Here is a 56472-nt window from a genome sequence, read left to right on the forward strand (position 1 = left end):
TCTGCATGCGCATTATCCTGAATTAGGTAACGCTTTGCTGGTTTGCGCGACTGAAACGAAAACGGCGGCCGACTTACAAAATTATGCCAGCGCATTGAAACAAGCGCTTGGTTAACATTATTTAAATTCATTTGAGAGGAAAAAACTATGGTTACTTTAAAAGGAAAGCCGATCAAACTTGAAGGCACTTTTCCCAAAGTTGGACAAAAAGCGCCTGCTTTTTCTTTAGTCAATCGCGATTTGCAAGATGTCACGCTGGCCAATTATGCCGGTAAAAAGAAAGTATTGAACATCGTGCCCAGTTTGGATACGCCGGTGTGTGCGATTTCCACGCGTAAATTCAATCAACAAGCGAGCAATATGGACAACACCGTAGTGTTGATCATTGCCGCTGATTTGCCTTTTGCGATGAGCCGTTTCTGCGATGCCGAAGGATTGGATAAGGTGATTACGTTGTCAACCATGCGCGGCGCGAATTTCATGAAAGATTATGGCGTTTTCATCGCTGACAGCGCGTTTGGCGGCATTACCGCGCGTGCAGTGATCGTGCTGGATGAATCGGATACCATTATTCTCGCCGAGCTGGTTCCGGAAATTGCCGATGAACCCAACTACGATGCAGCTCTAGCTGCTTTGAAGAAATAAACTGAGATTGATCTTACATTATGTTGATATTTGAACACTCACGCAAAGGACGGCGCAATTATACGCAGTCACCGGCGACACCGGCTAGCAAATCCGCGATTCCGCAGAATTTGCTGCGTAAATCCAAAGTGCTTTTGCCGGAAGTTTCCGAAATGGATACGGTGCGTCATTACACCCGTTTGTCACAAAAGAATTTTTCCATCGATACCGAGTTTTACCCGCTGGGTTCCTGCACGATGAAATACAATCCGCGTGCGTGTAACTCACTGGCGATGCTGCCGCAATTCATATCGCGGCATCCGCTGGCGCCGGAAGACACCGGTCAGGGTTTTCTTGCGTGTATGTATGAGTTGCAGGAAATTTTGAAATCGGTCACCGGTATGGCGGGCGTCAGCTTGACTCCAATGGCCGGCGCGCAGGGTGAGTTGATCGGCGTGATGATGATCCGTGCGTATCACGAGGCTCGCGGCGATTTTGCCCGCACCGAGATTATTGTACCGGATGCGGCGCATGGTACGAACCCGGCGACTGCGGTGATGTGCGGCTTCAAAGTGGTGGAAATCGCTACCGACAAAGACGGTAACGTGGATCTGGACGCGCTGAAAGCAGCCGTTGGCCCGCAAACTGCGGGATTGATGCTGACCAATCCTTCCACGCTGGGTGTGTTTGAAAAGAATGTGGCCGAAATGAGCCGGGTGGTTCATGCCGCGGGCGGGTTGTTGTATTACGATGGCGCTAACCTGAATGCGGTACTGGGTAAAGTGAAACCGGGCGATATGGGTTTCGACGTGATTCACATTAATCTGCACAAAACTTTCTCAACTCCACATGGCGGCGGTGGACCGGGTTCTGCGCCGGTCGGTGTGGCTGAACGGCTGTTGCCTTTCATGCCGATCCCGATCGTAGCCAAGGAAGGCGATACTTATCGTTGGGTTACCGAAAAAGATAAACCGCAATCCATTGGCCGCTTATCGGCGCATATGGGGAATGCTGGTGTGTTACTACGGGCTTATATTTATGTTCGTTTGCTGGGCATGCAAGGTATGCATCGGATTTCCGAGTTTGCCACCCTAAACGCGAATTACTTGATGGCGGAATTACGCAAAGCGGGTTTTGAAATTGCTTATCCGAATCGCCGCGCCAGTCATGAATTTATCGTCACAATGAAAGATATCAAGGATAAAACCGGCGTGACGGCGATGAATCTGGCCAAGCGCTTGCTTGATAAGGGCTATCATGCGCCGACAACGTATTTCCCGCTGCTGGTGCCGGAATGTTTGCTGATCGAACCGGCCGAGACGGAATCCAAGGAAACGCTGGATGCTTTCGTTGTTTCGATGAAAGAAATCCTGAGCGAAATCGAGTCGCAGCCGGATATGGTCAAAGGTGCACCGCATACCATGACGGTGCGTAAGCTGGATGATGTCAAAGCCGCACGTGAGCTGGATTTGGCTTGGAAGCCCAGTGCTTGAGAGCATTAAAAGTTTTTTTCATCATTAACATTGGTAGTTGAACTATGCGCACATTGATTTGTGGTTCTATCGCTTACGATAATATTATGGTCTTCCCGGATCATTTTAAGAATCACATCCTGCCGGAGAAAATTCACGTATTGAATGTCGCATTTCTGGTTCCGGAAATGCGTCGTGAATTCGGTGGGTGCGCCGGTAATATCGCTTATAACCTCAAGATGCTGGATGGCGAACCGGTGATGATGGCCACTGTCGGCGATGACTATGCGCCATATGCGGAACGGTTTAAGCAATTGAATCTGACGCAAGAACATGTGCAGCATGTTGCCGATACCTTCACCGCGCAAGCGTTTATCACGACTGATCTGGCCGATAACCAGATCACGGCGTTTCATCCGGGCGCGATGAACTTTTCCCATCTCAATTCCGTGAAAGAGTCGCGCGATATCCGTTTGGGTATTATCGCTCCGGACGGACGCGACGGTATGTTGCAGCACGCGAGTGAATTTCATGAGGCGGGTATCCCGTTTGTTTTTGATCCGGGGCAAGGGTTGCCGATGTATAACGGTGAAGAATTACTCGATTTCATCAACAAAGCGGATTACATCGCGGTCAATGATTATGAAGGTGAAATGTTGCAAGACCGCACCGGTCATCGCTTGGAATCATTGGCGAACAATGCCAAAGCATTGATTATTACTTTGGGAGCGCAAGGCTCCATTATCTATGCGGATGGCAAGAAATTTGAAATTCCCTGTGTCAAACCGAAACAAATTGTCGATCCGACCGGTTGCGGTGACGCTTACCGCGCGGGCTTGTTATACGGCATTGTGAATGATTTCGATTGGCAAACAACCGGTCAGCTCGGTTCATTGATGGGTTCCCTGAAAATTGCCCAGCGCGGCGGACAGAACCATCAATTTTCCCGCGATGAAATTGGTCAGTATTATTTCGAGAGTTTTGGCACGCGCATTTTTTAAAGTAAGTACCTCAGTTTCTCATTTGAATTCAACCCATACCGGTTGATGATCCGAAGCTTCCGTCTCAGCATCAATGTCAATAGCGCTGAGACGGCTTACTAATCCGTCAGTAATAAAAACAAAATCAAAGCACTCCGGTTGATCGACAAAATCTACCGGATGGATCCCGACGGTCGGCGCATGCGGTGTACCGGGATGTATAATCGGCCAAGCATCGTGAAAGTCCGGTGTGCTGTTGTCTTCGAAGGGCGCAAGAATTTGCGCACGTTCGGGTGCTGTGGCAGGAAAATTGAAATCGCCGCACAATAATGTTTCCGCAGGTCTGGGAAAAGCTTCAAATGTTCCTCCTCGTTCTTCATTCAAGAATTTCCGCTGCGACATGGCGCATGCTTCACGGTGCACATTCCGGATTGCGTCGATTTGAATTTTTCGCTGCCGTTGAGAATAGTATTCGAGGTGCGTATTCATAATACGTAACGGTCCAATATCCGCTATCACAACCGCTTCTACCAGTACTCGCTGCATGCTGGGCGCCGCCAATTCTGCTGACCATGGCAGTAAATGCCGCCACACTTGACCGACCGGTAAACGGGTGAAAATGGCATTGCCAAATTGACTGCGTCCGCTTTGGCTGTTTGGTACATCCGTAGCTATACCATAGATGGCAGAGTAACCCGGGAGAAGCGCGGATAGCTGGGCAATCTGGTCTTCACTGCGGCTACCCGGTAAGCCGGGAAAATTGATCGCGACTTCCTGTAAGCAAATGACATCAAAATCACCCAGCTGGCTGATTGTGCGTAAGATGCGCACAAGATCGACACAGCCATCCAGTCCTCGGCCCCACTGAATATTCCAGCTTAACAGTTTCATATCGATTGAAGATTTTGTAATAGACGAACTTCAAAGTGTTCGTTGGTAAATAGTCGATCAGATATATTTTTGTGTGCGTTTTCCCACATTCGCGTTAAATGACTTTTGATAAGATCGTAACTATTTTTACAAATAAATTAAACAAAACAGCTGTATCAAATTCAGCAACCCGTGCTAGCTGGGTTGCTGAATTTGTCACTTAGCACTTGCAAAAAATACCACAAAGAAAGCGATGTCATAATTGATTAATATTTTGCGGTGATAGTTTTGACAGTATCGATGCTTCGCAAAATAACGCATCATAATTACTGCTTCATTTGTGAGATCTCCCTTTGTCTGAATTAAATCTTTTAAAGTTTTTCAAATTAAATCCGAAATAAAACTTGGTTGATATTTAGGCAATAAAGAAACCAAACTACCGGTAAATGTTAACCAAGTGGCAGATCGATTAAGAATGGTTTTTTAAGTGGGAATGTCTTTTAGTAACCCTTCTTCAGATACTCATATAGTGAATCAAAGAATGGCAAATTTGAGAATGAATTTAAAAGTAGTACTGTTTAAAGGTAACGATAAATGACCAACAAAACAGAGCACATACTCGCAAGAATCTCGCACAGAAGAATTGATGACACTAGAGTGCTGATTGTTGTAGATAAATATATCTCTGGCAAGACATTGAAAAATATACTGAATGATTGGGAATATAATATCATTGGTGTTTGCACTTCAAGTCAAGAAGCTTTGGTTAGAGTTAAAAAAGACAAACCTGACTTGATCTTAACCGACATGGAATTGAATGATTGTGATGGTATCTACTTGGCGCAGCAATTAAATTTACAAACTGATAGCACGAGTCTTTGTATTTATTTTACAGCTTATGCGAGTGACTTGATTGTGCAACGTACCATGACGATCGCTACTGCCATGGGTTGCGATATCAATAAAAACAGTACGAACAGGCATCATGCGGATTTTGAATCTTGTTTTTGTCAATACTATGGTATTGATAAATCGAATGATCATATCAAGCAGCTTTCGGTTCAGCCTATCCGGGTTTTATTAGTCGATGATCAACAAATTGTACTTTGGGGATTGGAAAAGCTGATTAATAGCGAAAAGCCCAGAATGGAAGTTGTAGGAACTGCAACGAATATTTCCGATGCTAAACGTCTTATCCTGGAGAAAAAACCGGATATAGTTATTCTAAACATTTATTTGGATGATATAGATTGCGTCAATTATATTCCTGATTTTGCAAGTGATGGAAATACGCGAGTGGTAATTTTTACTGAGTCACATGATAAAGAAATCATTGACAGAGCAGTACTCAGTGGTGCGCGGGGAGTAGTGCACAGAAAAGAATCGATGCAAACGGTGCTTCGAGCGATTGAGAAGATTTATGATGGTGAATTATGGCTTGATCGCATCACAACAGGCCGTATTCTTCTCCAAAATTCACGCGTACGTGGAAAAATCTCTGCTGCTGATGCAGATTCAGACAAGATTACAATGCTGACACGCAAGGAATGTATGATCCTTAAGGCATTCTCAGATGGAAGCGGTGGGGAACAGAATAAGCAAATAGCGGCAAAATTGTGCATGAGCGAGCACACTTTACGTAATCACCTGACTTCTATATTTAGTAAATTAGGTATTAAGAATCGATTTAGTTTGTTTGCATATGCTAAACAGCATTTCCAACAAGTAGGATCCTCTGTGAACGAGTCAGCTAGAGGTTATTAACACGAGAATGTATTTTCTCGTTTCATCAAACTGACAAAATGTATTAGCAAGTCCAGAACTTGAATTGACTGGGAAATTCACCATGGGGGTGTAAATAATTTTGTGTAAATGGTCATATTGCAGGAAACTGCTTATATATATTTGGAGTAAAAATGACCACACCCAAACCCCTGCCGGCCGGCTTAATTGATAGCCTGCTGGCCGATTACAAAAAGCCAGAAGATTTAATCGGTGAGCATGGTCTTCTCAAGCAACTCACCAAAGCGTTGGTTGAACGTGCCTTGCAAGCAGAAATGGCCGATCATCTTGGTCACGATAAGCACGAAACGGTAGTCAATGCCACTGGCAATACCAGAAATGGTAAAAGCCGTAAGACCCTGAAAGGTGAATTCGGTGAGTTACCCATCGAGATCCCCCGTGACCGTGAGGGCAGCTTCGAGCCTCTGATCATTTCCAAGCATCAGACCCGCTGGGCGGGCTTTGATGACAAGATCCTCTCGCTGTATGCCCGTGGCATGACAGTGCGTGAAATCCAACAGCACCTCACTGAAATGTATGGCGCCGAAGTATCGCCTACGCTCATTTCTACGGTCACTGATGGCGTAATGGATGAAGTGAAGCAGTGGCAATCCCGGCCTCTCGATGCGGTGTATCCTGTGATCTATCTCGATTGTATCCATACCAAAGTTCGTGACGCTGGTAGCGTTCGTACCAAAGCGATTTACCTGGCGATCGGCATTAACATGGAGGGCCATAAAGAAATACTGGGCTTATGGATTGCTCAGACCGAGGGTGCCAAGTTCTGGCTCAGCGTTGTCACTGAACTCAAAAATCGTGGCGTGCAAGATATCTTTATCGCCTGTGTCGATGGCTTAAAGGGCTTTCCCGAAGCGATTGAAACCATCTATCCACATGCCATTGTACAACTCTGTATCGTGCACATGGTTCGTAATAGTCTCAACTACGTCAGCTGGAATAAACGCAAGGAAGTAGCTGCTGATTTACGTTTGGTCTACAGCGCCGCCACGATTGATGAGGCTGAGCACGCGTTAGCCGGCTTTGAAGATAAATGGAACAATGCTTATCCACCGATCGCCCGATCTTGGCGCAATAACTGGCAACGCATCATTCCATTCTTCGACTACCCGCCTGAGATACGGCGCATCATTTATACCACCAATGCGATTGAGTCAGTCAATATGAGCCTACGCAAAGTCAGCAAAAACCGTGGATCGTTTCCCAACGATGAAGCCGTGATCAAATTGTTTTATTTGGCTCTCAGCAATATCGCCAAAAAATGGTCTATGCCACTAAGAGATTGGAAACCGGCACTAAACAGGTTTACTATTCAATTTAACGAAAGAATGCCTCGGCATTATTAACCACCGTTTACACAAAATCTAGGACACCCCCTTCACCATAGCAGCAGAGGTAGTCAGAGAATTTCTAAATTGTTTCAGACAGTTCTTTTATTTTCCTGGTTTATTCATTTTTCTTATGTAGTTCAGCGATTAAATCCTAACGGTGTGCCCGGACTAATTAATTGCTTCCAAATAGCTTATAAGCGCAAGGTCTGAAGGCAGGCTTTATCCCTCACGAGCTACGCTTTGCCGCTCCAAATGTTCCTCTACATCTTTCTGGCTGAACCCAATCGCACTGGCAACGCGATCGGCATGACTGACTTTGGAGATGCCAGCGATCAGGCGGTGTGTCGGCCCTTGTGGCATGAATTCGACTTGCAGATACCGGCCGATACCGTCTTTTTGCAGCAGCTCACAGAGTTCGTGATTGTGCGTGACCAGCAAAGTACTCGCGCCGAGTTTATGGAATCCTTTCAAGATATATTCCGAAATCGTCATTTTTTCTTCAAACGTGGTGCCTTCGGATAATTCATCCAGCACTACCAGGCTGCGTGGCGTGGCATTGAAGAATATTTCCCGCGTACGCTGGAGTTCATGGCCGAAACGTCCCATTGCGGCGCTGAGCTGACCCGGATCGGGCACTTGATAATAGATATGCTCCGCCGGAACCAGCTGCCCTTGCGTGGCGGGAATATAGCAGCCGATTTGCCCGAGTAACTGGATTTGCACGATGGTTTTGCAATACGCTGTTTTGCCGCCGCTGTTCGGACCGGTGATGATCAATACCCGGCCTGCCAGATCGAGATGAACGTCGTTCGGCACATAATCCGGTATTGCTTTGATCAGCAATGGATTTCTGGCCTGGCTGACGGTTAAACGGTGCTGTTTCTCATCGATAATTTCCGGCAAGATTTTGTCGCCGGTACATGATTGTCCATAGCGGTAGAAAGACAGCAACTCGTCGAGTAATCCCAATGCTTCGACCGCTTTAGCCAGACCCGGGCTTTCGCGGAATTGCTTGCGCAGCGGGTAAATGATCGAATCGCGATCGGAAACACCCATGGCCAGCAGGATAATCGGCAGTACCGGCGCGGTCAGCGCCAGAATGCCGTAACTGATATACGACGTGCCAAATTGCGGCATCAGGTTTTCAAAGAAGAATAAGATGCCATAACCGCCGATCAGGAAAGTCAGCATCGGTATAATTTTAAACAGCGAAGGCTGGAAGCGCGAATACAGATCAAAACTGGATTTCTCTTTTTTAGTTTTGAATTTTCCGCCCATCGAATAAACCGGGCCTTTCATCAGCGCGTAAGTTCTCGATTGGCCAAAATCATGAATGGCATCGAGCAGCGTGCGTAAATATGCCGACTGCGGGCGTGGTAGCGCAGCAGCTTTCTCAACCAGATCCACCGCAAATTGAGTACCATCCTGAAACTGCCGGTAGCCGTAGCCGCCGAACTCCAGCTTATCGCTGCGGCTGCTCGGCTCATCGGTTGCAAAACCGCCGGAAAATTCGCCGTACAGCAGATGCTTCAATGACCGTTCGCCGGAAACGACTTTCCCGGTGAATGTAGCCAAAGCGCTATAAAGCTCCGGGTTTGTCTCGATTTCACGCAGCGCGATCTGTTTTTGCTGTATGACCTGCGCATCCTGATCCGGACGGGCTAGCGACTGGTACAACGCCATGCGGCCGGTTTCGGTTTTTGTGTGGTCAATGGCATGAAACAGCGCTTCGGTTTCTATCGCCGCAAATGTTTTCGGATCAAGCGCTTCGTAATCCGCCTCAGCGGGGCGGATATCTTCCATGCTTCGGGGTTGATCGGAGTCGGATAAGATGAATTTTTTGCGCCAGATATCAATCATACGAAAATGTCTATACAAGGTTTTGGATGAATTGCCAGCCAACGGTTTTAAGCGTTGACGAACGTGTAAAATACGCATATTTGCAACGAAACACAACACACGATCACCGGATATCGCACCGACCCTATTCACTCAATCATGCCGCCGCTCAAGAAACCGTTCAAATTAATCAGCTTTGCCCTTATTGCTGGTGCAATCGCACTGGCCGGCTGGTATTACACCCGTCCCAAACCGCTGGAAGTGGAATGGGCCACGATTGCAACCGGTAGTGTCGAAGCCACTATCGTCAACACGCGCGCTGGCACGATCAAATCCTGCCAGCGTTCCGATCTGGCGCCGATTACCGGCGGGCAGATCGCCAAAATCTGGGTGAAGGAAGGCGAGCATGTGCAAAAGGGGCAGGTGTTGCTGGAACTCTGGAGTCAGGATTTGCAGGCGCAACGCGAACTGGCACAGCGGCAGCTAGCGATGGCGCAGGAACGCCGCCGCGAAACCTGCATCCTGGCGGAAAACGCCCGGCGCGAATCGATCCGCACGCAACAATTGGTTGAACAAGGTTTTGTCAGCTCACAACGTGCCGACGATGCCAACGCCAATGCGCGCTCGCGTCAGGCCAGTTGTGAAGCAACCATCGCCGACATCAAACGCGCCGAAGCGCAGATCCGCGTATCGCAAGCCGGAATTGATCGCACCGTGATCATCGCGCCTTTCTCCGGGGTGATTGGCAAAATTTCCGGTGAACTGGGCGAATTCACCACACCATCGCCTCCGGGCATTCCCACCCCGCCAACGATCGATCTGATCGACGATAGCTGTCTGTATGTTACGGCGCCGATGGACGAAGTCGATGCGCCCAAAATCAAAATCGGCCAAGAAGCGCGCATTACGCTGGACGCGATGCCGGGAAAAATTTTCCCCGGCAAAATCCGGCGCATTGCGCCGTACGTGACTGAAATCGAGAAACAGGCGCGTACCGTCGATATCGAAGTGGATTTTCTGCAAGTTCCGGCGGATACCCTGCTGGTGGGTTACAGCGCCGATGTGGAAGTCGTGCTGGAACGCAGGGACGACGTACTGCGTATCCCGACGCAAGCGATCCGGCAAAATAATAAAGTCTGGGTAGTGGATGCCAAAGATCGTCTGGCGGAACAACCGCTGGAAACTGGCCTCAGCAACTGGAGCTTCACCGAAATCCGCGCCGGCCTGAAAGCGGGTGACCGCGTGCTGACCTCGTTTGATCAAGACAAGATCAAAGCCGGTGTTGCGGTGCAACCCAAAAATCCATGATCCGCCTGAGCGCGATTACACGCACATTCCACATGGGCGACCAGACGGTCTATGCATTGAATGGCATCAACCTGAACATCGCTTCAGGTGAATATGTGTCGATCATGGGACCTTCCGGTTCGGGAAAATCGACACTGCTGAATATCATCGGTTTGCTGGACCGGCCTGACAGCGGCCGCTATGAACTCGATGACCGGCTGATCACCGATTTGTCGGAAACGGAGCAAGCGCAAATCCGCCGGGAAAAAATCGGTTTCGTGTTTCAGTCGTTCCACCTGATTCCGCGCTTGACGGCTGCGGAAAATATCGAATTGCCGCTCATCTTGGGCGGCATGCCGCAAGAGCAGCGGCAAATCCGCGTCAATGACGCGTTGCAGGCTTTTGAGCTGAAGCAGCGCGCCAGCCACCGTCCCGCCGAACTTTCCGGCGGGCAGCGCCAGCGTGTGGCGATTGCGCGCGCGACCATCATGCATCCCAGCGTTATTCTGGCGGACGAGCCTACCGGCAATCTGGATCATCAGATCGGCGCCGAAGTAATGGCGCTGCTGGAAAATCTGCATCACACAGGGACTACGCTGATTGTCGTGACGCACGATCGCGAACTAGGTGCGCGGGCGCATCGTCAGATCGGCATGCGCGATGGAAAAATATTAACAGACCAAGCCGATGACGCTGGCTGATACCCTGCAAACGTCGTTTAAAACGGTTGTGAGCTACCGCGTCCGTTCGCTGTTGATCGTTCTGGCGATGGCGTTGGGTGTGGCTGCGGTCGTGGTGTTGACGGCGCTAGGCGACGGTGCGCGGCAATATGTCGTCAACCAGTTTTCTTCCATCGGCACCAATTTACTAGTCGTGCTACCGGGCCGTGCGGAAACGTCAGGTTCGTTTCTCGGCGCCGTGCTCGGCCAAACACCGCGCGATCTGACGTTGAAAGACGCGCAACTGCTGGGCCGGTTGCCGCAAGTGCGGCGCTATGCGCCGCTCAATGTTGGTGCTGCGGAATTATCCGCCGCCAATCGCCTGCGTGAAGTCACGGTGCTGGGCAGCAATGCCGACTTGATACCGATCCGGCACATGAAACTGGCGCAGGGAGGATTTCTGGCGCATGGCACCGAACGCAACGCACAAATCGTGCTGGGCGCAAAAATCGCCAATGAATTCTTTCCCCGCAGCCAGGCCATCGGTCAACGCGTGCGCTTGGGCGATAGCCGGTTCATGGTGTCCGGTGTGCTGGCGGCGCAAGGTGAATCGATGGGGTTTAATACCGATGAAATCGTCATCATTCCGATTGATTATGCGCAAGCCATGTTCAATACCACATCGCTATTTCGTATCCTGATCGAGGCCAAAAACCACAGCGACATTGAGCCGGCCAAGCAGGCCATTTTGGCAACCTTGAAGCAAAGTCACGACGGCGAAGAAGATATTACCGTCATTACGCAGGATGCTATCCTCGCGACCTTTGACCGCATTCTTCATACCATGACGCTGGCAGTTGCCGGAATTGCCGCGATCAGTTTGATTGTTGCCGGTATCCTGGTCATGAACGTGATGCTGGTGGCGGTCAATCAGCGTACGGCGGAGATCGGCTTGCTGAAAGCCATCGGCGCAACATCCCGCGATATCCGCCGGTTATTTTTCGCCGAAGCGGTGTGGTTGTCGTTTGCCGGTGCCATTTTCGGATTTCTGCTGGGGCAATTCGGCAGCTTGATGTTACGCCTGGCTTATCCGCAGCTTCCTGCCTGGGCGCCAGCCTGGGCTTCGATAGCCGGAATCCTGGTGGCGCTGATTACCGGTATCGTGGCCTGTCTTTGGCCCGCTAGCCAAGCGGCCCGGCTCGACGCCGTGAAGGCTTTGAGTAAACGCTAAACAAGCGATGAATATTGTCGACACCTTCCAATTTGCTTTCCGGTCGTTAACGGCGCATCGGCTGCGCACTATTTTGTCGGCATCCGGAATTGCCATCGGTATTGCCGCTGTGGTTTTGCTGACTGCGATCGGTGATGGCGTGCAGCGTTTTGTGCTGGCGGAATTCACGCAGTTCGGCACCAATATCGTTACGATTACGCCGGGAAAAATCAACACGCACGGCGGTTCGCTCGGCGCGATCGGCAGCGCGCGGCTGCTGACCATTGACGATGCCATTGCATTGAGGCAAAGCCGCTACGCGCAATACACCAATGCCAGCGTGACCGGTAACGCGGAAATCCGCGCGCAAGGCCGCAGCCGCCGCGTAACAGCGTACGGCCAGGGACCTGATTTTGCGCGGGCGTTCAACATGCAAGTCGCTATCGGGCAATTTCTGCCCGATGACGATCCGCGCAATCCGCGCGCGTACGCCGTGCTCGGCGCTAAAGTGCGCAACGAATTGTTTGGCGATGCCAATCCGCTGGGTGCATTGCTGCAAGTCGGCGGGACGCGCTTTCGGGTCATCGGTGTGATGGCGTCGAAAGGCAATGTGCTCGGTTTTGATTTTGACGATACGGTTTTTGTGCCTACGGCCCGGGCTTTGGAAGTATTCAACCGGCAAGGCGTGATGGAAATCAATTTTTCCTATCACCCGGATGCGCCGGTGCAAGCCGTGGTCGAGGACATTAACCGCATTCTGGTTGCACGGCACGGGCGCGAGGATTTCACCGTCAAGCCGCAACAGCAGATGCTCAGTACGTTATCCACTGTGCTCAGTGTGTTGAAGTTCGCGGTCGCCGCGCTGGGCGGTATTTCGCTGATTGTCGGCGCGGTCGGTATGATCACGCTGATGCATATCGCCGTTTCCGAGCGGGTATCGGAAATCGGTTTGCTCACCGCATTGGGCGCTACGCGCGGGCGCATCCGTCTGTTGTTTTTGCTGGAATCGACCGCGTTGTCCACCATCGGTGGCTTGGCGGGGCTGCTCATCGGATCGGGTATCGCCGGGTTGCTCAAACTGCTGATCAGCGGATTGCCGGTGAATATTCCGTGGAATTTTGTATTCGCTGCGCTCGGTTTGTCGCTGGTGATCGGTCTTGCCGCGGGCGTGGTACCGGCGATGCGCGCGGCAAAATTGAATCCGGTGGATGCCTTGCGCACCGATTAGGCATCGATTTGTCCGGTTGCAGCGCCGGGCTAAATGGCAATAGACAATGTCATGCGCTCGTTTTGGGTTGATATATAATCGAGCGGACTTCGTTCATACAAGGGTGGGTGCGGTGTGTTGGCACGTAAACAACGCCTGAAAAGCGCGATCAAACTCTGTAATCTCGTAGTACTGACCCATTTAGGCATTGCCTCTTGCCATGCGGTTAACTTCATCTACAAGGGCGGTCCCAGGATCAAGAGCGATGACGGCAATTTCGAAATTGGACTGAACGGCCGCGGGCACTTCGATGTGCACTCGCTCTATCCGGACCAGGCAAACCCGGATTATCCCGCCTTTGGCAGCCAGCTGTTGAGCGGCAATGACCGCGACGGATTCAACTGGCGCAGAACCTACGCCACCATCACGGGAAAAATTTACGGCGTTAGTTTTAAATTCGAGAATGATTTCGCAGTCAATGCAACCACGGCTTTTCCACATAGCCTGCGCGAAGCTTGGGTAGCCGCCAAACTCGGTCCCGGGCAGCTGACTGTCGGGCAATTCAAGCCATACCGGGGACTGGAGGAGATCACCAGCTCCAACGAGATCACTCTCATGGAACGCCCGTCCACGTCATCCACAGGCATCTACAGCGGGCGGCAGTTTTTAAGCGGCATCGGTTATCGCGGGATGGTCAAGGATAATCTGGGTTTCGGTATGTATGTCATGAGCCTGTCGCATTTCGGTTTGCCGCTGGAAGGCATTAGCTATGGCGGGCGGGCGGTGTGGCTGCCGGTCGATAAGGAAGGCCATATTGTGCATCTCGGGCTTTCCGCCAGCCGGGACACTGCCAATAAAGACTCGCTGCAAGCTCGTGCTGTCGATATTTATGGCGGACGCCAGGGCATCAGTCAATCGCTGGGCATTGCCGGATCCAGCCCGGGTGCGCCGAGTCACAACAGTCAATCGACTTTTGCTGCGGAGGCGGCGTATTCCGCCGGGCCGTTTACGCTGCAAAGCGAATATGCCATTACACGGCTCGATAATACGCATCAGGTAAACAGCAGCACTAAGGATTCCACTGTCCAAGCGTTCTACGTGCAGGCAAGCTGGTTTGTCACCGGGGAACATGCCGTGTATCGAAAAGACCGTGGCGCTTTCGGTAAACCCCAACCGGGCGGCAAATGGGGGGCGCTGGAATTGGCCGGGCGTTACGATCTGGCGGAAAATTTCAGTCAAAGTCTCAGCGCCAATCCGTGCCGCAGCGGCACGTCAAAATGCCAGGTTGAAGTCATTACGCTGGGTTTGAATTGGTATCCCTATCCGAATACCCGCCTCATGTTCAATTACTATCTGACCGAAGCCATGCGTGGTAATGCTGGCATAGGCACTGCGGCGCGTACCGATCATCTATCGGTTTTTTCTTTCCGCACCCAAATCAGTTTCTAATGCGCGAAGTAAGATAGAATAAACTTTGCTATCCGTTCATGCAGCCAACAATGATTGAGGAGATCACCATGCGCATTTTGCTCGTTTTACTCATAACTTTTTTGATGAACCCCGTTTATGCCGCTTGCAACAGTTCGCTGTTGGATCAGAATTTCCGCAAACTGGCGGGAACCGATACGGTGAATTTGTGCGAAAGCTACGCTGGCAAAGTATTGCTCGTCGTTAACACTGCCAGTAAATGCGGTTACACGCCGCAGTACGAAGGTCTGGAGCAGCTGTACGAAAAATACGAGTCCAAAGGGCTGGTGGTTTTGGGTTTCCCGTCCAACGATTTCATGGGACAGGAACCGGGAACCGAAACGCAAATCCAGGATTTTTGCCGACTGACCTACGATGTCAAATTCCCGATGTTTGAAAAAACGACAGTGAAGAAAGGTGACGCGCACCCTTTTTATGTGCGGCTGGCAGAGTTGTCGGGTACTTATCCAACTTGGAATTTCCAGAAATACCTGATCGGGCGTGACGGCAAATTGATCACGCATTTCACGCCGCACACCAAGCCCTCCGATCCTGCGGTAGTGTCGGCGATCGAACAGGCTTTGCAACAGTAACGCGATGAACCGGGAACCTGATTCTTCAGGTAATTCAGGCGAACAGAAGCCGGGAATCAGCATTGCCTCGATTCTGGGATTGTCGGTGTTTTTGGGATTAATCACCGGTGCCGGGGCCGGTGTTTCGTTAATCCTGCCAGTCACGCTGATTTCCGCGCTCATTCTCTATTTCAACCGGGATAAGATTGCCGCCGCTGACGTGAAAAAGAGCACGCAATCGCACGCCAAGCCAGCGAAGAGTCATTATGCCTGGCCGGAACCGGGTGAATTTGCCTGCACCGTCTCGGCAGCGCCGTATCAGATGGCAATCGAGCAGTTGATGCAGGAAAATAGTATCCATTTTGAAACCGCCACGGCCCCACAATCGTATGACTTCAAAGTCGAACTGATCCCCGACGCGAGCAATCCTTTCGATACCGACGTCGTGCGCGTTGAAATCCACAACCATACCATCGGCCACTTCAGCCGCCAGCAAGCGCACAGTTTCCGGGACAGACTCAAGGAAAAGGAACTAGAGGATCAAATCACGACGTGCCGTGCGATATTGACACGGAATAACGAAACGGATGGCAAAAAACTGGGTTATGGCGTGAGGTTGGATATTGATATCTAGTGTCAGTCCGGTGATATAGTTAGAATAATTATCTATATGAATGAATTTGATAATTTTTTATAAAACTTCCCTCAGGTAATAGCCCACCTTGGCTGCCAGCGGATTGGTTTTGCCAAGATTTTCGTAGATCAGCTCGAGCTTGCTGGTTTCCTCCCATCAGCCGGTGATCATTCGGATTGCCTGGTGGCCGATAGCCTGAATGGTCTTGCAAGCGTGAATTTCACGTTTGCCGGTTTAGGTGGTGAATTGGGTATCGATCTTAGTACCGAAGGCGGCAAAATTTCTTTCATGGTGATAACCGCGGTTGCCGAACCGGAAACCTATGCGATGCAGTTGGCCAGTTTAGGGCTGGTGAGCTTTATGTCATACCGAAGAAAACAGCAAAAGCTGCCTGATTTTTGTTCCTGTTGGTAGGACTAACAACCCGGCTTCGGCTGGGTTTTTTGTTTGGGGTTTTCTTGACTTCAAGAACTGCCTGCATACAATGTATGTATGATTGAGTTCGAATGGGATACCAATAAGGCGGTTTCAAACCTGAAGAAACATGGAATATCTTTTGAAGAAGCGCAATCCGTATTTTATGATGATTTTGCAGTGCAGTTTTTTGATGAGGATTCTGTTTCAGAAGATCGGTTTTTGATGCTTGGAATGAGTAACGAAGCCCGAATATTGATCATTTGCTACTGCGAGCGGGATTCAGGAAATGTCATCCGGATTATATCGGCGCGAAAAGCAACGCAATCGGAACGTAAATTTTATCGTGGTGAAGTGTTATGAAAGCTGAGTATGATTTGTCAAAAATGAAATCCCGTAAGAATCCGTATGCTGCCAAGCTTAAGAAATCCGTGACGATGCGGTTGAGCGAGGATGTCATCGGTTATTTCAAGAAAATGGCCGATGAAACGGGAGTGCCTTACCAAAGTCTTATCAATTTGTACTTAAGGGATTGCGTTTCCCAGCATCGAAAAATCGATATTACCTGGCAAAATAAATCACAGGTTTCGTGATTGTTTTTTTATCATGATTACGCATGAGAGAAACAGTTGTCTTTCAAACGTAAACTTCTTCACTCGCACTGGTTTGAGCGAAGAAGTTTACTGATGAAGTGGTGAACCGGTAACAGACTTAATTCACGCGAATGCCAATATACGTGGCGTTATTGGTTTCACTGCGTTCACTATAGGCATTGTTGTAATCGATGATGGCGCCGACCCAATAGGTTTGTCCGCTGACCAGATCGGTTGGAATGACCAGGGAGGTATTGAATGTGGTGTCCGGAAAGCCTCTGTATAAAGTGACATTGCCTTCGCCCAGGAACCGGTCGGCTACGCTGATGATGTCATTGCTGGACAGGTAATAGCCCACCTTCGCGGACAGCGGACTGGTTTTGCCAAGGTTTTCATAGGTCAGTTCGAGCTTGATGGTTTGCCCTTTGTTGACGCGGTACACGGGCTCAGCCGTGCCAGCCACTTTCGCCAGTTCGATATTCGATGTATCGAGAATGCGGGTGCGGCCATGCGTACTGTATTCGCCGCTGCTGCCGGTATGTTTCCAATGCACCACGCCGAGATCTTCCGGGCCGCCTGTCCATAAACCGTACACCGCTACCAATCCATTGTTGGCATCCTCGCCGCTGTAAGCAGTTGCAGTCGCACCGTTGGCGTGGATATGCGTCCAGTCGGATCCCATGATGTTATAGGTATTGGCGGTATGCGCCAATCCGGCGGCATGGCCGAATTCGTGCATGGCAGTCGTTTGGAATGGCCGGTTCGCCCCGCCGTATGGCCACAGGCTGGTTTTGCTGGTGGTGTAGTGAAAAGCCACGCTGTTATTGAATATGACATCCGCTTCTTTCAGCGTGCAATCGCCTTTGAACCACACATAAGTGACTGCCGGATAGGTGCCGATGTTCGGACCGTTATTAGCTTCCCACCAGGCTTCGTTTTCATTGTTGTTGGCGGCAACGGCGGGTTCGTTCCAAACCACGCCGAAGCTCAGGTTGCTGGGATTGCCGTTCCAATGTGAAACCACCGAGGACAGAGCATCCCGCCACGGGCCTACGGGAAAGCCGACGGATGATGCGCGGACGGTGTAATTGTTGCCACTCCATTTGGTTGAATTGCCGCCGCATTTGATCGTGGTGTAAGCGAATGCCTGCTGAGTCATGGTGGCCAGAAACAGCGCGGCAAGTAATTGGTTGAATCGCGATGCGTTCATGATAAGTCTCCTAATCGTTGGTTCCTGCTGTGAATGCAGTGTTCAGATTCCGTGTGAAAATGCGTTTTAATGTTTGCGGATCGCCATTTCTTCCGGGCGTATCGCTTCCGGATCAAGCTTGTGGATAACCGGTGTCACAGCCGGTGCGGCCAGCGGTTTTGCTTTTCCAATGGAGAATCGTTCATGAACCGGAACGCTTCTGGCTGCTTTGAGGGTACTGAGCGCTTGCGGGGTATAGTGCTGATTCACGCTGTCGCCAAGGAATTTACGGAATTGCACCGGTGTCAGTTTTTTAGCATCGGCTGGCGGAGTCCATTCCACTTTGTTTTCGGTTTCAAAGGTAAACTCGTGGACACCGATGCGGTGGGTTACGCTTTTCTTTTCTTCATTAAATTTGCCTTGGTCGAGCTGGCCGTTGCTCAGCAACCAGATTTCTTGCCAGGCATCCGAGTGCACGGCGTCTTTGCTGATGCGGAAACGGCCAAAATTACCACCGACTACCGGCGAAATTTCCACGCCATTGCCGCGCACGAATACGATGTCCTGATCGCCTGCTTGAAATAGCGGTACACCCGGAATAATCAGGGTATTGCCGGCATCGTCAGGCCCGCCGCGGAAGCGTAGCGTGATCAATTTATCTTCACTGGAGCGGCCTTTGAAGTTTTTTGTGATCTCGTAAGTAACATAGGTGTGCGGCATAGCGACATCGTCCGCTTTCAGAACATCCGAGGTGCGGTATTCGACATTGACCACCGTGCCTTCAAAAATCAGATCGGCGTTGTGCACCAGCTCCGAGGTGTTGGTGCCGTCCGCGTGCGACGCAAACGTGTGCGTGATAACCATCGACAGGGTCAAACCCAGAATCGCTGCTGCTAGTGTTTTTACTTTCATCATAGTTCTCCTCAAACGGGGTGGATCATTGCGTTGCTGAACCGGTTTTACATAAAACCGTAAAAATTAAAGCAGATGCCAAAAGATAAGATTTTTTGCCGGCTCAGTCAGTGACAAAAACCACAGTCCCATGCCGTCAAATGAATGCGTTGCAGTTTATGATGGATTTTTAATGAGATAGAAATGGATCTGTGCTGCTATAACTGCGTTTATTATGATTAGCAGTCAATTGCACAAGTGATCAACCCGGTTTTAACCATCGATGAAAACGCGTATGCTCACGCTGACGGCATAGAGAAAGGGGATAACGCGTGCATACCATCGGTAAATTCGTGCTTGGTATGATGGAGCCATTGCGGCCAAAATTGATCATTGGCGACGCGATAACCACGATTTTCTTGCCGCTCATATGTTTGAATTGATTATATAAGTCAGATGCTTCTTTACTTTGATCCTATTAGGCAATAGGATAAGTAATCAGTAGGGAGTTGGTATAAAAGCAGAAAAACGCACGGAAGAAGAAAATGCAAGAGCTACTGGTGTTGCGACGTATGGAGCCTTGCTAAGCACACCAAGTGCGGTGCTTTTGGATCTTATTTGGTATGTAACAAATCAAAATTTAAACTTGCTGTAATGTAAATGCTGTATTTCACCCTATTAAAATGATTGATTTGTCTGTCTGATCGACTCGTCTGTCGTGACGAGCTTGGAATCTTGATGGAATGCAATTAAAAGCACCAGACTAAGAAATAACTATCGGTATATTTAATCTCTTCGGGTTATATTCTCCACTTGCTTTCGGCGGTTTTTTTATTTAACGAATTAAAGCTCATGGCTCCTGATTAATGATGGGACTCGATACTGACGCTTCACATCGCTTTAACACCAATCCCAGAGTCAGATTATCGGCCAGGGAAATCGAAAGCATCCACTTTGTGGTGCATCGCTTGCTGGGAGATGGTGCGCGTATTCGCATTTTTGGTTCTAGAGCGCGGTTGGATGAGAAGGGTGGAGATATCGATTTGCTGATCGAAACGGAACAGAAATTGGCTGATCGGGTTTTGACCACATGCCGGTTGACGAGTCAATTGCAGCTGCAACTCGGTGATCAGAAAATCGATGTCATCATCATTGACCCGGAGACACGGGAACAGCCAATCCATCAGATCGCGCGCCAAACCGGTGTAATCTTATGACAGTGGATACGCTCAAAATCGAATCAACCAGGTTGCTGAGTTTATTGAAAATAGTGCGGCGCGAAGGTGCATTGCTGCAGAAAACGGATACGCGGTTATTCACGATGGAACTGGATGCTGCGTGGGTGGAGCGGCTGGAAAACGATGATGATCTGGCGGAACGTCTCGATGCGTTTGTATCGCGTTTTGGCCGGATGCAGGATACTGTGGGAGATAAACTGATACCGGCTCTACTCCGGTCGATGGCGGAAAAAACCGGCAGTGCGTTGGATAACCTGAATCGGGCTGAGAAACTCGGTTTGTTGCCGTCGGTCGAGCATTGGTTGAATGCGCGTAATTTGCGCAATAAGTTGATCCACGAGTATGTGTCCGATCCTGAAGAATTTGCCGCAGCATTGAACAAAGCGCATGCGACGGTTTCATTACTGGTTACCGTCTACAATAGCATTAATCGTTATGCTCGCTCGCGTATTCCGGCGGCGGAGTGGCCGGAATTATTACCTTAAGGAGAAGTGATATCCATGAAAATCCATGAATACCAAGCCAAGGAAATTTTACGGCAATACGGCGTTGCAACACCGCAAGGCATTGCGTGTTTCAGTGTCGACGAAGCGGTGAATGCCGCTAAGCAGCTAGGCGGTGATGTGTGGGCGGTTAAGGCGCAGATTTATGCTGGCGGGCGCGGTAAGGGCGGCGGGGTGAAGGTGGCGCGGTCGTTGGACGAAGTGCGGCAGCGTGCTGGGGAGATTTTGGGCATGCGGCTGGTGACGCATCAGACCGGCGCGGAAGGGCAAATCGTGCATCGCCTTTTCATCGAGCAGGGTGTGAAGATTGAGAAAGAATTTTATGCCGGTATGGTGGCCGATCGGCGCCAGCAGCGCGTGTGTTTGATGGCGAGTTCCGAAGGCGGCATGGAGATCGAAAAAGTAGCTGCCGAGACGCCGGAGAAGATTCATAAAGTGTTTATCGATCCCATCGCAGGATTGAGTGAGCAGCAGGCGCAGGACATCGCGCAAAAAATCGGCATTCCGGCACAGAGCTTGCCGGGCGCTGTGACGTTGCTGCAAGGATTGTACCGGGCGTTCGATGAAACCGACGCATCGTTGCTGGAGATTAATCCGCTGGCGTTGACTGCGGAAAAACAAGTGATCGCGCTCGATGCCAAAATGAATTTTGATGATAACGCACTGTTTCGTCACCCAGAAGTCGTCGCGTTGCGCGATCTGGATGAGGAAGATCCGGTCGAGATCGAAGCCTCTAAACACGAATTATCGTATATCCCGCTCGATGGCAATATCGGTTGCCTGGTGAACGGTGCTGGCCTGGCGATGGCAACGATGGATATCATCAAACTATACGGCGGCAACCCGGCTAATTTTCTCGATGTGGGTGGCGGTGCGACGGCGGAAAAAGTCACCGAGGCGTTCAAGCTGATGCTGCGTAATCCCAAATTGCAGGCGATTTTGGTGAATATCTTTGGCGGCATCATGAAATGCGACGTGATTGCGCAAGGTGTGGTCGCCGCGGCGCGCGAGGTGCAGTTGAACGTGCCGTTGGTGGTGCGTCTGGAAGGCACCAACGTCGATCTCGGCAAGCAGATTCTCGCCGATTCCGGTTTGCCGATCATTTCGGCGACGGATATGGCCGATGCGGCGCAAAAAGCGGTCAATGCGGCGAAGTCGAAACCATCTTCGTGCGGTTGTCAGAGTTAATCATTTCAGGAGCAAAATATGTCTATTCTGATCAATCGCAACAGCCGCGTCATGACGCAGGGCATAACCGGAAAAACCGGGCAATTTCACACCCGTATGTGCCGCGACTACGCCAACGGCAAGGAATGCTTCGTTGCGGGGGTGAATCCGCGCAAACCGGGTGAGGATTTTGAAGGCATTCCCATTTATGCCACCGTTAAGGAAGCCAAACAACAAACCGGCGCCAATGTGTCGGTGATTTATGTGCCGCCGCCGTTTGCCGCTGCGGCGATCGACGAAGCGGTGGAAGCCGAGCTGGATTTGGTGATTTGTATCACCGAAGGCATTCCGGTGCGCGATATGATTCGCACACGTTATAAAATGCAAGGTAAGAAAACCCGGCTGATCGGCCCGAATTGCCCCGGTATCATCACGCCGGATGAGCTCAAGATCGGTATCATGCCCGGTTATATTCACAAAAAGGGCCGTATCGGCGTGGTGTCGCGTTCCGGCACGTTGACCTACGAGGCGGTGGCGCAGTTGATGGCGCTCGGACTCGGGCAATCTACTTGCATCGGCATCGGCGGCGATCCGGTTAACGGTCTGAAACATCTCGATGTGTTGCAATTGTTCAACGACGACGACGAAACCGACGCGGTGTTGATGGTCGGAGAAATCGGCGGCAGCGATGAGGAGGATTGCGCGCGCTGGGTCAAGGAAAATATGCGCAAACCGGTAGCCGGGTTCATCGCCGGGGTGACCGCGCCACCCGGTAAACGCATGGGCCACGCCGGTGCGATCATTTCCGGCGGCAAGGGTACGGCACAGGAAAAGCTCGATGTGATGGAATCCTGCGGTATCAAAGTCACGCGCAATCCGGCTGAAATGGGTAAATTGTTGAAATCGGTTTTGTAGTTTATTGAATAATGAGCAAAGGTACATTCATGCATTTTCGTTTATCGTTTTTCGTCATTCTTTTCACTATCATCGTTTCCGCGTGCAGCACAATGCCTGATAAGCAGCATCCGTTGTCCGATAAGCAACTGCCACTGCCCGGTAAGAAGCCGGAGCGCCCGGCAGGTCCGTTGCCGGAAAGCGCCAAACCCAAATACAACCTGACCGGTTATCCGGAAAATACGCAGCAGGGCTATATCGATGGCTGTGAAACCGCGAAAAGAACCAGTTGGGCTTTCAAAGACCTGAATCGCTATGACAAAGACGGGCAATACCGCATGGGTTGGGATGACGGCTTTGCTTTGTGTACGGGGAAGAAATAGTGCTTTTCAGTAACTAACCGCAATGTCCCGCCTTTATTTCTGCTTTAGTCTGTTGCTTCTGCAAAGCATCCTGCCGGTTGCTGCTTTTTCGCAAGGATTGCCGCCAACTGTTAAGCAAAAACTGCAACAACTGGCTATTCCGGAGACAGCAACCGGTGTGTACGTGCAGGAGATTGGCAAGAATCAGCCGATTGTCGCGGTCAATGCGGATGCGGCGATGAATCCGGCGTCGGTTATGAAATTGCTGACGACGTATGCCGGACTGGAATTACTCGGTCCGGCGTATACCTGGCCGACCATGCTGTACGCCAATGGCAAGATGGCTGACGGCGTATTGCAGGGTGATCTGATCATCAAAGGGTACGGCGATCCCAAGCTGGATCTGGAGAATTTCTGGCTGCTGATTCATCGGCTACGGCAAACCGGATTGCATGAGATCAAAGGCAATTTGATTCTCGATCACTCGCATTACGACATTCCCGCCGACGATCCGGGCGAGTTCGACGGACAACCCTATCGCACGTATAACGTGCTGCCGGAAGCGTTGCTGGTGAATTACCGCACCTCGACCATTCACCTGTTTCCGGAACCGGACAGAAATTCGGTGCGTGTGGTGGTCGATCCCTTACCGGAATCTTTGCGGGTGGAGAATAATTTAAAGCTTACCCAAGGTAAGTGCGGCGATTGGCAAAATCTGCTGACGATTGAGGTTGTTCCCGGCAAGGAAGAGAAAAATGATTTTACCGTGGCTTTGAACGGGAGTTTTTCCCGGCAGTGCGGCAAACAGTCGTATATGTTGAGTCTGCAAGACAGCGCTGTGTATACCCGCGACCTGTTTAAACGCTTATGGGCGCAGCAGGGCGGGCTATTTGACGGCGATGTGGTGCTGGGCCGGACGCCGCAGAATTTACCGCCGCTGAAAATTTATCAATCTCCGCCGCTGGCGGATATCATCCGCGGCATCAATAAATACAGTAACAATATCGCTGCGCGCCAGCTGTATTTGACACTAGGCACGGGCGATGTGGTCAGCAATAACTCTACCGCGACACTGGCCAAATCGGAGGTGGCAATCCGGCAATGGCTGGCATCCAAGCAACTGAGTTTTCCGGAATTGGTGGTGGAAAACGGTTCCGGCTTATCGCGCAGGGAACAGATCAGCGCGCGGCATATGGGGCAGTTGCTGTTGACTGCATTTAACAGCCCGGTGATGCCGGAGTTTATTTCTTCGCTGCCGATTGCGGCGGTTGACGGCACGCTGAAAAACCGTTTTACCGATACCCCGGTGAAAGGATTGGCGCATATGAAAACCGGCGCGCTCAACAATGTGCGTGCCTTGGCGGGTTATCTGCTGGATAAATCGGGGCGGCGCGTCATCGTGGTTTTTTTTGTCAATCACGAGCAAGCCGGACAGTCCCGCGCCGTCATGGATACGCTGGTGCAGTGGGTGTATAACCGGCAATAGGCTTTTCCCTACGATAAATAGGCCTATTGCTTCAAATGCTTTTTCGGCGTAGAGTTTCGACTCAAGGTAGGTGATCTATTTTGAAATCAGGTGTTTCCTTTCAACCCTCGAGGGAGTGCACAAAATGATGAATGAATATAAGTCTCTCAACGTGAAATGCCTATCCGGCACTGTACACATTTCCCATCCCCTGCCGTCCATTCCAGTCACGTTCGATTCTCCCGCGCTGGAAGTAATGACCGATTTACGCACCATTCATGCCGCAGTTATTGCACCTGGCGTACCGATGGAAATTGCCAATACTTACATGATGCAACGCGGTATCCGGACGCTGCTGGTCATGAACAATGACAATACGCTGGCCGGAATCATCACGGCTACCGATATTCTGGGCGAGAAGCCGATGCGCTTTATTCAGGAGCGTGGCGTGAAGCACCATGAAATTCTGGTGATGGACATCATGACACCACTGGATAAACTGGAAGCCATTTCGCTGGATGAGGTGGTGCATGCGCGGGTCGGTAATATTGTCGCCAGTTTGCGCGAAAGCGGCCGGTTGCATGCACTGGTGATCGACGATAACACCATCGGGCTGCCCAGGATTTGCGGTATTTTTTCCTGGACGCAAATAGAGAAACAATTGGGTATGATCATTTCCCCCAACAATGTTGCGAAGAGCTTTGCGGAAATCGAATCGACATTGATTGCCAGCTAGATCCGGAATTCATTCAAGCAAACAAAGAAGCAGCGCGATTTGATTCCGTTTACGGCTACTGGAATGGAGCCATGAACGGAATCACCATTTTCTGTTCAGATTTTACTATCCAAACCATTCTCGGCAATTTCCGCCGCGCGAAGAATAGCTTTGGCTTTATTCTGCGTTTCTATCCATTCGTTTTGCGGCACCGAATCGGCAACGATTCCCGCGCCTGCCTGGACATGCAGTGTGCCGTCTTTGATGACAGCGGTGCGGATGGCGATAGCCAAGTCCATATCGCCGTTGAAACCGAGATAGCCGACCGCTCCCGCATACACACCGCGTTTGGAGACTTCCAGCTCGTCGATAATTTCCATTGCGCGTACTTTCGGCGCGCCGCTGACGGTGCCGGCCGGGAAGGTCGCGCGCAGCACGTCGATGGCGCTGAGCTCAGGTTTTAATTTACCTTCCACGTTAGACACGATGTGCATCACGTGTGAGTAGTTTTCGATTTGCATTTTTTCCGTCACTTTAACCGTTCCGGTTTGCGCGACGCGGCCAATGTCGTTGCGGCCTAAATCCATCAGCATGACGTGTTCGGCGATTTCTTTCGGATCGGCTAACAGATCGGCTGCCAATTCAGCATCTTCCTGCGGATTTTTGCCGCGTGGACGTGTGCCTGCAATCGGCCGGACGGTTACGTTACCGCTTTCAAGGCGTACCAGAATCTCGGGTGAAGCGCCGACGACATGGAAATCATCGAAGTGATAAAAGAACATGTACGGCGATGGATTGAGGCTGCGCAACGCGCGATACAGCGCCAGCGGCGATGCGCCGAAAGGCTTGCTGGTGCGCTGCGATAGCACGACTTGCATAATATCGCCGTCGTAAATGTAGCGTTTGGCCCGCTCCACCGCGGCTTTGAAATCCGCTTCGGGAAATTCGGGAACGGCAGCAGCGGAAGCAACCGCTTGTTCGGTCGGAATCGTAATCGGCTGACGCAGATTGGCCAGCAGTGTTCTCAGACGATTTTGCCCGTCCGCATAAGCATTCTTATTTTCCGGATTCACATAAACGATCAGGTACAGCTTGCCGGAAAGATTGTCCACCACCGCGAGTTCTTCCGATAGCAGCAGCAGCATGTCCGGCGTATTGAGAGCATCCGGTTTGGCGTAACCCTGCAATTTGTGCTCGATGTAACGCACGGTATCGTACGAGAAGTAACCGGCCAGGCCGCCGCAGAAACGCGATTTTCCGGCCGGGCAGGGTGCCGCTTTGAATTGCGCCAGATAGGATTCGACAAAAACCAAGGGATTACTGACAGTAACTGTTTCCGATGAATCCGGACTGATCGTGGTAACCGAATTTTCACGTGCTTCGATACGCGTTGTTGCCGGTAAGCCGATGATCGAAAACCGGCCGAAACGCTCACCGCCTTGCACCGATTCCAGCAAATAAGAATAAGGCTGGTTCGCCAGCTTCAGATAGATGGATAGCGGTGTATCGAGATCGGCAAAAGTTTCCAGTACAACCGGAATGCGGTTGTATCCTTGCTGCGCAAGCTGATCAAATTCGGCTTCGGTCATGTGCGCAGTCAGGGCAGTTTGGTAATCAATTTGGATGCATCCACCAGTGACTCGACGATGGCATCACAATCGAGCTCGTACACGTTACGCCCTTCGTTATAACCATAGGTAACACAGAACACGTGACAGCCCGCCGCGCGAGCGGCGATAGCGTCGTTCAGCGAGTCACCGATCAGCAGCGCTTCGTGCGGTTGTGCGTTGAAGTGCTTGCAGATATGCGTCAGCGGCAGCGGATCCGGTTTTTTCTTCGGTAGGCTGTCGCCGGACAGAATGATTTCGAATTTGTCGAACAATCCGGTGGCGCGCAGCAGTGGCAGCGTGAATGCTTCCGCTTTATTGGTAATGCAAGCCAGTCTGAAACCGGCTTGCTGTAGTGCTTCCACACCTTCAACCACACCCGGGTAGGGGCGTGTGTTCCGGCTCAGATTGTTCGCGTAGTGTTGTTCATAAATCGGCAGCGCTTTGGCAAACAAAGCGGCATCCGGTTCACCATCGAGCTGGCCGGTCAAAGTGCGTTTGACCAGCTTTTGTATGCCTTTGCCGATATACGAGCGGATCGTTGCCGTCGATTGCTCCGGCATATTCAGATCTTTCAACATCAGGTTCGCGGATAACGCGAGATCCTCGGCGGTGTCGAGCAGCGTGCCATCGAGATCGATCATGATGACTTTGACCGCTAACGGAGGCTCGATTTTTCTTGCCGGAGCGTTTGTGTTGCTAGAGAGACTTGGGTTCATTGGAATACAGGAAACAGCCGTTTCAGTGAGTTAAACTTTTGCCAATTCAGCGCGGAATGCAGCCAGGATGGAATCGTAGCGATGCGGATCGGCGTCCTTGCCAGCTTGATAAATAGCGGATCCGGCGACAAAAGTATCGGCACCGGCGCGAGCGATTTCGGCAATGTTGTCAACTTTCACGCCACCGTCGATTTCCAGCAGAATGTCTCTGCCACTCGCATCGATGCGCTTTCTAACGGCGCGCAGTTTGTTCAGCGCTTCGGGAATGAATTTCTGTCCGCCAAAACCGGGGTTGACCGACATAATCAGAACCAAATCCAGTTTGTCGAGCACATGATCCAGATAATGCAGCGGTGTGGCCGGGTTAAATACCAATCCCGCCTTGCAGCCTTGTTCCTTGATCAAGCCAATGGTGCGGTCGATATGGTTGGACGCTTCCGGGTGAAACGAAATGATGTTGGCGCCGGCTTTGGCGAAGTCGGGAATAATTCTATCCACGGGTTCGACCATCAAATGCACATCGATCATGGCATCGGTGACCGGGCGAATGGCTTCGCAAACCAAGGGGCCGATGGTGAGATTCGGTACATAGTGATTGTCCATCACGTCAAAATGAACGATATCCGCGCCTGAATCAATCACATCGGCGATCTCTTGACCTAGTTTGGCAAAATTGGCGGAAAGGATGCTGGGGGCGATGCGGTACATGGAAAAAACCTCTCAATTAGCAAATCCGGTATTTTAACCGCAAATGACAAGCTGCGCGTAACAGAGTGAAAATTATTGCGTAAATTATTCCCATCGATACGTCTTAAACTTTTTCTTGGTAAACTACTGCCAAAAGTAAAAACAACCTGGACTGCAAGATGACCGAAGAGAAGAAGTACGAAATCGATGTTACGGTACGCACGTTGTATCTGCCCGATCAATCGGATGAAGAAGCGGATAGGCATGTGTTCGCCTATACCATTACCATAGCCAATAACGGTACGGTGGCTTCCCAGCTGATCAGCCGGCACTGGATCATCGATAATGGCGATGGCACTACGCAGGAAGTGCGCGGGTTGGGCGTTGTGGGCGAGCAACCCTTGCTGAAGCCGGGCGATAGCTTTGAATACACCAGCGGAACGGTCATTTCGACATCGGTCGGTTCAATGAAAGGAAGCTACCAGATGGCGGCGGAAGATGGCTATCACTTTGATGTTGCGATACCGGAATTCATTCTGAGCGCGCCGAGAATTTTGCATTAGTGCGCCCGGATTTTTTGTTTAATTTCATGCTTGATATTTTCACGCTACCGGTATTTTGATGGTCGGAAAACTGTATTTAATCCCAACTCCGATCAGTCAGGAAAATATGGCTTGGGCTTTGCCTGCGGCAGTGCAGCAATGTATCGAGGAATTATCCTATTTCATCGTCGAACATCCGAAAACGGCGCGGCAATTTCTTAAACAACTGAACTGCAAATTGCCCTTGCAGGACTTGCATATGCAAACTTTAAACGAACATACGCTGGCAAAAGATGTGCGAGCGTTGCTCGATCCATTGCTGGCCGGGCATGATGTAGGCTTATTGTCGGAAGCGGGATGTCCGGCGGTAGCCGATCCGGGGGCCGAATTGGTCCGCCTGGCGCACAAAAACAATATTGTCGTGACACCGCTGGTTGGTCCTTCCGCCATTTTGCTGGCGCTGATGGCGTCGGGTTTGAACGGACAACGGTTTGCTTTTCATGGCTATTTGCCGGTGGAAAGTGTTGCGCGGGCAAACAGAATTGTTGAACTGGAAAAATTATCGATCAGTTTGCAGCAGACGCAGATTTTTATCGAAGCGCCGTACCGCAACCAAAAATTACTGGAGCAACTGGTTAGTGTGTGCCGTGACAGTACGGACTTATGCGTGGCAAGTCATCTTACCTTTTCCAACGAGTTGGTTATGACCAAACCGGTCAAGGAATGGCGGCGTTCGCTGCCGGATATCAATAAGATACCGGCTATTTTTTTATTGCACGGATAAAATTTGCTGACAGGGTATCGTTGAATCCCGGTTCGCGGGAGTTACTGACCGGGTTGTTTTTTCTGAATGAATTCGATTTTGTATCCGTCGGGGTCTTCGATAAATGCAATCACCGTTGTACCGTGCTTCATCGGACCCGCTTCGCGGGTTACTTTGCCACCCATCTTTTTGGTATTTTCGCAGGCTTGGTAAGCATCGTCCACTTCGACGGCAATGTGACCGAAGCCATCACCCAGGTTGTACGACGGTGTGTCCCAATTGTGCGTCAGCTCCAGAACAGTGCCGCTGGCTTCGTCCTGATAGCCGACGAAAGCAAGGGTGAATTTACCGTCGGGATAATCTTTGCGGCGCAGCAGCTTCATACCCAGCACTTGCGTATAAAATGCCAGTGATTTGTCGAGATTGCCGACGCGAAGCATGGTATGCAAAATGCGCATTTATATTTTCACCATCTCAAAATCTTCTTTACGCGCGCCGCATTCCGGACAGGTCCAGTTGATCGGCACATCTTCCCAGCGCGTGCCCGGTGCAATGCCTTCATCCGGAGATCCCAAGGCTTCATCATAGATATAGCCGCAAATTAAGCACATGTAACGATTGAATTCACGATTCTCTTCGGTAGGCATGATAGATAGCAGTTTCCTTTTAGGTTAAAATGATATTTTACGGTATTAATGCATGTTACAGCCACCCCCAATCGTACTTTCTTTTGCAGCCAATGACCCCACCGGCGGAGCAGGTCTGCAGGCTGATCTGCTCACCATTGCCAGTATGGGGTGCCATCCGTTATCGGTGATGACCGCTATTACGGTGCAAGATACAACCGGCGTGGATGATGTCATGGCGCTGGATCCCGAATGGATTGCCGATCAGGCCCGGGCGGTATTGGAAGATATGCCGGTGCATGCATTTAAAATCGGTTTATTGGGCAGCGTTGAGATTATCGCTGCGATTGCCGAAGTGATTTCCGATTATCCGCACATTCCATTGGTAATGGATCCGGTATTAACCTCCGGGCGCGGGGATGAGCTGGCGAACGATGAGATGATCGATGCGATGCGGGAATTATTACTGCCGCAAGTCACCATATTGACGCCCAATAGCCTGGAAGCCAGGCATCTCGCGCAGCAGGACAATGATAGCAGCGAAAACAAACTGGATTTAAGTCTTTGCGCGCAGCGGTTACTGCATATGGGATGCGAATATGTGCTGATCACCGGCACGCACGAGAATACTGCCCAGGTGACGAACACGCTCTTTGCCGCGGATGGCATTGTGCGCGCGGATCATTGGGAAAGGCTGGAGCATACCTATCACGGTTCGGGTTGCACGCTGGCCTCGGCGATAGCCGCTTCATTGGCCAATGGATTGTCCATCACCGACAGCGTGCTGGAAGCGCAGGACTATACCTGGCATACACTGCAAGCAGGATTCCGTCCCGGCATGGGACAATATATCCCCAACCGGCTTTTCTGGGCTAGAGATACCGAAGACGACCACGATCATGATCACGAAGATAAGAGCTAGTCGTTGAGAAACCCAAGGATTAGCGGGCTGTACGCGATAACGCCGGATCTGAGCGATACGGATGATTTGCTCAATAAAACGCAGCAGGCGCTGGAAGGCGGCGCGCGGCTTGTGCAATATCGCAATAAATCTGCGGATAAGATGTTGCTGAAGGAACAAGCTAAATCATTGCTGCAACTGTGCAGGGCGTACGAAATTCCTTTGATCATCAACGATCATATTGATTTGGCGATGGCAATCGATGCGGATGGCGTGCATGTGGGACTGGGCGATATACCGGTTAGCGCTGCGCGCGAACGGCTGGGGCAAGGAAAAATTGTCGGCGCATCGTGTTATAACAATCTGCATCTGGCGCTTCAGGCGGAAGAATCGGGGTCGGATTATGTGGCTTTCGGCGCATTTTTTCCTTCGGCGACTAAAACGGATACAGTACCGGTTTCAACCAATCTGGTTGATTATGCCAAACAGAAAGTAACGGTTCCCATTGTAGGGATCGGCGGTATCCGGTTAATCAATGCTGCGGCGGTTATCGAAAGCGGATGCGACGCGATAGCTGTTTGCAATGATTTGTTCGGTACAGAAAATATCACGGTAAAAGCGCTGCAATACACTCAGTTATTTGCAGAAAAATCAAAACATAATGTAATTTAAACAGCGGTATATCGATTAATTTTTATTAAGAGCGGCTAAATGACATCACGCAATCATCAGTTATTTGAACAATCTCAGCAATACATTCCAGGCGGCGTTAATTCTCCGGTGCGTGCTTTTAAATCGGTCGGCGGCGAACCGGTCTTTTTTCAACGCGGCGAGGGCGCTTATTTTTGGGATGCGGATGGTAAGCAGTACATCGACTATGTCGGATCGTGGGGGCCGCTGATTCTCGGCCATGCTCATCCGGATGTGGTCAAAACCGTTCAAGCTGTAGTACAAAACGGTCTGACCTTCGGCGCACCGACCGAAGCGGAACTGAACATCGCACAATTGATTTGCCAGCTGCTTCCATCCATTGAACAAGTCCGGCTGGTCAGCTCCGGCACGGAAGCGGGTATGAGTGTTATCCGCTTGGCGCGTGGTTTTACGGGCAGAAGCAAGATCATTAAATTCGAGGGCTGTTATCACGGCCACGACGATTCCTTGCTGGTCAAAGCGGGTTCAGGCGCGTTGACTTTCGGCAATCCGAGTTCGGCCGGTGTTCCGGCGGAAACGGCGGGACATACCATTGTGCTGGATTTCAACGATATCGCCGGCGTGGAAGAAGCCTTCAACAAATGGGGCAAGGAAATTGCCGCGGTGATTGTGGAGCCGGTGGCCGGTAACATGAACCTGATCGCTCCCAAAGCGGATTTTCTCGCCAAACTGCGGGCATTGTGTACGCAAAACGGCAGCGTGCTGATATTCGATGAAGTGATGACGGGATTTCGCGTTGGCTTAGGCTGTGCGCAGGGCCTGTATCAGATTAAGCCCGATTTGACGGCTTTGGGCAAAGTCATCGGTGGCGGCATGCCGATGGCCGCATTCGGCGGACGCCGCGAGATTATGCAATGTCTTGCGCCACTCGGCCCGGTTTATCAAGCAGGCACATTGTCCGGTAATCCGGTGGCAGTTGCGGCTGGATTGGCTACGCTGAAACTGATCCAGGCGCCTGGTTTTTATGACCGGCTAGCGGATAGGACGCGGCAATTGGCCGATGGCCTTGCCGTCGCAGCTAGAAATCACGGTATCGATTTTTGCGCGCAGTCGATTGGAGGTATGTTCGGACTGTATTTCAGCAAGGACATTCCCACCAGTTTCGCCGAAGTGATGCAATGCGACAAGGCGGCGTTTAACCGGTTCTTCCACGCCATGCTGGAGGAGGGCGTTTATTTTGCGCCGTCAGCATTTGAAGCGGGTTTTGTTTCTATCATGCATGGCGATGACGAGTTGAATAAAACATTGTCGGCGGCGGACAAGATATTCAAGAACTGGTAGATTCTCAAGGAAGCAGGCAATAAAAAAGGCGGCATGGCCGCCTTTTTTATTGGTTTCAAACCGGATGCGATTAACGCATGGTGGAAATATAAGCTGATACGGCACGTTTTTCATTCGCGCTCATGCGATGGACAACTTTTTGCATGACTTTGTTATCGTTCCCGCGATCGCCGGTATTAAACTGATTTAACTGTGTCAACGTGTATTCCGCATGTTGACCGGCAACGCCAGGATAGCGCGGCACAATACCGGATCCGGTCGGGCCGTGGCAGCTCGCACAGGCAGGGATGCCATTTTCGATGTTGCCGCCGTGGTAAAGAATTTTTCCTGTGTCCAGCAGTTTTTCGTCAGCCTCTATCTGACTTGGCACCGTTTTTTGCTGCGCATAGTATTCTCCCAGTTTTTTCATATCTTCCTGTGAAAGTGCGGCAACCATCGAAGACATTACCGGACTATTACGCTTAGCCGGCTCGGTTTCGCTGGCTTTAAAATCCATCAACTGCTTGGTGATATACTCCGCTTGCTGTCCGGCCAGAATAGGATTCATCGGGATGACGCTGTTGCCATCCGCATTGTGACAACCGGCGCAAACACCGGAAGCGATTTCTTGCGCACTGGCTGGAGCAGCAGGCGCGGCGCTGGAGTCAGCGGCTGTTTCTTCAGCGGCCAGAGGCGCAGCTATTGTAAGTGCTGCGAGCATTACCATATGTTTAATCATTTTCATATCTCGTGTTCCCATTTAAGAGCATTCAAAAGTTGGTAGGTGTGTTGAAAATTAACGGCGTATTTTAACAAGGCACAAGAGCATTAACAACAAAATTCAAATGGTCTTCATTATTTAATATTTTATTTTTCAATGAAAATAATCTTCATGCTGCTATTGATTGTTAACATTGCCTATCTGGCTGTTACACAGCTTCATTTTGACAGGCAAAAAGGGGGCGCGCCGGCCGAGGTCAATCCCGAAAAAATCGTGCTGGTTCCGGCGCAGGAAAATTGTTTGCTGTGGGGTGATTTTTATGAAGAGCAGATACGCTACGCCGAAACCGTACTGACCGATTTATTTCCTGACTTGATGTACGACGCCGAGGAATCCGCTCAAACCACGATGTATTGGTTGTATATTCCACGCTATCCGAATAAGGAGGCGGCCAATCGTGAGATCAATAAATTGAGGAATCTTGGTATTGTCAGCTTTCGTGTCAAAGACGACAATCAATGGCAGAATGCGGTATCGCTCGGCATGTTTTACGACCAGCAGGATGCGCTCAAGCAGTTACGGGAGATCGAAAAAAAAGGCATCACCAATGCTAAGATAGAAGAACGTAGCGTGATGCTTAAAAAAATAGTCATTCATAATCCGGCGCACATGGTGAAGGAGCAAATGCAGAAATTAGTCGAACAATTTGACGATACCCGTTTGGCTCAAGGCAAGTGTGAACGTTTATAATGGACAGCACTGCTGTAAAGCGGAATAATCAACGCTATCACTTCTATCACTGAATAATAACTAAACAATAATGACGGTATCCATCAAAACACCGCAAGAAATAGAAACAATGCGCATCGCCGGCCGGTTGGCGTCGGAAGTTCTGGATTACATCGCACCTCATGTGGTGGCGGGTATTACCACCGAAGAACTGGATACGCTCTGCCATCGCTACATGGTGGACGTGCAGAAAACCGTTCCCGCGCCGCTGAATTATGCGCCATCGGGGCATACACCGTATCCCAAATCGATTTGCACATCGGTCAATCATCAAATCTGTCATGGTGTTCCCGGACCGAAAAAATTAAAGAACGGTGACATTGTCAATCTGGATATCACTGTGATTTATGAAGGTTATCATGGCGATACCAGCCGTATGTTCTATGTCGGCGAACCCTCGATTCAAGCCAAGCGCTTGTGCGAAGTAACCTACGAAGCCATGTGGCGCGGTATTGATGAAGTGAAACCGGGCGCTCATCTGGGCGATATCGGCTTTGCCATTCAGAAGCTGGCTGAAGGTGTAGGCTATAGCGTGGTGCGGGAATTTTGCGGACACGGCATCGGCGCCAAATTCCACGAAAATCCGCAGGTGCTGCATTACGGGCGGCGCGGCACCGGCATGGAACTCAAACCCGGTATGATTTTTACCATCGAACCGATGATTAACGCCGGTAAAGCCGCGATTCGGCACCTTCCGGATGGTTGGACCATCACCACCAAGGACGGCAGTCTGTCGGCGCAATGGGAACATACCGTTCTGGTGACCGGTGACGGCTACGAAGTGCTGACCGTATCGGCAGGTTCTCCCCCCAAACCGGTTTACCGCTTCGGCAGCTAAGCAGTTAAATTCTCTCTTTATCCTGGATTGTTTACTATGACACGAAGTCATCATCGTACCGCTGCGCAAATCCGCCCGGTCAAAATCACCCGCCGTTACATCAAGCACGCCGATGGTTCCGTGTTGATCGAATGCGGCGACACCAAAGTTATCTGCACTGCCAGCATCAGCGAACAGATTCCGCCGTTCCTGAAAGGTCAGGGGCAGGGTTGGCTGACTGCGGAATACGGCATGCTGCCGGGTTCGACGCATAGCCGCATGCAGCGCGAGGCGGCCAAAGGCAAACAAACCGGGCGCACCATGGAAATCCAGCGTCTCATCGGACGTGCTTTGCGCGCTGCGGTGGATCTGAAAAAACTGGGCGAGCGCACCATCCAAATCGATTGCGATGTTATTCAAGCCGATGGCGGTACCCGTACCGCCAGCATCACCGGTGCTTTTGTCGCACTGCACGATGCGATCCAGAAACTACTCGATCAGAAACTCATCGAAGCCACGCCGATCATCGATCATGTCGCGGCCATTTCGGTCGGTATTTTTGAAGGCACGCCGGTTCTGGATTTGGATTACGTGGAAGATTCCGCCTGCGATACCGACATGAACGTCGTCATGACTGGTAGATTGCATCTCATCGAAGTGCAGGGAACCGCCGAAGGCAATGCCTTTAGCCGCACCGAACTGAACACCATGCTCGACATGGCGCAACACGGCATCGAAGAATTGATCGCCATCCAGCGCAATGTACTGACGCAGCCATGAGTACGCTGAAAAAACTGGTTATCGCCAGCAATAACAAAGGCAAGCTGCGCGAAATCGGCGAATTATTGGCGCCGCTGGCCATCGACGTTGCGCCACAATCCGAATTCAACATCAGCGAAGCCGACGAACCGCACATTACATTTGTCGAAAATGCGCTCGCCAAAGCCCGCCACGCCAGCCGCTGCTCCGGTTTGCCTGTTCTTGCGGATGACTCCGGTATCTGCGTCAGCGCGCTGGGCGGTGCTCCCGGTGTGAATTCCGCCCGCTACGCCGGAGAACCCAAATCGGACGAGCGCAACAATCTCAAATTGATCGAATCACTGAAAAATCAAACCGACCGGCGCGCTTATTACTACTGTGTGATTGTGCTAGTGCGCCATGCCGACGACCCGCAACCACTCATCGTCGACGGCTCGTGGTACGGTGAAATCATCGATCAACCGCGCGGCAGCGGCGGCTTTGGCTACGACCCCTACTTTTTCCTGCCCGCATTCGGTAAAACCTCCGCCGAATTAACCGCCGAACAGAAAAATCAAATCAGCCACCGTGGCCAGGCATTAGCGAAGTTGGTGGAAATTCTACAAGCTGGGAAGTTTTAAACCGTCACTGCCAAATGCTTTGACGTGAGTGCGAGCACAAAAAATGCTCGATCTCATGGATTCTTCATTCAAACACCGATGATGCCGCCATCATCACTCAAATCAATACGATGCGCAGCCGGATCGTGTGGCAATCCCGGCATCGTGACGATGTCGCCGGTCATCACCAGCAAATAGCCAGCTCCTGCGGCGATGCGCACCGATTCCACCGGCAGAGGAAATGCCTCTGGATGGCCTACTTTGGCGGGATCGCTGCTAAGCGACAGATGGGTTTTGGCGATACACACTGGTAACCGGTCGTAACCCAATTCGCGGATTCGTTCGAGGTCTTGCTTCGCTGCCCGGCTGAACTCGACTTCGCTGGCGCCATAGATGGTGCTGGCAACAGCCGCAATCTTGTCTTCGGGTGAATCATTCAGATCGTATAAGTAGCGCACGGGTGGCTGCGGCCGGTTGGTCATCGCGACCACTGCATGCGCTAACACTTCAGCTCCAGCGCCTCCATCGGTGAAACCGGTGAAAATGGCAATGCTCAATCCAAGCTTAGCGCAGTACTGTTCGATAAGGCTTAGTTCGTTTCCGGTATCGCCAATGAAACGATTGATGGCGATGACCGGCTCAAAGCCGAAAGCCCGCACGCTCTCTACGTGATGCTGCAAATGCGCCAGGCCGCGCTCGATTTCTTCGATACTGCCGGGGCGGGAAGGATCGCCGCCGCCGTGCACCCGCAGCGCTCGCGCGGTGACGACCAGCACCACCGCGCTCGGCCATAATTCGGCACTGCGGCATTTCAGATCGAAAAATTTCTCCGCGCCCAGATCAAAGCCGAAACCCGCTTCCGTCACCACCCAATCGGCACAAGCAGCCGCCGCCTTGGTGGCGATTACGCTGTTGCAGCCGTGTGCGATATTGCCGAAAGGGCCGCCGTGCACGAAAGCCGGGACGCCTTCGGTGGTTTGCACCAGATTCGGCAGTATCGCATCGTGCAGCAAAGCCGCCATCGCCCCCGTCGCCTGGAGGCTTTGCGCCGTGACCGGATTACCGGAACGGTCGAACCCAACCAGAATACGCCCCAAGCGCGCTTTGAGATCGGCGAGATCTTCGGCCAGACACAGAATGGCCATGACTTCGGAAGCCGCGGTAATGTCGAACCCGGTTTCGCGCGGCACGCCGTTGAGCCGCCCGCCCAACCCGATCACCGCTTGCCGCAGCGAGCGGTCGTTCATATCCAACACGCGACGCCAGAAAACCTGACGATGCTCCAGATCCAAGCCGCTGCGAAAGTGAACGGCGTTATCGAGCAACGCGGCGAGCAGGTTGTGCGCCGCGCCGATAGCATGCAGATCGCCGGTGAAATGCATATTGATGCGCGTCGACGGCTCAAGCTGACAACGCCCGCCACCGGTACCGCCGCCTTTAATGCCGAAAATAGGCCCCAAAGACGGCTCGCGCAATGCCAACGCAACGCGCTGCCCGATGCGCGCCAGTCCCTGCGCTAATCCGATAGAAACCGTCGTTTTTCCTTCACCCATCCGCGTCGGATTGATCGCCGAGACCAGGACGATTTTACCTTTGGGTTGCGCATCTTTTTCCGGCAAAGCACTCAATCCCAGTTTCGCCATATGCTCACCGAACAGCATGAGGTTATCCGGTTGCAGGTCAAGCTTTGCGGCGATATCGACGATGGGGCGCATGTTGAAAATCCGGGATCAAGGGACTGAAAAAGAGGTCGGCGGTATAAGTGGAGATTTTAGGTGATGGGAATCAAACTGAAAGTAGCTCTATGTTCTTCATGCTGATGCGTGCTCGGCTACCGATTTACAGCTGCTCGTAATGCCCGCCAATGGCGAAAATATACACATACTTGTCGTCAAATTTGCAGATCACACGATCTTTTTGGCTAAGCCTACGCGACCAAAAGCCTGTTAAGTTATGACGCAACATTTCCGGTTTGCCGATACCCGCCGCCGGATCATCGCGCAACATTTCTTTCAGGATGTTGCAAAGCGATTTATGCAGGCGCGGGTCACGTGTTTTCAGTGTTTCGTATACTTCCCACGTATTACCTTCAAACACCAAGGATCTTTTGGGTTTCTTCATCCGAGGGTGTGTATCCCGATTTTGTGGCGTGGGTTTGTGTCGAAGCCAGAATTTGTTGCATTAGATGGGAATTTTGAAGCACAAAAAGCGTTTCTTGATCACGCACCCAATCCTCGGCGCTGATGACCACAAAATCCTCACCGCTCCGACGGGTAATTTTAACCGGTTGATGTTCGCTGATAACCTTCTCAACGATATTTTTCAGGTTGTCGCGAAATTTATTGACGCTGATATTATCCATTTTGATTTCCGTACAATATAACTGTGCATTCAATTAACAATGGCAACAGTAACATAGTCATTGCATTGGGAACAAATCGTAGTTATGTAATTTTTGAAAGTATCAATTCAAACTGTTCACGATGATACCTTGATAAGGTCGCAGGCATTAGATTTTTGCAAAATCTTTGTATAGCAATTTGTAGCACTTGATTTATTTGAGTGTGTCGATTGTAAGGTTTGATCCCACCGATGCAGTTATTTATAATCCGAGTGATAAAAAATTAGACATCAAAGTGTTTGGCGACATAATCTTGCGGAGGCTATCTGTAATTGCCTAATTTCATGAGCAATGCGATTTGGCCACTTGGAACCAAAGTGTTCATTCAGCAATTTATTAAGGGAAACGAAATCAATCAGCTCAATCATGGCATTCTCAGAAGCTTCTTGTTTAGCAGGCAAAGTAAAATTACTGGTTGCAACAACGATGCCTTTATTCGCTTGTTTTCTGGCAACTACCCCTCTTAGTTCACGTATGGTTTGGACACCTACGGCTTTTTCATATCTTTTACACTGAATTAACACAAATACACGTCCGCCCGGATCATCACGTTTAGCTTCCACATCGACGCCACCATCACGAGAAGTCTGGGTAACTGCTACTTGGTAACCCATGTGTTCGAATAGCGCACCAACCAAATACTCAAACTCCTCCGGTCCGAGGGAAAGAAGAGATTCACGTGGATTGTCGCAATGCAAGTATCGACGGCGAATGATTGCTTCAGCATCAGATAGACCGTGTATTCGTCCGTCTGGAAGTGTCTGACAATGTGCAATGAAAAATCCATCAAGCACATCAAGGGTCTTCCTCGGGTAATGCGGAAGGAGATCGAGTATCCAGGTAATGCCTTCCCATGGAAGAAAAGGCGGTTCGGTTAGTCGACGGATAAACTCGTTTTCTTCGATTAACTGAGCAAGTTTTGCAGGAGCTAGATCATGTATCGAATGGCGCATAAGATGATCTGTACCGAGCGATCCGCTTGGAACTAGGAAATTACGGAGCAAGTCTCTTACCTGATTTTCTGAGAAGGTATAAATCTTGTCCAGAAATTCATCACGATGTTCATCAGTAGGAAACTGGTAGTCAATGATTTGATAGGTACGCTCGTGCTTTGGCACTAGAACATGCGAGAGCCAATCATTTAGAGACAAGGTTTCCGCCTCAATCAGCGGTTTCTTTGTCTTTGATTGTGGGTTCGGCATAGCGATTGAGATGATACTTAACTAAAAAATGAGCCTTGGATTTACCAGCAGATAACGAAGAATCATGACAGCGCATCCCGATGATACTGCAAATGCTCACCCACAAACGTGCTGATAAAGTAATAACTATGGTCGTAGTCTTGATGATAACGCAGTGTGAGTTGCTGACCGGCATCGCCGCAGGCTTGTTCGAGCGCTTCGGGGAAGAGTTGTGTGGCTAGGAATTGATCGTTGAATCCCTGATCGACGTGCAGGCCGGGGACGCGGTGTCCGGCTTGGAGTAGGGTGGTGGTGTCATATTTTTTCCAGTCTTGCTGATTTTCACCGAGGTAGTTGCTGAATGCTTTTTGTCCCCACGGGCAGCGTATCGGGGCGCAGATCGGTGCGAACGCGGAGACCGAGCGGAACAGGTCGGGGTAGCGCAGTGCCAGGGTCAACGCGCCGTGCCCGCCCATCGAATGACCGAAGATACCGATGCGGTTTGGGTCTGCGGGAAATTGTTCGATGATGATGTTGCGTAGTTCCTGCGTGATGTAGCTTTCCATGCGGTAGTGCTTCGACCACGGCTCTTGCGTTGCGTCGAGATAAAACCCCGCGCCGGCGCCGAAATCCCAGGCGTCGGTTTCGCCGGGAATGCCGGTTTGGCGCGGGCTGGTGTCCATCGTGACCAGCATCAATCCGAGTTCGGCGGCGTAACGTTGTGCCCCGGCTTTGATCATGAACGTTTCTTCGGTACAAGTCAGTCCAGCGAGGAAAAAAAGCACGGGAACGGCGTGATCTTTGGCTTGCGGCGGTTGATACACCGAGAAGCGCATCGGCAGGCCGATGACCGTGGACGGATGCTGATAGTAGCCTTGGATGCCGCCAAAGCAGTGGTGCAGGCTGCGGGTTTCGAGTGTCGTCACGATCAGTAAATCACCACGGAGCGGATCGATTCACCGGCTTTCATCAGGCGGAAGCCTTCGTTGATGTTGTCCAGCGTCAGCGTGTGCGTGATCAGCGAATCGATGTCGATTTTGCCTTCCATGTACCAGTCGACGATTTTCGGTACATCGGTGCGGCCGCGCGCGCCCCCGAATGCGGAGCCTTCCCATTTGCGCCCAGTAACGAGTTGGAACGGCCGGGTGCTGATTTCGGCGCCGGCTTCGGCCACGCCGATGATGATGCTGCGTCCCCAGCCTTTGTGCGTGCATTCCAGCGCTTGACGCATGACTTTGGTGCTGCCGATGCACTCAAAACTGTAATCCGCGCCGCCGTCGGTCAGTTGCACTACCGCGTCGACGATGTTCGGCACGTCGTTCGGGTTGATGAAATGCGTCATGCCGAATTTACGCGCCATCGCTTCACGCTGTGGGTTGATGTCGATGCCGATGATTTTGTCCGCACCGACCATGCGCGCGCCTTGAATCACGTTCAAACCGATACCGCCCAGACCGAACACCGCGACATTCGCGCCAGCCTCGACTTTGGCGGTATAAATCACCGCACCGATGCCGGTGGTAACGCCGCAGCCGATGTAACACACCTTGTCGAACGGCGCATCTTCGCGGATTTTCGCCAGCGCGATTTCGGGCACGACGGTGTAATTGGAGAAGGTCGAGGTGCCCATGTAATGGAACAGTGGTTTGCCGTCGATGGAAAAACGCGAGGTGCTGTCTGGCATCAGGCCTTTGCCTTGGGTGCTGCGGATGGCCTGGCATAAATTGGTTTTTTTCGACAGGCAGAACTTGCACTCACGGCATTCCGGCGTGTACAGCGGAATGACGTGGTCGCCCTTGCGCAACGATTTGACGTTAGGGCCGACGTCGACTACCACGCCCGCGCCTTCGTGCCCCAGTATGGCTGGAAACAAACCTTCCGGATCGGCACCCGACAGTGTGTAGTAATCGGTATGGCAAATACCGGTGGCTTTGATTTCGACCAGCACTTCGCCGGATTTGGGGCCGGTCAGGTCGATTTCTTCAATCGTCAACGGTTGACCGGCTTTCCAGGCGACAGCGGCTTTTGTTTTCATGGGAATTGTCCTTGTTGTGTATTGATAGTGCGCAGATGCGCCAGCAGACCTTGGCTGGCTTCCTCGACCATGTCCAGCACCAGCTCGAATCCTTGTTGTCCGCCGAAATAGGGGTCGGGGACTTCGGTGTCCGCCTCGGCGCTGGGCGCATATTGCATGAATAATTGGATTTTGTTGACATGCTGCCGCGGGCTGCGTTGCAGCAGTAACGTGAGATTTTCCTTGTCCATTGCCAGAATATAGTCGAATTCCTCGAAGTCGCTGGATTCTACCGCGCGGGCGCGCAGTTCATGCATTTTGTATCCACGATGTAATGCCGTGCTTTGCGCGCGATGATCCGGCGGGTCGCCGATGTGGTAGGCGTGCGTTCCGGCGGAATCCACGTGAATCAGATGATCAACCCCGGCGGCTTTGACATGGTGCCGGAATACCGCATCCGCCGTTGGCGAGCGGCAAATATTGCCCATACAGACAAATAATACTTTTATTTTTTTATCCTTGTTCATAACCCATCAATTCAAATCAGATTTCAAAAGCAGCACGTCCAAACGGGATCGTTTGAAAAATGCAGCGCAGAGATTAACACGACACCGCGCAAAACGAAATTCGGCTGTGTTGCGAGGCGCGCAAATACATTCAAGCCTGCTGTAGTTGATTTTACCGGGTGAAGCGGGGTTGTGAAACCGGATGGAGTGAAATGCTCCGGCGATACGGTGCGGAAACGTTATTTCAGACGATGAATTTAACTTCCCGATTGCTGCTGATGGTTTTTTGAAGTTTTTACGCTGATGGTACTGAACAGTTTGTTTTTGCTGAACAACTGGTAAAAAGTAGGTTCGTTGGCTTTCTCCAGCAATCTGGAGATCTCTTGATGCGTCAGGTTGCGGTTGATTTGCAGCAACAAGGCGGTAAGGCCGGAGACGTGCGCTGTTGCGAGAGAGTTACCGGACACAAAATCGTACGTGCCCTTGGGTAACGTCGTCAGTATTTCTTGTCCTGGCGCGGAGATAGCGAGGACATCACCGTCATCGGATGATGGCATGATGGTGGTATGCGCGCTGCGAACCGCGATAACACCTGGTTGTTGTGCCGGAAAACCGGATTTACTGTCGTTTCTATCCGCTTGCGAAGCGATGATGATCATGCCTTTTTGCACGGCTTTATCGATTAATCTGGCCAGCAGCGGATCATGCGGTCCGGTTAAGCTGAGATTGAGCACATCGACTTTCATTTGTATGGCGGTATTGAGCGCGAGCGCCAAGGTAAAGCTATTGCAAGCCGCCTCGAAACTGCCGGTTTTGATTTCCCAGCAAGCTTTCAATCCGATCACATGGCTATCCGGCGCGATACCGACGATGCCTTGTCCATTGTTTGCTTTGGCTGCAATGACGCCTGCTATGGCGGTGCCATGCAGATCGTTGAACGATTCCGGGGATTTCCGCGTGACAAAATCTTTAGTTTGCTGAATCTGGCCTTGCAAATCGGGATGTGTCGCGTCGATTCCGGTATCGATAATGGCGATGGTTACATTTTTGCCGGTTGCGTGATGGTGTATTTCGGCCAGATTCATCGACTGGATATTGAATTGCAGGCGGTAATAAGGATCGCTGTAGCTGTTCGCCATGACCTTGAAAGTGCTCATCGTTTGAACATTATCGACCCGGTCGTCCTCGCTTAAGGCCTTGATGATTGCATCCACGGATTGGTCTTCGTCAATCAGATAGACGACACAGTGCTCACCGATTTCCCGGATTGGCCACTGCGAAAGGATGGTTAGTTTGTAATCCGCTTCGATACTCGAAGCTACTCTTTTTCCCCAGGTTGAACTGCTGTACTCGCCTCGGCGGCGATAGGATTGGTTTGCCACGCCAACCGGGATGCGGTCGATGTGCTTGTCGGTGTAAGTGACTAAAATAATCCGGTCGGCTTGCGTACTATCGAAAAGTTGAGGATCGACAAGAAACTCCTGCTCGGCACGGGCGGGTAAAACGACCAGCATCGCCATCGGTAACGCTATCAGCAACGAAAAGAAAAAAGCGTGGATGCGCACGCGATAAGTATGCATTAGCGTATATCCTGACCGGTTGGTTGCAATCCTTGAACCCGTTCGGCAAAAATGACCTGGGTATTGTTACGTAAATGGGCGATGGCAGCGTCCATCTCTTGCGGGCGCGTATGCCGGTCACCGATTTGGATTTCATAAATGCCATTTTCCGAAGGCCCTTGAACGATGCGGCCCGAGACGCTGTGCAAGATGGCTCCGATGTGCTTGGGATCCGGTTGATCTGCAAAGACGATGCGTACCCGATTGTGTGCCGGGGTATTTTGCGGTGCGCTGGCGAGTGTTCTGTATTCTGCTGTGAACGCAGATTGATCTGCCGGTAAATGCAACATAAACGGCATTGCCAGCAATAATAAGCTCGCTGCCAAGGCAGTGTATTTTACAAAACCGGGAGATTGGCCGGAAGAAAGTTTGGATTCTTCGCCGGGCTGGTTAGGCCGGGTAAAAGGGCGGATTACAGATTGCCGCTCAATGCGCTTTCTCAGTTGCGCGAAAGCAGCCTGCGAAACCTGCCGCAAAAGATCCGTTTGTTGCATTTCTTCAAATAATTGCTGTTGCTGTTGCAGCTCAATTCTACAGGCTATGCACGTCCTTACGTGATTTCTCACCCGGTCTTTCTCAGCAGCGTTCAGGGAGTGATTCACATACCAGGGCAGGAGATTCCATACTTTCTGATGCTCGTTTTTACCCGTGACATTGATTGTTGTAGAGGACATCGTTTAACTCCTGCCTTTAAGCTCTGGAAGTAACTTCGCTAAAATTTTCCGTGCATGAAACATTCTGGTTTTTACTGTGTTCTCAGGGCATTGCATGATTTCTGCAATCTCATGGTAATGCAGTCCTTGATAATAGGTCATCTCTACCACCGCGCGCTGTTCCGGGGATAAGTTATCAAAGCCCGCTTCCAGCCAGTTACTGATCTCCAGCTGCGAAACCCACTGCGCTGCGGGATTGGGAAAGTAATCCAACTCATCGTTGAATTCAACGGATCGATCTTCTCGAGTCAGGCTTTGTTCGATGCTCTTCAATGCCTTGAAATATGCAATCCCCAGAATCCAGGTGGACGGACGGCATGTTTGATCGTAGGTCGATGCTTTTTCCCACACCACATACATCACGTCATTAATAATTTCTTCAATATAATCATGCCGCCGGGTAATGTGAAAAATGAACTGATACAAACGGTCAAAATAACGTTGATACAGTTGTTCAAAAGCTTTTCCATTGCCGCCCGCAGCTTCGGCGATCAGATTCCGTTCCTTAACTTGCTGTTCGTCCGAGTTAAAAGATTTTCTTACTTTAGACCCGGGCAATTCACTCATGGTGTTTCATAATCGCTATGACTATTGATTAAGTCTCGGTAAATTTGCCCTGTCTATTCCGTGTGGCGGATTAAAAGTTCATTGCGGCAGAAATAAAAATCAGAATCCGACGGTAATAGAGAATAAAACCCGGTTATCGACCACGTGCGGACGGAATTGCCAGCCAGCAATATGTTCTTTTTCGGCACCTAAATCCAATCCGGAATAGTAGCGGACATCGATACCGATGTTCGGGGAAAAATGCCAAGTCACGCCGGAAGTCCAATACAGGTAATCATAGTGCAGCACTTTCTTCTGCTGGCTGTAGCCGAACGTGCCTGACATTTCGATGGAGCTGGTGATCGGGTAGCGTCCGGTGATTTCATAGTTGAACGACATATGGTTTTGCTGGTAGCCATTTTCGGAGAAGCTAAAGTTGGCGGATAGCAAATCGCGGAAATGTGTATGCCAGTAAAATTCGTTGTAATCAACTTCCTGACCGAAGATTTTGCCCGTGAAAATATAACGGGTCCACTCCGCATTAAAGCGCCAGTCATCCGATAGCTGATAGGCCCAACCGGCATAGGGCTTGAATTCCGCATCGGAACGCGCGGCGAATCCCTGATCGGCAAAATTGACGGTGGAAGCAAAAGTGCCGAGATAAAGACCCGATTTGAACCCGTAATCTATATTGAGCTGTGCGGCGGGTTTTCCATCGCTTTTGGAATAACCGCGCCAAATATAATCGGTCGTGCCGGTTACGCTGGCGCTAAGCTGAGCATGAGCGCTGACCGGGTAACTCAGAATGAACAGCAATCCTAGCAGCCGATGGTTTTTTATTGTCATGGATTGTGGGTGCAAATGATTAAACCATCGATTGTTTTAAAGTGATTCAGTGCCGGGTAATGAGAACGGGAGTTTCGTTGACAAATTAAAACTCAAAATGAATTTCCAGTAGGAAATTTTAACATCATGGCGTAGTAATCTTTGTGGTCAATTAATTTATGTTATGTTCAAATTATTGATTGTAATAGAATTAATTGCATATTATTGTGTGTTCATAAGCACACCTCAACCCATGCAGCAAAAAATCTTTATCAACGTTGAACCTTTTGTTGCTCTGCCAGAATAAACGCACAGAAGAAAAATTATTTTAAGTAGGCCACCTCGTTAGGAGATTTAAAGATTGAAAATACTTTACAGAACACCGGTGCTTATAAGGTTTGAGTTGATCGCTGCATCAAACGCCTATGAGCAGGGTATGGGAGGAACCGGTTAAATTTTATGAAGAATATCTGCTTTGAATGGTTTTAATCAGCAATACGGTACTTTCCTGAAGTGCGCGTTATTTCAATTGAGCTCGATTTTGCTCTCAGGTTATTCAGCATAAAAAATTTTTTAAAAATTGACTCAGATAATTCCTACAGTTTGCCGTTAAATATAAAAACTGAGACGTGAGATTTCTGTATTTTCTACAGAAGAATCCGTAATCCCAAAATATTAAGCTGGGATGAGTCCAATTTTTCAGCTATCAATGAATAATTTATATTGGAAAAGCATAAGGAGTACTGACATGCCATTAAAAAATTCAATCAAAGGATTTAAAGCTTATTTAGGCGATAAAGAATCGTTACTTGATACGAGCTACAAAAGAATTGCGGATATGATCGAACTGCATTGGGGATACAAGGAATTCTATCAGCTCATCCAGAAATTGCTGGTCGTTGAAAAAGACCAGAACAGACAAGGATTCCCATTGGAAGTGTTACAGGAAATCTATACCTTGCAGGAGTTGCATCAAAAAGAGTTTCCTGCGCTCAAGATTTTAATCGATGATGGCACTGCCGCGCGAGCCAGAAACAAGAGTTCGTTGCTGGTATAGGCATTTGCAAAAATGAGAATAACAAAGACGGGGCTAGCGGAAATACTCGATCCATTGCGCTGCGCTTAACGCCAATAGGTTGCAAAAGTGCGGCGCCCCGTCTCAGGCTGTTACCGGTGAATATTTACCTCAGTGCCCTCAGTTCCCGCACTCACCCAGTCAAACAACTCCAGTAATTCGCTGTTGCGCATGCGGATACACCCAATCGATCCGGGTTTGCCCATTTCCACGCTGTCCGGCGTGCCATGAATGTAAATATAGCGGCGCATGGTATCCACCGTACCGAAACGGTTAAAACCGGGTTCACAGCCGCATAGCCATAAAATACGCGTCAGAATCCAATCCCTTCTGGGAAATTGCGCGGCAAACTCCGGCGAATAAATTTCCCCGGTTGGGCGGCGTTTGATAAAAACCGTATTGACCGGCTGACCGGCGCCGATCTTGGCGCGGATGATATGTTTCCCGAGCGGTGTGCAGAAACTTCCATTTTCCTGACCGGTGCCGTTCTTGGCCGAGGAAATCCGGTATTGCCGCACGATTTGTCCGTGTTCATCCAGTAAATCCAGTTGCTGGGCTGCAATCGTGATATCAATTTTCATGGTTGTTCCGCTCACTTGCCTTGCGCCTTTGCGCAAAAAACTGTTTCAATAATGTGCTGGCTTCGGTTGCCATCATACCGGCTTCTACCTGCAAATGATGATTCAGCCGGGTTTCTGCCGGAAGGTCGATGATGCTGCCGCACGCTCCGGTTTTCGGGTCAGTCGCCGCATATACCAGACGTTGAATGCGTGCGTGAAAAATTGCGCCGATGCACATCGTGCATGGCTCCAGCGTCACATACAACGTGCAGCCGAGCAAGCGGTAATTGCCCAGATGGCTACCGGCAGCGCGCATCGCCATGATCTCGGCATGTGCGGCGGGATCGGCGGTGGAGATCGGGCGGTTGTAGCCGTGTCCGATAATGCGGCTATTTTGCACCACCACCGCGCCTACCGGTACTTCGCCGCAATCCTGCGCTTTCTGCGCTAATTCCAATGCGGCTTGCATGAAATAATGATCGGGATTTGTTTCCAATGGCGTTCCGTTTTCGTTGCAAAAAATCGATAGTCACCGTTTTATCGTCACGGTGGTTTTTGTGCTACATTGCTACCCCATTCCGGCCGGTAAAGCATTCTCCGGACGCTTTAACATCAACACCTCATTTTTCTAACATTGTGACTACCTATGATCGCTCAAGCGCAATCGCAACTTCATACCATCCGTGATCTTTTACGTTTCGCTGTCAGCCAGTTTAACAAAGCCGGTCTGTATTTTGGCCACGGCTCCGCCAATGCGTACGATGAAGCGGCGTATCTTATTCTGAAAACCCTTTATTTGCCACTGGACCGGCTGGAACCGTTCCTGGATGCGCGCATCACCGATGCCGAATGCAAACAAGTGCTGGACATCATCGAACGCCGCGTCAAAGACCGCATTCCCGCGGCATACCTGACGCACGAAGCTTGGCTCGGTGATTTCAGTTTTTATGTTGACGAACGCGTCATCATCCCGCGCTCGTTCATCGCCGAATTGCTGCAAACGCAACTAGCGCCGTGGATCGCCGAGCCCGATCACATCACAACCGCGCTCGATCTTTGCACCGGTTCCGGTTGTCTGGCTATCTTGATGGCGCACGCATTTGAAAATGCAGACATCGACGCTGCCGATATTTCCGCGCAAGCACTCGCCGTGGCGCATAAGAATGTGCAGGATTACGCCCTGCAAGACCGTGTCGGCTTGATCCAGTCCGATCTGTTTTCAGCCCTGCACGGAAAGCGCTACGACCTAATCATCAGCAACCCGCCGTACGTCAACGCCGAATCGATGCAACAATTGCCGCAGGAGTACCGCCATGAACCGGAAAACGCGTTGGCCAGCGGCGGCGATGGCCTGGACGCAACCCGGAAAATCCTGCAACAAGCCACGCAGCATTTGACCGATGACGGCATTCTGATCGTCGAAATCGGCCACAACCGCGACGCGCTGGAACAGGTGTTTCCGCAATTACCGTTCACCTGGCTGGAAACCAGCGCGGGGGATGCGTTTGTTTTTCTACTGCAAAAGGATCAATTGCAGAATTGCTAGCCCATCGAAGGGGGCATGTTTCTCACCTAAATATACTTCAATCCTATCGTTTGATTTTTCCGGCATTGCCTGCTGAGCAATCACTCCTGTTTGTTTCGTCAATGTTTCCGCATGATTTACGGTTAAGTGTCATTGCGCTGGCACTTCTGTGTCGTGTTTCACACACCTGTCTTACATTTTCTTCATTGAAACGATGGGTGGATTAGATCGATAAAGATCATTCTGATCGGTGTTTAACCGGAGAGTATTCTTGCCGTAATTGAAATGAACCGTACTGTCAGTGCGCGCCTATGGTCTATCAGAGTAAACCTACAAGCTATTGCGGTACATCTATTAAATCAAGGAGATTTGGAGAGAGAATATGTCAGCTTTACCATCCATTAAAGCACAAGCCTTATCTGAAGGCGATCAAGAGCATTTGACCAAGGTTTATAAGGCGATTGAGCAAAGCCAGGCCATTATCGAATTTGATCTCGATGGCAACATACAGACTGCCAACACTAATTTCCTGACATTATTTGAATATTCTCTGGAAGATCTGGTGGGTAAGCATCATAGTCAACTTTGCCCTTCCGGTGCGGCCGATAGCGAGGAATATAAGAACTTGTGGGCGGATTTGCGCGCGGGAAAATACACCTCTGGCGATTTTCGCCGCGTTGCGGCCAATGGACATGATATATACATTTGCGCTAGCTATATCCCGGTACTGGATGGTAACGGTAAGCCATGCAAGGTCGTTAAAGTAGCCAGTGATATTACGGCCAGAAAATCCAAATCGCTCGAAGATGATGGAAAAATTGAGGCTATCAACCATACGCACGCTATTATCGAATTCGATCTCGATGGTTATGTGTTGACAGCCAACAAAAAATTTCTGGAAGCATTGGGCTACACGCTGCAAGAAGTTGTACGCAAGCATCATCGTATATTTTGTGAAGAGGCTTATGAGAAAAGCCCGGACTATCAAGTTTTCTGGGACGATTTACGCGCTGGTAAACATAAACATGGGGAATTCATGCGGTTAAACCGGCAAGGCCGGCCGGTATGGTTGCAGGCGACTTATACACCGATCCTGGATGTGGATGGAAAACCCTGCAAAATCATCAAATTTGCGAACGACATCACTGGCACAAAATTGGTATCCCTGTCGAATGAAGGCAAAATCGCAGCCATATCACGCTCACAAGGTGTCATTGAATTCGACTTGGCTGGTAATGTGCTGGACGCAAATGAAAATTTCCTCAAATTGATGGGCTATACGCTGAAAGAAATCAACGGGCAACATCACCGTATTTTTGTCGACAAAGAGGAAGCGGCTAGTGGTGCTTACCGTGTTTTCTGGCAGAAACTGGGCGAAGGTGAATTTTATTCAGGTGAATATTTACGCGTAGGTAAGAATGGCAAGCGGGTATGGATTCAAGCCACGTATAACCCGATTCTTGATCTGAACGGACAACCGGTACGGGTAGTAAAGTATTGCAGTGATATCACTGCATCTAAGCTGCTTGGAATGGAAATGTCAGCGCGAATGGACGCTGTTTCTAACAGTAGTTGTATTTTGGAATTATCCGCCGATGGTCATATCCTGACTGCTAATGAGAGGATGCAGAATGCGCTTGGTTTCGGACTTGAAGACCTCGTTGGTAAATCAGAAAGCCATATTCAATTTGAAGAAGATACTCGCAGTAGTGTTAGTACTGGTATTTGGCGTTCCATGCGTGAAGGACATGCAAAAAATATCGAGGTTAGGCGCAAGGGCGCCGGTGGAATAGAACGGTGGTTTTTGGCTAATTTCAGTCCGGTTATGGGGCTTGACGGGCACTTGGTGAAGGTGTTGATGCTTGCTGACGATGTAACTGATGCCAAACTGAGTCGATTGGATGCTGAAGGTAAAATGAGTGCAATTGATCGCTCGCAAGCGGTAATCGAGTTTGATATGAGCGGTAAGGTTCTGACAGCCAATGAAAACTTTCTCAAGTTGACGGGCTTGAATTTGGACGACATCACGGGGCGGCATCATCGCATGTTTGTCGATCCGGAAGAAGCCGCAAGCGCGGGATACCATGCGTTTTGGGAGCGCTTGTCTCGAGGAGAATTTGAATCGGGTGAGTACAAGCGGATCGGTAAAAATAATCGCGAAATCTGGATTCAAGCAACCTACAACCCGATTCTTGATCCGCAAGGAAATCCAGCCAAAGTGGTGAAGTTTGCTTCCGATGTCACGGCCAGCAAACTGCATAACTCGGAATTTGAAGCGAAAGTATCGGCAATCGACCGCGGACAAGCGGTGATCGAATTCGATCTGAATGGCCATGTGCTCAATGCCAATCGGAATTTCTTGACGGCAATGGGTTATACATTGCGCGAGATACAGAATCAGCATCATAGTATTTTTTGTTCCGGTGAATATACTCAGAGCAAGGAATACCGCGATTTCTGGTTGCGGTTGAGTGAAGGTGAATTTATCAGCGGCCGTTTTCATCGTGTCGGTAAATTCGATCGCGATGTCTGGATACAGGCAACCTATAACCCGATCTTCGATCTCAATGGGAAAGTGATGAAAATCGTGAAATATGCGCACGATGTCACGAACGAAGTGAAATTGGAAAAACGTATCGCAGCAGGTGCTGCAGAAATGAATATTCAGGTTCGCAAACTGATTGAAAGTGTCGATGCGATTGCTGCCAATTCAGGTGTGGCAGCGGAATTGGCGCATGATTCTTCCACGGCGGCACAATCCGGTTTCGATGCATTGCAAAAATCGATCGCCGCGATTGCGTCGATTCAGACCAGCTCTGCAAGGGTATCGGAGATCGTGGGTGTGATCGGGGATATCGCCAATCAAACCAATCTGCTGGCATTTAACGCGGCAATCGAAGCAGCGCGCGCCGGTGAGCATGGGGTCGGTTTTTCGGTGGTAGCCGATGAGGTGCGCAAACTGGCCGAGCGCAGTTCGGTGGCGGCGCGCGAGATCACCAAGCTGATCGATGAATCGACACAGCATGTCGAGAAAGGAGCGGAAGTAAGCCGGGATGCGTCGCGCAGTTTTGAAGGTATTATGTCTGGCGTCGCTCGAACCAGTAAGAGCGTGGCGGAAATTGCCGAATCGGCGGAAAGCCAAAGCACGATGGCTAAAGAAGTCAGTCTGCTGATTGAACAAATCGCCAGCACGAAGGCATCATAAAATAAAAATGATGGACGCGACTACAACTCAAGCAGGCTATGGCGGGTTTCGCATTGCGGGCATGGATCTGGCGTTACCGATGGAAACCTTGCGCGAAGTGATACCCTGCGGCGTACTGGCGAAATTGCCATGCGCCGCGCCATACGTAATCGGCGGTATTGATTTACGCGGGGTCATGGTGCCGGTTATTGATCTGCGCATTGCACTGGATTTGACGGTTACGGATATTGTGTTTCCGAATGTCATTATCATGGCGTACGAGAACAAGCTGCTAGGTTTGCTCACGGAAACGGTAACCGGGGTATTCACCGGCAATGAGAAAAACACCAACCGGATAACTTTTGCCGCCGCCGATCTTCCAGTGTACTGCGGTTGTCTCCGGCGTGACGATGACGGTGTGCTGGTTAATATATTGTCTCCAGCGGCGCTGATCATGCTTAAAGATGTTCCCGTGACGGAAGATCCCGAGTCGAGGCGTGTGGAGAGTGTCTCCGGCGAGGAGGAAGATAAAGCTCAAAACGGCAAAATGCACCCTATGCTGCTGATGCGTTGCGGTTCAGTCGCACTCGCTATCGATGCAATGGCGGTTTATACGACGATGTCGGATTTCACCATTGAACATTCGGCATTGGCGATGGGCAATTGCCATGGTGTGATCAGTTACGATGGCGCTAAGGTTCCGGTACTCGACTTGCTGAATCTATGCGGACTCGGTGAAATAGATTTAACCGCGCATTTACAAGCCGTTTTGATTCACTTGCCGCAAGGGATGGTCGCGCTTCTTGTAAGCAAAGTCATTAATGTTATCCGTATACACAAAAGTGAAGTAATCAGCATGCCTGCTTACACTGTGCCGCGGCCTTCCTTGTTCTGCGGTGTGCTGCCGGATACAACCCTTCAGCATGAGCTGGCTGCGGCATCACGATATTTTGTATTGGACGGCGCAGCGCTTAAGTCCGATCCGCAAGTAGTCAATCTTGCCGGTGTTAACACGACCGGTCAATCCGCCGCAAACCGGCATGCCACGCAAAAAGCTACACCGGACAGCGGAAAACCGGGAAAACGTCCTAATATGATTACTTATCAGCTTGATGGCGAAACAGCCTCACCTTTCGAGCAAATAAAGGAAATTTTGCCATTCACAAGCGATATTCCTATCCTGGATCAAGGCGGCCCCATGCTGGGAATGGTGGTCGTGCGCGGATGCAGCATCCCGGTGGTTTGTCTGAGCCGTTTGGTAACCGGAAAATCTATCCAAAGAACCGCGGCAACCAGCGTGCTGGTTGTTGAAGTCGATAACGAAGCGATGGGGTTCGCGATTCCCGCGCTGGAATCAATCGAACCGGCACAGTGGGAACCGGAATTGCCTCAATTGGGCGGAGCTGAGCGGAGCAGCCTGATGCTTGCGATACATTCCAACAAACTGGCCCAGATCGGGGTAAATAATTCGATCCGCATGATACCGGTTTTAGATCTGGAGAAAATTGCCAGAGCTTTTCGCGCAAAGCGATTGACCGCCGCGTAAAGATCTAGCCAATCAAACTCAACAACCGCCGCGTTTCCTTCTCATCAAGTTCCAGCCATTGCCCGCGTTTGATCCGTGGCGGCAGGTTGATCGGGCCGAAGCGTACACGCATCAGGCGGCTGACGGTGAGTCCGATGGCTTCGAACATGCGCCGTACTTCGCGGTTTTTGCCTTCTTTCAGGATGACGCGGTACCAGTGATTCGAGCCTTCGCCACCTTGGTCGGCGAGGTAAGTGAATGCCGCTTCGCCGTCGTCCAGTGTCACGCCGGTGGTGAGTTGTTCCATTTGTTCTTCGCTCAGTTCGCCGAGTATGCGTACGGCGTATTCGCGCTCCATTTCAAAGCGCGGGTGCATGAGCCGGTTGGCTAATGTGCCATCGTTGGTGAAAATCAGCAGCCCGCTGGTGTTGAAATCCAGCCGCCCGATGGCGATCCATTTGGATGATCGCAGATGCGGCAGCCTGTCGAAAACGGAAGGGCGGCCTTCCGGGTCGTCACGGCTGACGATTTCGCCTTCGGGTTTGTGATACAGCAGCACTTTGGGTAAATCCGCTTCGGCATGAACGCGAATCACGCGCCGGCCGATACGGATCACGTCACCTGGCCCGGCGCGGTCGCCGAGTGTGGCGGTCTTGCCGTTGACGCTGACTGCACCGGTCGCAATTAATTCCTCCATTTCCCGCCGCGAGCCCAATCCTTTTTGCGCCAGCAGCTTTTGCAGCTTAAAAGTCACTGCTGGCGGTTCGTCATGTGTTGTGACCGGTTTCTGGCTTGGCGCGCGTTCAGCGGACGGTGTTTTTTTTATGGCCGGTCTAAGTGGTCTCTTAACTTTCATGGATAGGTGGCCTGCGATGTGTGCTGACAGTTGAAATGAGTAGTAATGCGCGCAATGGCGGATTTTAAACTATTCCGGCGCCAATCATGCTTGTTCTTTGAATTCATGGCAAAGCATCGCCACATCTGGCGATAATTTGCCTATCAAAGACTGTGAGATTGTTTACCGCAAGTGTATGTCACCCCTGCGGCTTTCTGTCGATATCCTACTGTTCTCTATGCTCGCGCTTTGCGGTGCGATAACAGAATATTCCTAAAATGGAAATTTTATTCCTGGTGGTAATCCCATTCCGCTGGTCAGCGCCGACATTTTTTCCTGCGTGGTCGTTTCGACTTTACGGACGGCGTCATTGAAAGCCGCAGCGACCAGATCTTCCAGCATTTCTTTGTCGTCGCCGATCAAGCTGCTATCAATGTTGACGCGTTTGACATCATGACGACAGGTCATCGTGACTTTTACCATGCCGGCGCCGGATTGGCCTTCGACTTCAATACTGGCCAGATTTTCCTGCATTTGCCGCATGTTTTCCTGCATCATTTGCGCTTGTTTCATCATGTTTCCGATATTACCTCTCATTTCTTTTGTCTCCTTTATTTTTCAATGGGTTTAATGGAAGGAACGATCAGTTTTGCGTCAAACTGCTCAATCAATTCTTGCACGACCGGATCCTTTTCAATGGCTGCGATGGCATTGGTCTGCTTCTCTTCTTCTTCGCGCTGTTGCAGTGCGACCGGTGTTAATCCGGTGATGCTGCCGACGGAAAAATTCAAGGTAACGGGCTTGCCAAAATAGCTATTCAGCGCTGCTTGGATTTTATCCTGATATTTTTTTTCCAGCAGGTGCTTATGCACATCCGGCACGCATAATTCTATTTTCTCTCCGGTGATGGTCTTGGCCTCGCTGTGATGCGCCAGCATTTTTGCCATACCGGTCAGCTTCAATTGCTGGCTCAGTTGCGGCCAATCCAGCAGGGGAGCGGTGGTGTTTTCTTGCGGGAGAGTTTGTCTGGGCGCCGCTTGCGGTTTTTTCTCCGCTGTTACGGATGGCTTGCTGCTCAC

Annotated in this window: 62 protein-coding genes (2 of these 62 running past the window's edge); 36 read left to right on the top strand and 26 right to left on the bottom strand. The window is 50.6% G+C overall.

Translation table 11 applies throughout. The features are described from left to right. The 4 genes in view from gcvPA to R2103_RS03735 are tightly spaced (at most 44 nt apart) and all read left to right on the top strand, a layout consistent with a single transcriptional unit that may run on beyond the window. A protein-coding gene (gene gcvPA, locus R2103_RS03720) for an aminomethyl-transferring glycine dehydrogenase subunit GcvPA (RefSeq protein WP_317530181.1) crosses the window boundary here: on the top strand, nt 1–115 show its 3' portion. The gene continues 1238 nt to the left of window position 1, outside the view; only the last 115 of its 1353 coding nucleotides appear in the window; the start codon falls outside the window, past its left edge; its stop codon occupies nt 113–115. Nucleotides 116–147: 32 nt separating this feature from the next. Continuing rightward, entirely contained in the window at nt 148–645 is a 498-nt protein-coding gene (gene tpx, locus R2103_RS03725; RefSeq protein WP_317530182.1) for a thiol peroxidase, read from the top strand. 20 nt (nt 646–665) lie between these two features. Beyond that, nucleotides 666–2117 (top strand): aminomethyl-transferring glycine dehydrogenase subunit GcvPB, encoded by a 1452-nt coding sequence (gene gcvPB / locus R2103_RS03730; protein WP_317530183.1) that lies wholly within the window; start codon nt 666–668, stop codon nt 2115–2117. A 44-nt stretch (nt 2118–2161) separates the two neighbouring features. Then, nucleotides 2162–3097 carry a carbohydrate kinase family protein gene (locus R2103_RS03735; RefSeq protein ID WP_317530184.1) on the top strand — a complete coding sequence of 312 codons (936 nt, stop codon included), beginning with the start codon at nt 2162–2164 and terminating at the stop codon, nt 3095–3097. Nucleotides 3098–3115: 18 nt separating this feature from the next. Here the strand turns inward: R2103_RS03735 and R2103_RS03740 are convergent, their stop codons facing one another. Continuing rightward, a complete protein-coding gene (locus R2103_RS03740) occupies nt 3116–3967 on the bottom strand; it encodes an endonuclease/exonuclease/phosphatase family protein (RefSeq protein WP_317530185.1) in 852 nt (283 codons plus the stop codon). 573 nt (nt 3968–4540) lie between these two features. Between R2103_RS03740 and R2103_RS03745 the strand changes: the two genes are divergently transcribed. Next, nucleotides 4541–5710 carry a DNA-binding response regulator gene (locus tag R2103_RS03745; RefSeq protein WP_317530186.1) on the top strand — a complete coding sequence of 390 codons (1170 nt, stop codon included), beginning with the start codon at nt 4541–4543 and terminating at the stop codon, nt 5708–5710. A gap of 152 nt (nt 5711–5862) precedes the next feature. Continuing rightward, complete coding sequence (locus R2103_RS03750; protein ID WP_317530187.1) at nt 5863–7092, top strand: IS256 family transposase; 1230 nt, start codon at nt 5863–5865, stop codon at nt 7090–7092. Between the two features lie 204 nt (nt 7093–7296). Here R2103_RS03750 and R2103_RS03755 read toward each other — a convergent pair whose 3' ends face one another. Beyond that, a complete protein-coding gene (locus R2103_RS03755) occupies nt 7297–8937 on the bottom strand; it encodes a MutS-related protein (protein ID WP_317530188.1) in 1641 nt (546 codons plus the stop codon). 138 nt (nt 8938–9075) lie between these two features. On the opposite strand from R2103_RS03755, the gene R2103_RS03760 reads away from it, so the two are divergent. The 10 genes from R2103_RS03760 to R2103_RS03805 all read left to right on the top strand — a co-directional run bounded on the left by R2103_RS03760 (nt 9076) and on the right by R2103_RS03805 (nt 16959). After that, on the top strand, nt 9076–10224 hold the full coding sequence (locus R2103_RS03760; protein WP_317530189.1) for an efflux RND transporter periplasmic adaptor subunit: 1149 nt from the start codon (nt 9076–9078) through the stop codon (nt 10222–10224). After that, nucleotides 10221–10904: an ABC transporter ATP-binding protein gene (locus tag R2103_RS03765; RefSeq protein ID WP_317530190.1), complete on the top strand. Its 684-nt coding sequence runs from the start codon at nt 10221–10223 to the stop codon at nt 10902–10904. The genes R2103_RS03760 and R2103_RS03765 overlap by 4 nt, the downstream gene beginning before the upstream one ends. Next, on the top strand, nt 10891–12093 hold the full coding sequence (locus R2103_RS03770; protein WP_317530191.1) for an ABC transporter permease: 1203 nt from the start codon (nt 10891–10893) through the stop codon (nt 12091–12093). Before R2103_RS03765 ends, R2103_RS03770 begins: the two co-directional genes overlap by 14 nt. Nucleotides 12094–12100: 7 nt before the next feature. Continuing rightward, nucleotides 12101–13300, top strand: a complete 1200-nt coding sequence (locus tag R2103_RS03775; RefSeq protein WP_317530192.1) for an ABC transporter permease — start codon at nt 12101–12103, stop codon at nt 13298–13300. Nucleotides 13301–13417: 117 nt separating this feature from the next. Continuing rightward, the gene (locus R2103_RS03780) at nt 13418–14728 is read left to right on the top strand and encodes an OprO/OprP family phosphate-selective porin (RefSeq protein WP_317530193.1); all 1311 of its coding nucleotides are present in this window, start codon (nt 13418–13420) and stop codon (nt 14726–14728) included. A 68-nt stretch (nt 14729–14796) separates the two neighbouring features. Continuing rightward, nucleotides 14797–15339, top strand: a complete 543-nt coding sequence (locus R2103_RS03785; RefSeq protein WP_317530194.1) for a glutathione peroxidase — start codon at nt 14797–14799, stop codon at nt 15337–15339. 4 nt (nt 15340–15343) lie between these two features. Then, nucleotides 15344–15952: a hypothetical protein gene (locus R2103_RS03790; RefSeq protein ID WP_317530195.1), complete on the top strand. Its 609-nt coding sequence runs from the start codon at nt 15344–15346 to the stop codon at nt 15950–15952. Nucleotides 15953–16135: 183 nt separating this feature from the next. Further along, nucleotides 16136–16366: a hypothetical protein gene (locus tag R2103_RS03795; protein ID WP_317530196.1), complete on the top strand. Its 231-nt coding sequence runs from the start codon at nt 16136–16138 to the stop codon at nt 16364–16366. A gap of 78 nt (nt 16367–16444) precedes the next feature. After that, a complete protein-coding gene (locus R2103_RS03800) occupies nt 16445–16729 on the top strand; it encodes a BrnT family toxin (RefSeq protein ID WP_317530197.1) in 285 nt (94 codons plus the stop codon). Next, on the top strand, nt 16726–16959 hold the full coding sequence (locus tag R2103_RS03805; RefSeq protein ID WP_317530198.1) for a CopG family antitoxin: 234 nt from the start codon (nt 16726–16728) through the stop codon (nt 16957–16959). Before R2103_RS03800 ends, R2103_RS03805 begins: the two co-directional genes overlap by 4 nt. 118 nt (nt 16960–17077) lie before the next feature. Here R2103_RS03805 and R2103_RS03810 read toward each other — a convergent pair whose 3' ends face one another. Both R2103_RS03810 and R2103_RS03815 read right to left on the bottom strand, forming a co-directional pair. Further along, nucleotides 17078–18169 carry a hypothetical protein gene (locus R2103_RS03810; protein ID WP_317530199.1) on the bottom strand — a complete coding sequence of 364 codons (1092 nt, stop codon included), beginning with the start codon at nt 18167–18169 and terminating at the stop codon, nt 17078–17080. A 66-nt stretch (nt 18170–18235) separates the two neighbouring features. Then, a complete protein-coding gene (locus R2103_RS03815; RefSeq protein WP_317530200.1) occupies nt 18236–19063 on the bottom strand; it encodes a hypothetical protein in 828 nt (275 codons plus the stop codon). A gap of 842 nt (nt 19064–19905) precedes the next feature. Here R2103_RS03815 and R2103_RS03820 point away from each other — a divergent pair. The 7 genes from R2103_RS03820 to R2103_RS03850 all read left to right on the top strand — a co-directional run bounded on the left by R2103_RS03820 (nt 19906) and on the right by R2103_RS03850 (nt 25404). Continuing rightward, nucleotides 19906–20256, top strand: coding sequence for a nucleotidyltransferase domain-containing protein (locus R2103_RS03820; RefSeq protein ID WP_317530201.1), 351 nt, complete (start codon nt 19906–19908; stop codon nt 20254–20256). Beyond that, complete coding sequence (locus R2103_RS03825) at nt 20253–20762, top strand: hypothetical protein (protein WP_317530202.1); 510 nt, start codon at nt 20253–20255, stop codon at nt 20760–20762. Before R2103_RS03820 ends, R2103_RS03825 begins: the two co-directional genes overlap by 4 nt. Before the next feature lie 15 nt (nt 20763–20777). Next, nucleotides 20778–21968, top strand: a complete 1191-nt coding sequence (sucC, locus tag R2103_RS03830) for an ADP-forming succinate--CoA ligase subunit beta (protein ID WP_317530203.1) — start codon at nt 20778–20780, stop codon at nt 21966–21968. Between the two features lie 18 nt (nt 21969–21986). Next, nucleotides 21987–22862, top strand: a complete 876-nt coding sequence (gene sucD / locus R2103_RS03835; protein WP_317530204.1) for a succinate--CoA ligase subunit alpha — start codon at nt 21987–21989, stop codon at nt 22860–22862. 11 nt (nt 22863–22873) lie between these two features. Next, nucleotides 22874–23224, top strand: a complete 351-nt coding sequence (locus R2103_RS03840; protein ID WP_317530205.1) for a hypothetical protein — start codon at nt 22874–22876, stop codon at nt 23222–23224. Nucleotides 23225–23246: 22 nt separating this feature from the next. Then, nucleotides 23247–24689, top strand: a complete 1443-nt coding sequence (gene dacB / locus R2103_RS03845) for a D-alanyl-D-alanine carboxypeptidase/D-alanyl-D-alanine-endopeptidase (RefSeq protein ID WP_317530206.1) — start codon at nt 23247–23249, stop codon at nt 24687–24689. A 124-nt stretch (nt 24690–24813) separates the two neighbouring features. Continuing rightward, nucleotides 24814–25404: a CBS domain-containing protein gene (locus tag R2103_RS03850; protein ID WP_317530207.1), complete on the top strand. Its 591-nt coding sequence runs from the start codon at nt 24814–24816 to the stop codon at nt 25402–25404. 95 nt (nt 25405–25499) lie between these two features. Here R2103_RS03850 and trpE read toward each other — a convergent pair whose 3' ends face one another. The 3 genes from trpE to rpe are packed head-to-tail and all read right to left on the bottom strand — an operon-like array spanning nt 25500 to nt 28417. Beyond that, nucleotides 25500–26972, bottom strand: a complete 1473-nt coding sequence (trpE, locus tag R2103_RS03855; protein ID WP_317530208.1) for an anthranilate synthase component I — start codon at nt 26970–26972, stop codon at nt 25500–25502. A gap of 8 nt (nt 26973–26980) precedes the next feature. Further along, entirely contained in the window at nt 26981–27709 is a 729-nt protein-coding gene (locus tag R2103_RS03860) for a phosphoglycolate phosphatase (RefSeq protein WP_317530209.1), read from the bottom strand. Nucleotides 27710–27739: 30 nt separating this feature from the next. Continuing rightward, the gene (rpe, locus tag R2103_RS03865; RefSeq protein ID WP_317530210.1) at nt 27740–28417 is read right to left on the bottom strand and encodes a ribulose-phosphate 3-epimerase; all 678 of its coding nucleotides are present in this window, start codon (nt 28415–28417) and stop codon (nt 27740–27742) included. A 158-nt stretch (nt 28418–28575) separates the two neighbouring features. Here rpe and apaG point away from each other — a divergent pair, with 158 nt between their 5' ends. Together apaG and R2103_RS03875 are read left to right on the top strand one after the other, a co-directional pair. Continuing rightward, nucleotides 28576–28959: a Co2+/Mg2+ efflux protein ApaG gene (gene apaG / locus R2103_RS03870; RefSeq protein WP_090320560.1), complete on the top strand. Its 384-nt coding sequence runs from the start codon at nt 28576–28578 to the stop codon at nt 28957–28959. A 58-nt stretch (nt 28960–29017) separates the two neighbouring features. Further along, entirely contained in the window at nt 29018–29722 is a 705-nt protein-coding gene (locus tag R2103_RS03875) for an SAM-dependent methyltransferase (protein WP_317530211.1), read from the top strand. A gap of 41 nt (nt 29723–29763) precedes the next feature. Here R2103_RS03875 and gloA read toward each other — a convergent pair whose 3' ends face one another. Further along, nucleotides 29764–30159 (bottom strand): lactoylglutathione lyase, encoded by a 396-nt coding sequence (gene gloA / locus R2103_RS03880; RefSeq protein WP_317530212.1) that lies wholly within the window; start codon nt 30157–30159, stop codon nt 29764–29766. Beyond that, nucleotides 30160–30348 (bottom strand): rubredoxin, encoded by a 189-nt coding sequence (locus R2103_RS03885; RefSeq protein ID WP_090320551.1) that lies wholly within the window; start codon nt 30346–30348, stop codon nt 30160–30162. 52 nt (nt 30349–30400) lie between these two features. Here R2103_RS03885 and thiD point away from each other — a divergent pair, with 52 nt between their 5' ends. Genes thiD through hemL form a run of 3 tightly spaced genes read left to right on the top strand, consistent with a single transcriptional unit; the run spans nt 30401 to nt 33220 of the window. After that, a complete protein-coding gene (gene thiD / locus R2103_RS03890) occupies nt 30401–31249 on the top strand; it encodes a bifunctional hydroxymethylpyrimidine kinase/phosphomethylpyrimidine kinase (protein WP_317530213.1) in 849 nt (282 codons plus the stop codon). Between the two features lie 3 nt (nt 31250–31252). Beyond that, nucleotides 31253–31900, top strand: coding sequence for a thiamine phosphate synthase (thiE, locus tag R2103_RS03895; protein ID WP_317530214.1), 648 nt, complete (start codon nt 31253–31255; stop codon nt 31898–31900). Nucleotides 31901–31939: 39 nt separating this feature from the next. After that, a complete protein-coding gene (gene hemL / locus R2103_RS03900) occupies nt 31940–33220 on the top strand; it encodes a glutamate-1-semialdehyde 2,1-aminomutase (protein WP_317530215.1) in 1281 nt (426 codons plus the stop codon). A 70-nt stretch (nt 33221–33290) separates the two neighbouring features. On the opposite strand, the gene R2103_RS03905 is transcribed toward hemL, so the two are convergent. Further along, nucleotides 33291–33944: a c-type cytochrome gene (locus R2103_RS03905; protein ID WP_317530216.1), complete on the bottom strand. Its 654-nt coding sequence runs from the start codon at nt 33942–33944 to the stop codon at nt 33291–33293. 147 nt (nt 33945–34091) lie between these two features. On the opposite strand from R2103_RS03905, the gene R2103_RS03910 reads away from it, so the two are divergent. The 4 genes from R2103_RS03910 to rdgB all read left to right on the top strand — a co-directional run bounded on the left by R2103_RS03910 (nt 34092) and on the right by rdgB (nt 36905). After that, complete coding sequence (locus tag R2103_RS03910) at nt 34092–34670, top strand: SPOR domain-containing protein (RefSeq protein ID WP_317530217.1); 579 nt, start codon at nt 34092–34094, stop codon at nt 34668–34670. A gap of 70 nt (nt 34671–34740) precedes the next feature. Further along, nucleotides 34741–35547: a type I methionyl aminopeptidase gene (gene map, locus R2103_RS03915; protein ID WP_317530218.1), complete on the top strand. Its 807-nt coding sequence runs from the start codon at nt 34741–34743 to the stop codon at nt 35545–35547. Between the two features lie 36 nt (nt 35548–35583). Then, on the top strand, nt 35584–36306 hold the full coding sequence (gene rph / locus R2103_RS03920) for a ribonuclease PH (protein WP_317530219.1): 723 nt from the start codon (nt 35584–35586) through the stop codon (nt 36304–36306). Next, nucleotides 36303–36905, top strand: a complete 603-nt coding sequence (gene rdgB / locus R2103_RS03925; RefSeq protein WP_317530220.1) for an RdgB/HAM1 family non-canonical purine NTP pyrophosphatase — start codon at nt 36303–36305, stop codon at nt 36903–36905. The genes rph and rdgB overlap by 4 nt, the downstream gene beginning before the upstream one ends. A 68-nt stretch (nt 36906–36973) precedes the next feature. Here the strand turns inward: rdgB and R2103_RS03930 are convergent, their stop codons facing one another. The 11 genes from R2103_RS03930 to R2103_RS03980 form a co-directional block, all read right to left on the bottom strand. Beyond that, nucleotides 36974–38599 (bottom strand): formate--tetrahydrofolate ligase, encoded by a 1626-nt coding sequence (locus R2103_RS03930; protein WP_317530221.1) that lies wholly within the window; start codon nt 38597–38599, stop codon nt 36974–36976. Between the two features lie 124 nt (nt 38600–38723). Next, a complete protein-coding gene (locus R2103_RS03935; protein ID WP_317530222.1) occupies nt 38724–38981 on the bottom strand; it encodes a Txe/YoeB family addiction module toxin in 258 nt (85 codons plus the stop codon). Beyond that, on the bottom strand, nt 38974–39246 hold the full coding sequence (locus tag R2103_RS03940) for a type II toxin-antitoxin system Phd/YefM family antitoxin (protein WP_317530223.1): 273 nt from the start codon (nt 39244–39246) through the stop codon (nt 38974–38976). The genes R2103_RS03935 and R2103_RS03940 overlap by 8 nt, the downstream gene beginning before the upstream one ends. Nucleotides 39247–39515: 269 nt before the next feature. Then, complete coding sequence (locus R2103_RS03945; RefSeq protein ID WP_317530224.1) at nt 39516–40487, bottom strand: restriction endonuclease; 972 nt, start codon at nt 40485–40487, stop codon at nt 39516–39518. A gap of 62 nt (nt 40488–40549) precedes the next feature. After that, nucleotides 40550–41392 carry an S-formylglutathione hydrolase gene (gene fghA / locus R2103_RS03950; protein ID WP_317530225.1) on the bottom strand — a complete coding sequence of 281 codons (843 nt, stop codon included), beginning with the start codon at nt 41390–41392 and terminating at the stop codon, nt 40550–40552. A gap of 2 nt (nt 41393–41394) precedes the next feature. Further along, entirely contained in the window at nt 41395–42501 is a 1107-nt protein-coding gene (locus R2103_RS03955) for an S-(hydroxymethyl)glutathione dehydrogenase/class III alcohol dehydrogenase (protein ID WP_317530226.1), read from the bottom strand. Continuing rightward, entirely contained in the window at nt 42498–43007 is a 510-nt protein-coding gene (locus tag R2103_RS03960) for a low molecular weight protein-tyrosine-phosphatase (protein WP_317530227.1), read from the bottom strand. Before R2103_RS03960 ends, R2103_RS03955 begins: the two co-directional genes overlap by 4 nt. Before the next feature lie 236 nt (nt 43008–43243). Beyond that, nucleotides 43244–44566, bottom strand: coding sequence for a S8 family peptidase (locus R2103_RS03965; protein WP_317530228.1), 1323 nt, complete (start codon nt 44564–44566; stop codon nt 43244–43246). After that, nucleotides 44566–45279 (bottom strand): zf-HC2 domain-containing protein, encoded by a 714-nt coding sequence (locus R2103_RS03970; protein ID WP_317530229.1) that lies wholly within the window; start codon nt 45277–45279, stop codon nt 44566–44568. The genes R2103_RS03965 and R2103_RS03970 overlap by 1 nt, the downstream gene beginning before the upstream one ends. 3 nt (nt 45280–45282) lie before the next feature. Beyond that, nucleotides 45283–45885 carry an RNA polymerase sigma factor gene (locus R2103_RS03975; RefSeq protein ID WP_317530230.1) on the bottom strand — a complete coding sequence of 201 codons (603 nt, stop codon included), beginning with the start codon at nt 45883–45885 and terminating at the stop codon, nt 45283–45285. Nucleotides 45886–45984: 99 nt separating this feature from the next. Then, on the bottom strand, nt 45985–46710 hold the full coding sequence (locus R2103_RS03980; RefSeq protein ID WP_317530231.1) for a TorF family putative porin: 726 nt from the start codon (nt 46708–46710) through the stop codon (nt 45985–45987). A gap of 727 nt (nt 46711–47437) precedes the next feature. Here R2103_RS03980 and R2103_RS03985 point away from each other — a divergent pair. Beyond that, complete coding sequence (locus R2103_RS03985) at nt 47438–47746, top strand: hypothetical protein (RefSeq protein ID WP_317530232.1); 309 nt, start codon at nt 47438–47440, stop codon at nt 47744–47746. A gap of 110 nt (nt 47747–47856) precedes the next feature. Here the strand turns inward: R2103_RS03985 and R2103_RS03990 are convergent, their stop codons facing one another. Both R2103_RS03990 and tadA read right to left on the bottom strand, forming a co-directional pair. Beyond that, entirely contained in the window at nt 47857–48345 is a 489-nt protein-coding gene (locus tag R2103_RS03990) for a L,D-transpeptidase (protein ID WP_317530233.1), read from the bottom strand. After that, on the bottom strand, nt 48335–48820 hold the full coding sequence (gene tadA, locus R2103_RS03995; RefSeq protein ID WP_317530234.1) for a tRNA adenosine(34) deaminase TadA: 486 nt from the start codon (nt 48818–48820) through the stop codon (nt 48335–48337). Before tadA ends, R2103_RS03990 begins: the two co-directional genes overlap by 11 nt. Before the next feature lie 150 nt (nt 48821–48970). Between tadA and prmB the strand changes: the two genes are divergently transcribed. The 3 genes from prmB to R2103_RS04010 all read left to right on the top strand — a co-directional run bounded on the left by prmB (nt 48971) and on the right by R2103_RS04010 (nt 54579). Then, the gene (prmB, locus tag R2103_RS04000; RefSeq protein WP_317530235.1) at nt 48971–49870 is read left to right on the top strand and encodes a 50S ribosomal protein L3 N(5)-glutamine methyltransferase; all 900 of its coding nucleotides are present in this window, start codon (nt 48971–48973) and stop codon (nt 49868–49870) included. 361 nt (nt 49871–50231) lie between these two features. Then, nucleotides 50232–53054, top strand: a complete 2823-nt coding sequence (locus R2103_RS04005; RefSeq protein WP_317530236.1) for a PAS domain S-box protein — start codon at nt 50232–50234, stop codon at nt 53052–53054. A gap of 7 nt (nt 53055–53061) precedes the next feature. After that, on the top strand, nt 53062–54579 hold the full coding sequence (locus R2103_RS04010) for a chemotaxis protein CheW (protein WP_317530237.1): 1518 nt from the start codon (nt 53062–53064) through the stop codon (nt 54577–54579). 4 nt (nt 54580–54583) lie between these two features. Here R2103_RS04010 and rluB read toward each other — a convergent pair whose 3' ends face one another. From rluB to dnaX, 3 genes are all read right to left on the bottom strand, one after another. Next, nucleotides 54584–55414, bottom strand: coding sequence for a 23S rRNA pseudouridine(2605) synthase RluB (gene rluB / locus R2103_RS04015; protein WP_317530238.1), 831 nt, complete (start codon nt 55412–55414; stop codon nt 54584–54586). Between the two features lie 252 nt (nt 55415–55666). Then, on the bottom strand, nt 55667–55990 hold the full coding sequence (locus tag R2103_RS04020; RefSeq protein ID WP_317530239.1) for a YbaB/EbfC family nucleoid-associated protein: 324 nt from the start codon (nt 55988–55990) through the stop codon (nt 55667–55669). 14 nt (nt 55991–56004) lie between these two features. Further along, on the bottom strand, nt 56005–56472 hold the end of the coding sequence (gene dnaX, locus R2103_RS04025) for a DNA polymerase III subunit gamma/tau (RefSeq protein WP_317530240.1). The gene runs 1125 nt beyond the window's last position; the window shows 468 of its 1593 coding nt (coding positions 1126–1593); the start codon falls outside the window, past its right edge; it ends in the stop codon at nt 56005–56007.

This window comes from Nitrosomonas sp. Is24 (assembly GCF_033063335.1).
In the GTDB taxonomy this organism is placed as follows: Bacteria; Pseudomonadota; Gammaproteobacteria; order Burkholderiales; family Nitrosomonadaceae; genus Nitrosomonas.

What these genes read in the sequence shown, in the direction of transcription:
- tpx (WP_317530182.1), top strand. Translation starts at nt 148, where the DNA reads ATGGTTACTTTAAAAGGAAAGCCGATCAAACTTGAAGGCACTTTTCCC.
- gcvPB (WP_317530183.1), top strand. Translation starts at nt 666, where the DNA reads ATGTTGATATTTGAACACTCACGCAAAGGACGGCGCAATTATACGCAG.
- R2103_RS03735 (WP_317530184.1), top strand. Translation starts at nt 2,162, where the DNA reads ATGCGCACATTGATTTGTGGTTCTATCGCTTACGATAATATTATGGTC.
- R2103_RS03740 (WP_317530185.1), bottom strand. Translation starts at nt 3,967, where the DNA reads ATGAAACTGTTAAGCTGGAATATTCAGTGGGGCCGAGGACTGGATGGC.
- R2103_RS03745 (WP_317530186.1), top strand. Translation starts at nt 4,541, where the DNA reads ATGACCAACAAAACAGAGCACATACTCGCAAGAATCTCGCACAGAAGA.
- R2103_RS03750 (WP_317530187.1), top strand. Translation starts at nt 5,863, where the DNA reads ATGACCACACCCAAACCCCTGCCGGCCGGCTTAATTGATAGCCTGCTG.
- R2103_RS03755 (WP_317530188.1), bottom strand. Translation starts at nt 8,937, where the DNA reads ATGATTGATATCTGGCGCAAAAAATTCATCTTATCCGACTCCGATCAA.
- R2103_RS03760 (WP_317530189.1), top strand. Translation starts at nt 9,076, where the DNA reads ATGCCGCCGCTCAAGAAACCGTTCAAATTAATCAGCTTTGCCCTTATT.
- R2103_RS03765 (WP_317530190.1), top strand. Translation starts at nt 10,221, where the DNA reads ATGATCCGCCTGAGCGCGATTACACGCACATTCCACATGGGCGACCAG.
- R2103_RS03770 (WP_317530191.1), top strand. Translation starts at nt 10,891, where the DNA reads ATGACGCTGGCTGATACCCTGCAAACGTCGTTTAAAACGGTTGTGAGC.
- R2103_RS03775 (WP_317530192.1), top strand. Translation starts at nt 12,101, where the DNA reads ATGAATATTGTCGACACCTTCCAATTTGCTTTCCGGTCGTTAACGGCG.
- R2103_RS03785 (WP_317530194.1), top strand. Translation starts at nt 14,797, where the DNA reads ATGCGCATTTTGCTCGTTTTACTCATAACTTTTTTGATGAACCCCGTT.
- R2103_RS03790 (WP_317530195.1), top strand. Translation starts at nt 15,344, where the DNA reads ATGAACCGGGAACCTGATTCTTCAGGTAATTCAGGCGAACAGAAGCCG.
- R2103_RS03800 (WP_317530197.1), top strand. Translation starts at nt 16,445, where the DNA reads ATGATTGAGTTCGAATGGGATACCAATAAGGCGGTTTCAAACCTGAAG.
- R2103_RS03805 (WP_317530198.1), top strand. Translation starts at nt 16,726, where the DNA reads ATGAAAGCTGAGTATGATTTGTCAAAAATGAAATCCCGTAAGAATCCG.
- R2103_RS03810 (WP_317530199.1), bottom strand. Translation starts at nt 18,169, where the DNA reads ATGAACGCATCGCGATTCAACCAATTACTTGCCGCGCTGTTTCTGGCC.
- R2103_RS03815 (WP_317530200.1), bottom strand. Translation starts at nt 19,063, where the DNA reads ATGATGAAAGTAAAAACACTAGCAGCAGCGATTCTGGGTTTGACCCTG.
- R2103_RS03820 (WP_317530201.1), top strand. Translation starts at nt 19,906, where the DNA reads ATGATGGGACTCGATACTGACGCTTCACATCGCTTTAACACCAATCCC.
- R2103_RS03825 (WP_317530202.1), top strand. Translation starts at nt 20,253, where the DNA reads ATGACAGTGGATACGCTCAAAATCGAATCAACCAGGTTGCTGAGTTTA.
- sucC (WP_317530203.1), top strand. Translation starts at nt 20,778, where the DNA reads ATGAAAATCCATGAATACCAAGCCAAGGAAATTTTACGGCAATACGGC.
- sucD (WP_317530204.1), top strand. Translation starts at nt 21,987, where the DNA reads ATGTCTATTCTGATCAATCGCAACAGCCGCGTCATGACGCAGGGCATA.
- R2103_RS03840 (WP_317530205.1), top strand. Translation starts at nt 22,874, where the DNA reads ATGAGCAAAGGTACATTCATGCATTTTCGTTTATCGTTTTTCGTCATT.
- dacB (WP_317530206.1), top strand. Translation starts at nt 23,247, where the DNA reads ATGTCCCGCCTTTATTTCTGCTTTAGTCTGTTGCTTCTGCAAAGCATC.
- R2103_RS03850 (WP_317530207.1), top strand. Translation starts at nt 24,814, where the DNA reads ATGATGAATGAATATAAGTCTCTCAACGTGAAATGCCTATCCGGCACT.
- trpE (WP_317530208.1), bottom strand. Translation starts at nt 26,972, where the DNA reads ATGACCGAAGCCGAATTTGATCAGCTTGCGCAGCAAGGATACAACCGC.
- R2103_RS03860 (WP_317530209.1), bottom strand. Translation starts at nt 27,709, where the DNA reads ATGAACCCAAGTCTCTCTAGCAACACAAACGCTCCGGCAAGAAAAATC.
- rpe (WP_317530210.1), bottom strand. Translation starts at nt 28,417, where the DNA reads ATGTACCGCATCGCCCCCAGCATCCTTTCCGCCAATTTTGCCAAACTA.
- apaG (WP_090320560.1), top strand. Translation starts at nt 28,576, where the DNA reads ATGACCGAAGAGAAGAAGTACGAAATCGATGTTACGGTACGCACGTTG.
- R2103_RS03875 (WP_317530211.1), top strand. Translation starts at nt 29,018, where the DNA reads ATGGTCGGAAAACTGTATTTAATCCCAACTCCGATCAGTCAGGAAAAT.
- gloA (WP_317530212.1), bottom strand. Translation starts at nt 30,159, where the DNA reads ATGCGCATTTTGCATACCATGCTTCGCGTCGGCAATCTCGACAAATCA.
- R2103_RS03885 (WP_090320551.1), bottom strand. Translation starts at nt 30,348, where the DNA reads ATGCCTACCGAAGAGAATCGTGAATTCAATCGTTACATGTGCTTAATT.
- thiD (WP_317530213.1), top strand. Translation starts at nt 30,401, where the DNA reads ATGTTACAGCCACCCCCAATCGTACTTTCTTTTGCAGCCAATGACCCC.
- hemL (WP_317530215.1), top strand. Translation starts at nt 31,940, where the DNA reads ATGACATCACGCAATCATCAGTTATTTGAACAATCTCAGCAATACATT.
- R2103_RS03905 (WP_317530216.1), bottom strand. Translation starts at nt 33,944, where the DNA reads ATGAAAATGATTAAACATATGGTAATGCTCGCAGCACTTACAATAGCT.
- R2103_RS03910 (WP_317530217.1), top strand. Translation starts at nt 34,092, where the DNA reads ATGCTGCTATTGATTGTTAACATTGCCTATCTGGCTGTTACACAGCTT.
- map (WP_317530218.1), top strand. Translation starts at nt 34,741, where the DNA reads ATGACGGTATCCATCAAAACACCGCAAGAAATAGAAACAATGCGCATC.
- rph (WP_317530219.1), top strand. Translation starts at nt 35,584, where the DNA reads ATGACACGAAGTCATCATCGTACCGCTGCGCAAATCCGCCCGGTCAAA.
- rdgB (WP_317530220.1), top strand. Translation starts at nt 36,303, where the DNA reads ATGAGTACGCTGAAAAAACTGGTTATCGCCAGCAATAACAAAGGCAAG.
- R2103_RS03930 (WP_317530221.1), bottom strand. Translation starts at nt 38,599, where the DNA reads ATGCGCCCCATCGTCGATATCGCCGCAAAGCTTGACCTGCAACCGGAT.
- R2103_RS03940 (WP_317530223.1), bottom strand. Translation starts at nt 39,246, where the DNA reads ATGGATAATATCAGCGTCAATAAATTTCGCGACAACCTGAAAAATATC.
- R2103_RS03945 (WP_317530224.1), bottom strand. Translation starts at nt 40,487, where the DNA reads ATGCCGAACCCACAATCAAAGACAAAGAAACCGCTGATTGAGGCGGAA.
- R2103_RS03955 (WP_317530226.1), bottom strand. Translation starts at nt 42,501, where the DNA reads ATGAAAACAAAAGCCGCTGTCGCCTGGAAAGCCGGTCAACCGTTGACG.
- R2103_RS03960 (WP_317530227.1), bottom strand. Translation starts at nt 43,007, where the DNA reads ATGAACAAGGATAAAAAAATAAAAGTATTATTTGTCTGTATGGGCAAT.
- R2103_RS03965 (WP_317530228.1), bottom strand. Translation starts at nt 44,566, where the DNA reads ATGCATACTTATCGCGTGCGCATCCACGCTTTTTTCTTTTCGTTGCTG.
- R2103_RS03970 (WP_317530229.1), bottom strand. Translation starts at nt 45,279, where the DNA reads ATGTCCTCTACAACAATCAATGTCACGGGTAAAAACGAGCATCAGAAA.
- R2103_RS03975 (WP_317530230.1), bottom strand. Translation starts at nt 45,885, where the DNA reads ATGAGTGAATTGCCCGGGTCTAAAGTAAGAAAATCTTTTAACTCGGAC.
- R2103_RS03980 (WP_317530231.1), bottom strand. Translation starts at nt 46,710, where the DNA reads ATGACAATAAAAAACCATCGGCTGCTAGGATTGCTGTTCATTCTGAGT.
- R2103_RS03985 (WP_317530232.1), top strand. Translation starts at nt 47,438, where the DNA reads ATGCCATTAAAAAATTCAATCAAAGGATTTAAAGCTTATTTAGGCGAT.
- R2103_RS03990 (WP_317530233.1), bottom strand. Translation starts at nt 48,345, where the DNA reads ATGAAAATTGATATCACGATTGCAGCCCAGCAACTGGATTTACTGGAT.
- prmB (WP_317530235.1), top strand. Translation starts at nt 48,971, where the DNA reads ATGATCGCTCAAGCGCAATCGCAACTTCATACCATCCGTGATCTTTTA.
- R2103_RS04005 (WP_317530236.1), top strand. Translation starts at nt 50,232, where the DNA reads ATGTCAGCTTTACCATCCATTAAAGCACAAGCCTTATCTGAAGGCGAT.
- R2103_RS04010 (WP_317530237.1), top strand. Translation starts at nt 53,062, where the DNA reads ATGATGGACGCGACTACAACTCAAGCAGGCTATGGCGGGTTTCGCATT.
- rluB (WP_317530238.1), bottom strand. Translation starts at nt 55,414, where the DNA reads ATGAAAGTTAAGAGACCACTTAGACCGGCCATAAAAAAAACACCGTCC.
- R2103_RS04020 (WP_317530239.1), bottom strand. Translation starts at nt 55,990, where the DNA reads ATGAGAGGTAATATCGGAAACATGATGAAACAAGCGCAAATGATGCAG.